The organism is Winogradskyella sp. (assembly GCF_965656915.1).
GTDB lineage: Bacteria > Bacteroidota > Bacteroidia > Flavobacteriales > Flavobacteriaceae > Winogradskyella.
Map to the genome: position 1 here is coordinate 1 of NZ_CBFHMI010000002.1, position 57,671 is coordinate 57,671.

The following is a 57,671-nucleotide window of genomic DNA, read 5'->3' on the forward strand; positions in this document are numbered from 1 at the left end:
TATCGCGGCACAACACATCAATGTAAGGACTGCCCAATAAAGTTGCGCTGTTTGGGTAAAACAGCCAAAGAGAAAAAGTTTTCTGTAACGTATTACAAAGCAGAATATCAGCGTAATATTAAACGTGTAAATAGTCCTCAAGGAAGCTATATGAAAGGCAAACGACAAAGTACTGTAGAACCCGTTTTTGGAACACTCACCCAATTTATGGGTTTAAGGAAAATAAATACCATAGGAATAAAACAGGCAAATAAGGTCATGCATTTAGCAGCCATGGCATACAACCTTAAAAAGTACTTGAAGTTTACACAGAAACTGTCAAAAACCAAGGCAAAAGCACTTGGTCTTATATTTTCTAAAATAAATGGACTCCAAAACCTAATAATCACCAATTTGCGCCAGCCAAAATTTAACTAAATGGCAGATATAAAAAATTAAAAAAGCCCTAAAAAGGGCTTAAATGTGTTTTGGACATAAATTTTTAGCGCGTTGTGCAACGGTTACCGGTGTTGTGCGTTCGTACTTTTATTTTATTAATCATTTTTTAAAAAACTTCTGAACCTTTTAATGTTTCTTGTTTTTCTTTATCTCTAATTTCTCGTTTAATTTTGTTCTCTACATTTGGTTTTGTGATGATTAAAATCACATTATAAGAAGTTCCTTTGTCAGATATTCTTACTTGAATTTCTTTTGTACCAATTTTCCAAGAATTAATAAGGTAAGTGTAATTTTTCTTAAGTTTATATCTCGGCTCTAAATCATAGTGTAAATTTGGATTACCATATTTAGTTTTCAAAACATTTGATATTGCTTTAATTTCTTTAGTGGCTTCTGATTCAAAATTTTCCCAAAGAATGGGTTTTCCGATAATTTTTATTTTGTAAAGTTCATTTTCATAATAGAAGTCACGAATAAAAGAAAACTCAAAATTTCCAATGAAATGGTCATAGAAAGTTTTGTTCATTATTTTGTATGGTTTCCTATTTTCTTTTTTGAATTTATTGATTTTTGATTTGGCTATGTTTTTATTCATTCCAAATCGAATTTCGCCTATTACTTTTCCTTGCTCAATAGTAGTTATGCTATCTTTTTTTCTTTTTTTTATTATTAATTCTTTAGCTTTTATTTTAGCAATACTATCTTTTTGAATGTTTTCATTTTTTTCTTTCTGAGTTTTATTTTTTTCAGATTGGTCATTACATCCAAATAGAAAGAAGGAAACTAAACTTACAATAATGAAATGCTTTCTCATAGGTTCGTTAAATGTGCTACAACTTAAGGGATATGAGTCCGTTTTAATGACTTATATCAGTCGTTAGCAAGTTAGTTGTTTTGAGTTAAAATGGCAATACGTAGAACTACGTAAATTTATAAGACAAAAAACCTTATGAGGTACATAGCATAAGGTTTCTATAAATTTTTATAATAAATAGAATTTACACTATTCATTCTTTATACAGCGTACTCCTGCTCCTATTCTTACAGAATTATCTACAAAATTAATGTCAGTATTATCAAAAAGTTGCACCATAACTCTAGGTCTAGAGCCCAAAGGAATATCAATATTAACATCTGTTGTTGCCCAAGTACAAACACCTTCGGTAAACGTAGACGTTCCAAAAGTACTTGAATAACCATTTGGTAAGCCTGTAAAACCAATAGCATCGGTACCATTACCACTAGATGGTAACCAACCAGAATCAGATTTTAAAGCTCCAGCTTCCATACCATCGAAACCATTAGCACTGAGATAGGCTTCTAATTCCATAAAATCTTGCACAGATGGAATTCGCCATCCTTCTGGTGCTAGTTTACCAGATTCTAAGGCATAATGATTGTATAAAGCACCATAATAATCAAAAGGCATTTCAATGTCTACAACATCGTTTAGATCATTGGTACTAGCAAACTGATACAATGCCATAGGTTCATTGAAATTTACCCAATCCATTGGGAATTCATATAGTGTTATCGGTGTGCCATCATTAAACGTTGTAACTTTAAGATTCTCTAACATCCAGGTTTGGCCACCTAAAGTAATAGTGTTGTATACATTACCATCAATGTCGGTTACTGTAGTTGGTTCTTCATCTGAGTTATTGTCATCATCAGAACAACTTGTCATAAAAGGTAATAACAATACTAAGAGGAAGGGTGAAATAAGTTTTTTCATAATTGCTTTTTTTTATAGAATAACTAAGTTAATATTTTTCCTACCGGATGAAAATTAAAAATTATGATTGTTATTCAAATTTTATCTTATTATCTTCATTTGCAACAGATTTAAACCATTTTATATATTTAAAAACTTTCTTTTTTAAGTAATACATAAGATAGATTCCTGAACCCAAAAGAAGCACATATAAAGCTAAAACTATATAAATAAACTTTAAGTCTGCATCAGAAATTAACTCAGACTGAAACTCAAAAAACAGAAAGAGCATAGTAAACGAAAACCATATAATTCCAGGAAGTAAAAAGCGACCATCAAAACGCCAGATATTTATGCTGATGTACATTGAAATTGCCAAAGATACAACCACTTTAAGATTGAATGTGTTTACCAAATCAAAAATTGATGTTAATTCAAGAAGGATAAATATTCCCCAAATTACCGAAAGTAACAAGTGTAATGTCTTATATTTTTTCCAATGTTTGTAAGCTGGTCTTGAGGATAGAATAGTTCTTAATTTATCATCGTCTAAATGATTTTAAAATCTATCATACAATTCTGATTTTTCAGCACCAGCATTAAGAAGTTTTATAATGTCTTGCTTTATGCCTTTTTTGGTCATTTTTTTAATCCGTATGATAAAATCATTAGCGCGCTTAATGCTGAGTTAAATTAAAAGTTAATGTACTTTTGTTTTCAAATTTAGTTTAAAATTGAAACTCAAAAAAGCAGAACTTAAAGACTTCTTAGATAGTAAGGTAGAACTTTACAATAATCCTAAGTTTATTGAGAGTGATCCAATTCAAATTCCACATCAATTTTCTAGAAAAGAAGATATTGAAATCGCTGGATTTTTAACAGCTACCATTGCTTGGGGAAATCGAAAAAGCATTATTAATAATGCCAATAGAATGATGGAGATGCTGGATTACGCTCCATTTCAATTTGTGACACAGCATTCCAAACAAGATTTAGATCAGCTTAGTGGATTTGTACATCGCACTTTTAATCAGAATGATTTTATACAATTTATAAAGAGTCTCAAACACATTTACCAGTATCATAATGGATTGGAAGCCGTGTTTAATAGGAATGCTAACAAAGACTCTTTACAACAAAGTATTCATCAATTTAAGCACATCTTTTTTGAAATTCCGCATCTAGAACGTACGATGAAACACGTCAGTGATCCACTTAAAAACTCAGCAGCCAAAAGGATTAATATGTTTTTGCGTTGGATGGTGAGAAATGATAATGCTGGTGTAGACTTTGGTATTTGGAACAGCCTCTCTCCTACTCAATTGAGTTGTCCTTTAGATGTACATTCTGGTAATGTCGCCAGAAAACTAGGCTTATTAAAGCGAAAGCAAAACGATGCTAAGGCATTAGCGGAATTGGATAAAGCGTTAAGACGATTAGACGCAAACGATCCTGTTAAATATGATTTTGCTTTGTTTGGTTTAGGTGTTTTTGAAGGCTTCTAACTGTAAGGTTTTCTTAGTATCTTTAAATTTTAAAAGTAGATTCCAGAACGTGCCTTCGACAAGCTCAGTCTGACTATTTAAAATAACAATCAATTGTCATGCTGAACTTGTTTCAGTATCTCATAAAATCATTTCTTATATATGAAACTAAAACTAACATTTCTTTTACTTGCCTTTGTGAGCCTTAGCTTTTCTCAAAATTTAAAAATTCCTATAGACACAACGATTGTGACTACCAATTCAATCACAATTAAAGGAAAACAAATTAATTATAAAGCTGAAACTGGCTTTCAACCTGTTTGGGATGATGACGGAAAGATAATAGCTTCACTTTATTACACCTATTACAAACGAACTAATGATAGCAAAGACAATAAACGACCAATCATCTATTCATTTAATGGTGGTCCTGGTTCTGCTTCTGTTTGGATGCATATTGCTTATACTGGTCCAAGAGTTTTAAATATTGATGATGAAGGTTATCCTGTACAGCCTTATGGCGTAAAGGACAATCCTAATTCAATTTTGGATGTAGCAGATATAGTGTATATAAACCCTGTGAATACAGGTTTCTCAAGAAAAGTAGCTGATAAAGACGGTAAGATGCCAGAGGATAAACTGTTTTTTGGAGTAAACGCGGATATCAAATACTTGGCAAGTTGGATGAATACCTTCACAACACGTCATAACCGCTGGGAATCTCCAAAATATATTATAGGTGAAAGCTACGGAGGAACACGTGTTATGGGATTATCTCTAGAACTTCAAAACAGTCAATGGATGTATTTAAACGGTGTGATATTGGTGTCCCCTGCTGATTATAAAGTATTGCGAGTTGGTGGTCCATTATCATCGAGCTTAAATTTACCATACTATACTGCAGCAGCATGGTATCATAAGGCCTTATCACCAGAACTTCAGAATAAAGATTTATTAGAAATACTTCCTGAAGCCGAAGAATTTGCTATTAACAAACTCATACCAGCCATTGCAAAAGGTGGATTTATTTCAGAACCTAAAAAACAAGCTGTCGCTAAGCAAATGAGCTATTATTCTGGCTTATCAGAAAAAGTGATACTTCAAATGAATTTGGATGTGCCTAATCGTTATTTCTGGAAAGAACTACTTAGAGACAAAACCGGTGAAACAATCGGTCGATTAGATTCTAGATACAAAGGAATTGATAAAGTTGAAACAGGAATAAGTCCGGATTATAGTGCTGAATTGACCTCTTGGTTACATAGTTTTACTCCCGCTATCAATTATTACATTAAAAATGAATTAGGCTTTGATACCGATGTAAAATATAACGTATTTGGCAATGTTGGCGATTGGGACAGAACCAATGACAGTACGCGTGAAAACCTGAGACAAGCCATGGCACAAAATCCTTATTTGAATATATTAACCCAGTCAGGATATTATGATGGAGCGACAACGTATTTTTCTGCCAAATACTCACAATGGCAAATAGATCCTAGTGGTAAACTAAAAAAACGAATGTCTTTTAAAGGTTATAGAAGTGGGCATATGATGTATTTACGAAATGAAGATCTTATACAAGCCAACGATGATTTACGTGAGTTTATTGAAAACTCCACTTCAAATGGTAAATCGGCGAAATATTAACTTCAGATTGATTTGTTAATAATTATAAAACATGAGTAGATGCTGAATTAAATTCAGAATCACCAACTAAAAAGGCTTCCAAATTGGAAGCCTTTTAATCTATACTATAAAATATAATCACCCTTTTAACCAAGCATCTCTAAGCGCCTTTTGAGCCTCAGTAGCGTTTTCATCTTCAACCAAAGATTCATCTATTGCATAAGCTTTAGTTAGTGTTGCTTCTATATGCACTGGCTCTCCATCGCGTTCTAAATCCATTGTAATTTCTTTTCCTGGTTGCCATGCAAACATACCACCTATCACTTGTTGTGCATTCATCATAGTTAATTCTGCGCCATCTACTTTCTTAATAACGTCACCTGCTTTTACTCCCTGTGACTCCCAAAAAGAATTCTTTTCAGCCATTGAAGAGAAAAATATAGTTCCTTTTGCTTGGTCTCCATCAAAAATGATGTTTTGTCCTCCTGCAAAAATGTAATTGGTTTCTACTTCAGTTTCACCCTTTTTTAATCCTACCATAGCAAAATACTCGTCATAATTGATTGGTACATCACCTTCAACATGGGTTTTCAAAAACTTACCAACGCTAGGGTATGTCATTGCCGTTATTTCAGCAATAATTTTATCATCTTCAAACGGTTTCTCTTTTCCATACTTGGCAGATAACTCTTTCATGAGTGACAACATACTTCTGTTACTGTCACTTTCTTTTCGCATTAATATATCTATACACATACCAATTAAGGCACCTTTCATATATACATTACCATAGTTAGGTGCATAAGGATCGTCTAATATATTTTCGCTCATTATGGTAAAACTCATGGCATCATCCCAACGCTTAGACGTTGCGATTTTAGACATCATAACATTGTAAAATGCATCAGATTCTATTAAATCTTCATACACTTGAAAATGCTGAGCAAAATATTCCGTTACACCTTCATACATCCATAAATGCTTTGAAAATGTTGGCTGGTTATAATCAAAATAATGTACATCTTCAGAATGTACTGAAAGTGGAGTAACTATATGAAAAAACTCGTGTGCAACTACATCTATAATCGATGCTGCTAAACCTTCTTTGCTTGAAGCTTCAGGTAGTACCACAACCGTTGATGTATGGTGTTCTAAGGCTCCCATGCCTTTAGGTGCGGTTTCACTTCCATCGGATAAGTATAAATAAATATCATAACGTGGTGTCGTATTAACATCTCCTAAATACGCTTTTTGCGCCTCCATCATTTGGAATACAGTTTCCTTCATGCTAGCAGCCGTATGGACTTTATTTGGTGAATATACACTTAAAACAATTTTAATATCACCAACCATAAATTCTTCTACATCTAACTTTCCATACATCATTGGGTTATCTGTAATATCAAAATAACGCTGTGCAAAATAACTGCTGGTAATGGCTCTGCCATCTGCACTAGACTTCATTCCTTTATCTTCTAAAGCAGAGGTTCTTACAAATGTTGCTGGTGCAGTAACATCTAAAGCATATTGGTTATTCTTTAATGAATCGAAATACCCTATAAATCCATGAAGATTTAGTACATAATTTTCTTCATCAATATTAGTTCCTGAAGGCGAAAAAGGTTGTTCTCCTTGCATACCACCACGATTTCCTTCTATATCAAAAGTATCATTGACGTAATACTGGAGTTTATCTAATTTTTTGGCATCGTTGATAACCCAAGTATTTGTATCTTCTTTTGATACACTTAACTCATTGCCTTCATAATCGTAAGCTTTAAAGTCGTCTATATATTTCCCAAAATCACTTACAGAATATGTGCCTTGGACTACACGTGGTAATCTGTAAGTCACAGTTTCTTTAGTAAAACGTCCAGGATTAATCGTTACTGGAACTTTATCATCTACAACAGCCGTTAAATCTAATGCTGTTTCTATTGGATTACTTATGGCTAAATCGTCTACCTTTGGTTTGGCAGCTCCACAACCAACCAAAATTGCACTTAAGCCTAATATGTCTATGTAATTCTTCATGTTTAAATTTTTAGTTTTTTAACAAGTCGCACAAAACTACAATCTGTTACCATGAAAAACCTAAAGGTTTTGTTAAATTCGCATCATGTCTAGAGTAAGCGTAAGTATTGTTATTCCTTTTAAAAACACAGATATATACATTTCAGAATGTGTGGAATCCATTATAAATCAATCTTACACTAATTGGGAAGCTATTTTTGTCGATGATCATTCCTCTGATAATAGTAATGCCATAATAAAAACCTTTTCAGAAAAAGATGACCGTATAAAACTATTTTCAAACTCAGGAAATGGTATTATTGAAGCACTTAGAACAGCCTACAAACAATGTAATGGCGACTATATTACACGCATGGATAGTGACGACATAATGACTACAAACCGATTAGAAGTGATGTATAATAGCTTAATCCATTTTGGCAAAAAGCATTTGGCTGTTGGTAAGGTTAAATACTTTAGAGAAGATGGAGTCAACGATGGCTTTATGCGCTATGAGCAATGGCTAAATAGACTCACAGAAACTGGTAGCAATTATTCTGAAATTTATAAAGAATGTGTTATTCCTTCACCTTGTTGGATGATTCACCGTGAAGATTTTGTTGCCTGTGAAGGATTTGAACCAAGTCGTTATCCAGAAGATTATGACCTTGCGTTTAGATTTTATAAAGCAGGATTCACCTGTATTCCATGTGATAAAGTGTTGCTACATTGGAGAGATTATATCACACGCACGTCCAGAACACATGAGCATTACGCTCAAAATTATTTTTTAGATATTAAAGTGCATTATTTCTTAGAATTAGAATACGACAAGTCAAGACCTCTAACGATTTGGGGAGCAGGTGCAAAAGGCAAGAATATGGCTAAATTGTTACTAAATGATGATATCCCTTTTTATTGGATTTGTGATAACCCTGAAAAAATTGGTAAACATATATACGATCAGGAATTATTGAATTTTAATTACTTAAAGGAGTTGAGAAATCCGCAAAGTATTGTGACAGTTGCCAATGACACTGCTCAGAGCGAAATAAAAGCTTATTTTGAAAAGCAGAATATGCAATCCATGAAAGATTATTTCTTTTTCTGTTAAATTTCTCAAAAGCAAAATGCTGTTATCCCTTGGCATTTTCTATATTTGATTTAACTTAAAGCGACGACACAGGAATGCAGTTTAAATACCCAGAATTACTTTACGCCTTATTTTTACTGATAATCCCTATTCTCATTCATCTATTTCAATTACGTCGGTTTCAAAAAGTAAAGTTTACCAACGTAAAATTCCTTAAAACAATTAAACTGCAAACCAGAAAGAGTTCGCAATTAAAAAAATGGTTAACCTTAATAACCAGAATGTTATTACTAACGTGTGCTGTAATTGCATTTGCGCAACCATTTATACCAAATACAGAAGAGTTTAATGAAGAACAAGAAACTGTTATTTATTTAGACAATTCCTATAGTATGCAAGCTAAAGGAAGTAACGGTTCACTATTAAATGAAGCTATTCAAGACCTCATAAATAGTATACCTGAGAATGAAAAGTTTAGCTTATACACAAATACGGACACCTACAGAAATACAACATTAAAAGCCTTAAAAAACGATTTAATAAATTTATCCTATTCTCCTAAACAGCTTAATTATGAAGCTGCATATGTGAAAGGAAGACAGTTATTTTCTAATCATAATTCTGCCACACAAAATTTAGTTTTAATTTCAGATTTTCAACAAAAAGAAAATCCTTTGAATTTTGAAAACGATAGTGTAGTACAATTAAAACTGGTACAGCCTAAACCATTGCTAACAACTAATTTAACTATCGATAGTCTATTTATTTCTAATACTCAAGCTGAAACTTTAGATCTTACAGTCAAGTTATCTAGTGGAAATGACAAATTGGAAAATGTGTCTGTATCACTTTTTAATGATGACGTTTTAATATCTAAAAGTGCTGTAGACATTAATGAACAAGCAGAAACGGTTTTTACATTTCCAAATAATACAATCATTAATGGAAAATTAGTGGTAGAAGATGCATCATTGCAATATGACAATACGTTTTATTTCAATATTAATTCTAAACCAAAAATTAATGTATTAAGCATAAATGGTTCTACTAGTGACGATTCATTTTTAAAACGCATTTATACTCGTGATGAATTCTCCTATAGTAGCTTCTCAATTGACGCACTAAATTTTAATCTAATTCCAGATCAGAATTTAATTGTCTTAAATGAAATTGATGACATATCGAATGCCTTGATTATGGCTATAAAAGCCTTCGTAAATGATGGTGGTATGATTGTAATTATACCTTCAGGTAATATTATATTAAATTCATATAATCAATTGTTTATAGAATTAAATATTTCTAATTATACGAATCTGTTTTTAGGTGAAAAACGCATAACTACAATTAACTATGATCACCCTTTATTGAAGGATGCGTTTTACTCTAGAGTCACTAATTTTCAATACCCAAAAGTTAATGAGTCGTTTCGATTTAGTTCTAATTCCAATAGCGTGTTGTCCTATGAAGATGGCACTGCTTTTTTAAAAGGAAACGGTAATGTGTATATCTTTTCCGCAGCAATAAATACTACAAATTCCAATTTTAAAAGTTCACCGCTAATTGTTCCAGTACTATACAACTTAGGAAAACAAAGTTTAAAGTTATCACAATTATACTATCACGTAGGACTACCAAATACTGTTGATGTTAATGCTATATTAGGACAGGATGACATTTTAACCTTAGAAGTAAATGATAAAGCTGTCATTCCATTACAAAAAACATTTAGCAAGGTGGTAGAAATAAAAACAGAAGAATATCCTAGTGAAGCTGGTATTTTCAATGTAAAAAATAAAGACGAGATATTGCAAAATATAAGTTTCAATTATACCAGAGATGAAAGCAAACTCGCTTATCATAATTTGACCAATATTAATTTTACTTCCATAAATACTAGTGTTGCATCTACAATAGACACCATAAAAAGTAATACAAATGTTAATGCGCTATGGAAATGGTTTGTTATTTTTGCACTAGTATTTTTAATTATAGAAATACTCATTCTAAAATATCTTAAATGAACGCACTCATAAAATCTGCTACCATCGTTGATTCTAAAAGTGATTTTCACAATGAAACGGTTGATATTTTAATTGAAAAAGGTCGTATTTCTAAGATTTCTAAACGCATTGCTAATCCTAATAAATACCGAGAGATAAAGCTCGAAAATTTACATGTTTCTCAGGGCTGGTTTGACAGCAGTGTGTCTTTTGGCGAACCAGGCTATGAAGAACGAGAAACGATAAGTAACGGTCTTAAGACCGCCGCAAAATCTGGCTTTACTTCTGCCGTATTAAATGCGAATTCTAATCCGGTTATAGATAGTTACGCAGACATTACGTTTGTAAAATCTAAAGCAACTGATAATGTTGTAAACCTCTATCCTATTGGTGCTCTAACAAGGTCTAGTTCTGGAAAAGATTTAGCAGAACTGTATGATATGAAAAATGCTGGTGCTGTTGCTTTTTATGATTACCAGCAACCAATTTCTAATCCAAATCTCATGAAAATTGCTTTGCAATATGCAAGTAATTTTGATGGATTAGTTTGTTCGTTTCCACAAGAATCTAAAATATCTGGACTTGGAGTTGCCAATGAACATATTAATAGTACTAAACTAGGTTTAAAGGGAAATCCTGCGCTTGCCGAAGAATTACAAGTGGCTAGAGATCTGTTTTTATTGGAATATACAGAGGGAAAACTTCACATACCAACAATTTCTACGGCAAAATCCGTTGAACTCATTAGAGCCGCTAAAGCTAAAAAACTTAATGTCAGTTGTAGTGTCGCTATTCACAATCTAGTATTTACAGACGACGTTTTACAATCCTTTGATACCAATTTTAAGGTGTTGCCACCGCTAAGAACACAAAAAGACTGTGAAGCTCTTATTGAAGGTTTAAAAGACGGTACAATAGATATGGTGACTTCCGATCATAACCCTATTGATATTGAAGATAAAAAAATTGAATTTGATTTTGCAAAGTATGGAACAATTGGTTTGGAGTCTGCATTTGGAGCCCTTCAAAATATATTTACCACTAAAAAAGTAATAGCTTTATTAACGCAAGGAAAAACCAGGTTTGGTATAGAAGCACATACCATCACTGAAGGAGCAAAAGCTGACTTAAGTCTTTTTAATCCTGACGTGATATATACATTTAATACTTCACACATTTTATCTAAATCTAAGAACAGTGCATTTTTAAATACTAATTTAAAAGGTCAGGTTTATGGTGTGATATCTAACAATAAAATTTCACTTAAATAATGGATCAGAATACTATCAATGAAGGTAAAACTTTTGCCCTTATTGCCTATCTCACTTTAATTGGAACATTGATTGCCTTTTTTATGAATCAGGAAAAACGTAATCCGTTTACCTCGTTTCATGTAAGACAAGGGTTAGGTTTAGGGCTTTTATATATTGCTATAGGATATATTGTCAGCAGTTTAGATAGTATGATGGTAAGTACGTCGTTTTGGATATTTTTCTCTGTACTTTTTCTTTATGGAATATATGGCGCAATTACAGGCCAGCTTAATAAAATTCCCATGTTAGGAGATTTATTTCAGAAATGGTTTCAATCTATAGGTTAGTAAATTTATGACAACATCATTACATTACATTAAAAGACCGTCAGCACTTCAAAAAGATGCTCCGCTACTAATTATGTGTCATGGATATGGTAGTGATGAAAATGATTTATTTTCGTTTGTATCAGAATTACCAGAGGAATTATTTATTATTTCTCTTCGTGCACCATACCCAATGCAACCCTTTGGAAATGCATGGTATGCAATTAATTTTGATGCCGATAAAGGCAAATGGAGTGACAATGTACAAGCCAAGCAGTCATTAGATCTCATATCACAATTTATTGATTATGCTTGTGAAACTTACCCAGTTGATTCAAATAATGTAACACTATTGGGGTTTAGCCAAGGTACTATATTGAGTTATGCTGTTGCTTTAAATTACCCAAAAAAAGTAAAGAATATAGTAGCACTTAGTGGATACATTAATGTAGATTTATTACCTGATAACTTTCAGGAATCGGATGTTTCTCATTTGAATTTTTTCTGCTCACATGGTTCTGTAGATCAGGTGATACCAGTTGACTGGGCAAGAAAAACTCCAGAAGTACTAAATAGATTAGGTGTTAATCATGTTTATTTTGAATATCCAGTGGGACATGGCGTTGCTCCACAAAACTTCTATGACTTTAAAGACTGGTTAAAGAAATATATCTAACTGATCTTTGGATATAAGAAGTACTCGACCAATTTATATTTTAGATCATTATTCTCATCAATAGAATAGGTCAAAAATATTTCACCCCAAAATTCACCATCTGTAAAGTTGGCTACAATCCATTTGTGATTTAAAACTCTAATTTTATTAATGAGCAACTTAGAGTCGGTCATAGATACGTAGGGAACAATAGGATGGTCTTCACCTTCATAATTATTCATGTCATATAAACCATCTATAATCGCGGGAATCAATTGCTCAGTATCATAACCCTGAGCCTCAAAATACGTCAACGCATCTTCATTTCCATTGATATTAAAGTAATTTAACTCAAACATTTCATCTTCCAAAGTAGTTATAGTTTTTTTAGTTTCAGCAAGTTTTGTTTTGTAAATGGAAATGTCTTTTTCGTATTTATCAATTATATTTTTTGAATTAACATATTGAAAAATGATTAATAAAATCGAAAAAATAAATAAGTACATAAATATTTTACTCTTCATAATACTAAATGGTAATTTGTAAGTTATCGTATGCTAAAAAAACGTTTTTAGGTAATTTTTGTTGTACCTCGTCATGAAACCCCAAGTGATGACTAATATGAGTTAAATAAGCGCGCTTTGGCTTAACATAATTTATAAAACTTAAGGCTTCTTTAAGGTTAAAATGTGAAATATGTGGTTCTTCTCTTAGGGCATTTACTACCAGAACGTCTAAATTCTTCAATTTGTCAACCTCTTTATCCTCTATGGTTTTCATATCAGTTAAATAAGCAAAATCCTTAAATCTAAATCCAAATACTTGTAGTTTGTTATGTAAACCATCAACGGGAATTACTTGTATGTTACCAACACTAAATGGTTGATTATCAATCTCAATTTGAGTAACACTCGGTGCTCCAGGATATTTATTTTTCGTTTCAAAAATATAATCAAATCGGTTACGTAATGCCTTTAAAACTCTTTTATGAGCGTAAATAGGAATATCACCTTGCTTAAAAAAGAAAGGTCTTATATCATCTAAACCCATGGTGTGATCTGCATGCTCATGGGTGAAAATAATTCCGTCAATTTTCGTGCAATTTGATCTTAGCATTTGCTGTCTGAAATCAGGCCCACAATCCACTACAAAACTATAATTATCCCATTCTACAAGCACTGATACTCGAAGTCTTTTATCCTTTGGATTATCACTTAAACAAACAGGGTGATTACTTCCTATAATTGGAATTCCCTGCGAGGTTCCTGTACCTAAAAATGTAATTTTCAATACTGTTAAGTTTAAAACAAAAATAAGCTTATTTTTTTGTTTGCGATAGTAAATTGATACCTTTGCTACATTGATGTAAATCCAATAAATCCATGGAAGACATAAGGTATAAAGGCGATTCGGAATTTGAAAATATTCCATCTTTAAAAGATAAAGCCTTACGTATAAATCTAAATAAAGATATATACGGCACATTTGCAGAAATTGGAGCAGGACAAGAAACAGTTCGTCAATTTTTTAGAGCTGGCGGTGCTTCTGGTACTATTGCAAAGACTATGTCTGCCTATGATAAAGACTTTAGTGACGCCATTTACGGAATAGAAGACGATAAAAGGTATGTTACCGAAGCCAGGCTAAGAAAAATGCTTAATCATGAAGTTGATCTTATTGAGCAGCGTATTGTTAGAGAAAAGCATCCTAATAAAATATTCTTCGCCTATGCAAATACCGTAGCTACTATAGATTTTGCTAAAAAATACAAAGGTCATGGTTGGGTAGGTATTAAATATCAAGTCGCACCAGATCGAGAATATAATGATATCATTCTACATATCCGTTTTAAAGAAAATGATGCCAGACTACAACAAGAAACACTAGGTAAATTAGGAACAAATTTAATTTACGGTGCTTTTTATAAGTATAACCAACCTCGAAAATTACTTCGTTATTTATACGATCACTTAGATAAGGATCAACTGGAAATTGATACTATAAATTTCTCTGGCCCTATTTACGAAAATGTAGATAATAGACTTATGAGTCTTCAACTGGTAAAAAATGGCATGACTGATGCCGTAATGTTTGCACCAGATGGGAATAATGTATTACCAGCACGAGTATTATATAAAAAGAACATTCTCGCCTTAAGAGGTAGTTTTAGGCCTGTTACTAAGGTTAATATGGATATGTTTGAGAAATCTTACGAGATGTTCATAAAAGAGAATAAAGTCGATAAAGAAAAAACGCAGGTTATTTTTGAAATCACTTTATCAAATTTGCGTGCCGAAGGTGAAATAGACGAACAAGATTTTATGGATAGAGCACGTTTATTGTGTTCTTTAGGGCAAACAGTGCTTATTTCAAACTTCCAGGAGTTTTATAGACTGGTAGAATATTTCTCTCAATATACTAAAAGTAGAATGGGATTAGCTATGGGTGTAAATAACTTGGTTGATATTTTTGATGAAAAGTACTATCGTCATTTAAGTGGTGGTATATTAGAGGCTTTTGGAAAATTATTCTACAAAGACTTGCGAGTATATTTATATCCAATGCAAAATGATGATGGCTCTATTACTAATAGTGAAAACCTAAAAGTACACCCAAGAATGAAGGAACTTTATAAATTCTTCAAATACAACGGTAAAGTAGTAGATATTGCCGACTTTAATTCCTCAAACCTTTCTGTATTCTCTAGAAAAGTTCTGAAAATGATAGTGAATGGTGACGATGGTTGGGAAAACATGCTGCCAGAAGGTGTTGCAAAACTAATTAAAGAGAAAAGTCTGTTTGGCTGTGAATCTGAAGAAGTAATGCATAAGAATTAATATGTAAACATAAACTATAAAAAAAAGCGACCTAATATGTCGCTTTTTCTGTTTTATAATAGCTCTTAATCTGTAAGAATTTGGTCTGTATGAGCCTTGGTTTTAACTTTAGTTATAATATCTTCTAAAATACCGTTTTCATCAATAACAAATGTGGTTCTATGTATGCCGTCATATTCTTTGCCCATAAATTTCTTTGGTCCCCAAACTCCAAAGGCATTAATCACAGATTTATCTTCATCTGCCAATAATGGATATTGAAAACCATATTTATTTTTGAAATTAGATTGACGTTTAGCACTATCAGCACTAACGCCTAAAATTTCATAACCTTGAGCTTTAAATCGATCGTAGTTATCATTTAAATTACAGGCCTCGGCAGTACAGCCAGGTGTACTAGCTTTTGGATAAAAGAATACCACGAGTTTTTTCCCTTTATAATCAGATAATGAAATCGTATTGCCTTGTTCATCCTGAGCTGAAAAATCTGGAGCCTTATCTCCTACTTTTAAGTGTGTCATATTGCTTAAATTTGTGTTTATGTAAAAATACAATGAATGACTAAGCAAGAAAAGGTACATTTTGTTATAAATACGTTAAATCAACTCTATCCGGAAATACCTATTCCACTAGAGCATAAAGATCCATACACTTTATTAATTGCCGTATTAATGTCTGCTCAAAGTACCGATGTACGTGTAAATCAAATAACTCCACTATTATTTGAACGAGCAGATAATCCTTACGACATGATAAAGTTGAGTGTTGAAGAAATACGAGATATTATAAAACCGGTTGGATTATCCCCAATGAAAAGTAAAGGTATATATGGATTATCTCATATATTAATTGATAAGCATAATGGCAAAGTACCAAGGACATATGAAGAGTTGGAGGCCTTACCAGCTGTTGGCCATAAAACTGCAGCTGTCGTCTTATCCCAAGCATTTGATATTCCTGCTTTTCCTGTAGATACACATATACATCGTTTAATGTATCGTTGGAATTTAACTACTGGAAAAAATGTAGTGCAAACTGAGAAAGATGCAAAACGTTTATTCCCTAAAGATCTATGGAATGATCTTCATCTTCAAATTATTTGGTATGGAAGAGAATATTCACCAGCACGCGGCTGGGATATAGAGAAAGATATTATTACAAAAACCATTGGCAGGAAGTCAGTTTTAAAAGACTACTACAAAACAAAAAAATAAGTACAAAAAAATCCTGAATCTTGTGATTCAGGATTTTTTACCAACTTAATTTAGAAGTGCTTCAAACTTCAATTTATTATAATTTATAACACTTAAAGCCTTTGAATAATTCAAAAGAAAACTAATTGTTTCATCTTTTGGTTTTAGGTTGTTGTTTTTAGGGGAAGTATTAGAGTAAATTTTTTCCATTTTAATAATTTAGGAGTTATTGTATGGAATAAACGCTTCTAATATTTATTTATTGTATTAATTTGTTAAAACAATATTATTTTGCTCAATTACTTTACGCATGTTAATTAGCGCGTAACGCATTCTGCCTAATGCTGTGTTTATACTCACACCAGTACGTTCAGAAATTTCTTTAAAACTCATATCCTGGTACATACGCATCATAAGGACTTGCTTCTGGTCTTCGGGAAGCTCTTCAATAACACGCCTAACATCAGATTCTACTTGTTCTTTAATAAGAGTCTTTTCAGCATTTAAACTACTATCACTTAATACCGAAAAAATACTAAACTCGCCTGCATTATCAAATTTAGGCATACGACTATTCTTTCTAAAATGATCAATAACCAAGTTATGTGCAATACGCATTACCCAAGGTAAAAATTTACCTTCTTCGTTATATTTACCACGTTTTAAGTTTCTAATAACTTTAATAAAGGTATCCTGAAAAACATCTTCAGTAATGTCTCTATCGTAAAGCTTAGAATATATAAAACTGTAAATTTTCTGTTTGTGGCGCCCTATTAAAATTGCAAGTGCGTTTTCATCTCCTTTAATGTAGTTGCTAACCAACTCTGCGTCTTGGATAAGTTCTTTCTTCATAATTATTACTTTAAAACCTAGAAACACCTTCTAAGCTTGGGGTTTTAGCTGTTTTCTTAAAGTAATATTATGCTATACGCAGTTGTTTTATTAAATGAATAAGTTTCAAATATAACAACAATCATTCCGAAAAAACAAAACTTAAGGCGAAATTTTAACATTAAATCTAACATTTTCACACTTTATCACCTGAAATACTTAACGTATCTTTGCAAAATCACATGCCTAAAAAACCTATGAATACTGCTACTCTAGACGTAAATCCGAAAGAAAATATCATTATAAAAGGTGCAAAACTGCATAATCTTAAAAATATTGATGTTGTTATTCCCAGAAATAAATTAGTTGTAATTACTGGTTTATCAGGCTCCGGAAAGTCTAGTTTGGCGTTTGACACACTATATGCAGAAGGCCAAAGGCGCTATGTAGAAAGTCTTTCTAGTTATGCGCGTCAGTTCCTAGGACGATTAAACAAACCCAAAGTAGATTACATAAAAGGTATTGCGCCAGCAATTGCAATAGAGCAAAAAGTGAACTCTACAAACCCTCGCTCTACCGTTGGTACAACAACTGAGATTTACGATTACTTAAAGCTTTTGTTTGCTAGAATAGGTAAAACCTACTCACCTGTTTCTGGTAATGAAGTAAAGAAGCATACGGTTACTGATGTGATAAGTCATATTTCAACCTTCGATGAAGGTTCAAAACTCCTACTCTTATCGCCAATCATTTTAGAAGAAGGAAGAACGGCTGAAAATAAGCTTCAAACTCTGCAACAACAAGGGTATGCCAGAATTAAATATAAAGAAGACGTTCTACGCATAGATGATGCCTTAAAGCTAAATATTAAATCTGATAAAAATCTTTTTTTAGTTGTTGACAGAATCGTTTTTAAAGATGATGAAGATTTTCTAAACAGGCTAGCAGATGCCATTGAAACAGCATTTTTTGAAGGTGTAGGTACATGTATTATAGAATCATTATCAGATAATAAAAAAATCACTTTCAATAATAAATTTGAGCTCGATGGAATTACATTTTTAGAGCCTAATGCACATTTATTTAGTTTTAATAATCCATATGGTGCTTGCCCTAAATGTGAAGGCTACAGTGATGTTATTGGCATTGACGAAGATCTAGTGATACCAAACACCGCTCTATCTGTTTATGAAAATGCTATTTTTCCTTGGAGAGGTGAAAGCATGAGTTGGTATAGAGACCAGTTGGTAAATAACTCGCATAAATTCAATTTTCCTATTCATAAACCATTCTTTGAACTTAGTGATGAGCAAAAAGCATTGATTTGGAAAGGTAATGAGTATTTTGAAGGTCTAAACACATTTTTTACAGAACTAGAGTCCAAGGCCTATAAAATTCAGAATCGTGTAATGCTATCGCGCTACAGAGGAAAAACAAAATGTAGCGTCTGTAGAGGTAAACGATTGAGAGAAGAAGCCGACTATGTAAAAATAAAGAATGCTACAATAACAAGTCTCGTAGATTTACCAATAAAAGATCTTATCTCTTTTTTTAAGGCTTTAAAACTAAATAAATACGATACTAAAATAGCCAAACGCTTGCTGACTGAGATAAATACAAGATTGGAGTTTTTATCAAATGTAGGATTAGATTATTTAACATTAAATAGAAAATCTAATACGTTGTCTGGTGGTGAGAGTCAAAGGATAAATTTAGCAACATCGCTAGGAAGTAGTCTGATAGGCTCTATGTATATCTTAGATGAGCCTAGTATTGGTCTCCATCCAAAAGACACAGAACGTTTAATAAGCGTATTAAAATCCTTGAGGGACCTCGGTAATACCGTTATCGTAGTAGAACATGATGAAGATATTATGAGAGCTGCAGACGAGATTATAGACATAGGACCAGAAGCTGGTACTTTTGGTGGTGAAGTTGTTGCTGTTGGAGAATTTAAAGACATCTTAGTTTCTGATACCTTGACTGCGAAATATTTAAATGGTCAATTAAATATTAAAATCCCTGAAAAACGAAGAACATCAAAATATCAGTTAAATATAATTGGTGCTCGTGAGAATAATCTAAAGAATATTGATGTTACGTTTCCGCTTCAAATGTTAACAGTTGTTACTGGAGTTTCAGGAAGTGGAAAGAGTACACTGGTTAAAAAGATCCTTTTTCCTGCAATTCAAAAGAAATTAACTGGGTTTAGTGATAAAGCAGGACAGTTTTCTGAGTTGAAAGGAAATCACAGTATCGTTCAACATGTAGAGTTCGTAGATCAGAATCCTATTGGTCGATCATCGCGATCTAACCCAGTTACTTATATTAAAGCTTATGATGATATTAGAGCTTTATTTGCCTCTCAAAAGCTCAGTAAAATAAGAAACTATGCTGCTAAGCATTTTAGTTTTAATGTTGATGGTGGTCGGTGCGAAACTTGCAAAGGAGAAGGAGAAGTGACTATTGAAATGCAGTTTATGGCCGATGTCCATTTAACCTGTGATAACTGCGGTGGAAAACGTTTTAAGAAGGAAGTTTTAGAAGTACATTTTGAAGGTAAATCGATAGATGATATTTTAAATATGACGATTGATGATGCCATTGATTTTTTCACTACTTATAAGCAAACCAAAATTCAGAATAAATTACAGCCTTTAAAAGACGTCGGTCTCGGTTATGTAACCTTAGGTCAGTCCTCTTCTACCCTTTCTGGTGGGGAAGCTCAGCGTATTAAGTTGGCAACATTTTTAGGAAAAGGTAGTAAAAGTGATAATGCCTTATTTATTTTCGATGAGCCTACTACTGGCTTACATTTTCATGATATTCAGAAGCTATTAAAATCATTTCAGGCATTGATAAGTAAAGAGCATTCAATAATTGTAATAGAACACAATATAGATTTAATAAAATGTGCTGACTATATTATCGATTTGGGACCTGAAGGTGGAAAAAATGGAGGCCATTTAAGTGCCTCTGGAACACCTGAAGAGATTGCTGCAGATAAAAATTCTATAACCGGAAAGTATCTTCAAGAAAAATTGTAAATCAATAAAATAAAAATGCCATAAAACCAAGTATTGTAAATGCTAACGGCAGTACTAATAGTAAAAATAAAAAGCTTACCAATCCACTTTTAATAAAAGATAAAAACCAATTCTGTCTATAGAATTTGACTATGGCAATCAACAAATAAAACAAAGTTGATAGAATAATTAACCAATCAATCCAATTTGGAATATCCATCACCCACCTGTTCACCGCAAAAACAATGCTAAATACAGTAAATAAAAATGAAAAATAATAGAAACTGAATACCAAGTGGTGTGAATATCGGCCTTTATTAAAAAAGAAAATCTTTAAAAGCAAGGCAAATATTGGTAATAGGAAAAACATGGCTAATGGAATACTATCAATGAACGTTTGATAAACCTGACCTAATCCCATAGTTTTATAGAATTTTAATATTTGAGAATAGAATTTTCGCTGAAAGAAACCAGCATCATCATCCATTCCCATAGATTTATAAATTTCCTCATCAGAAGATCCGATAGAAATGAGAGAGTCTATATTGCGTTCATTAAAAGTATAGGAAGTTCCAATGTTTTTCTTAGGGATCTTAATATTAGATAATGAGTCCAAAGCTTTTAAATCCTCGTCGTTTAAGCCAATAGTAACTCCTTTATCTTTTAATGGATTTACAAACTCTATTACTTCTATAGAATCTTTTGGTATACTATCTTTAACTTTGACTTGTTCCTTGCGATTGGCCAACACACGCTCCATATTCTTATCCAGCTCTTCCCTTCCTTCTCTTACATAAAAATTAAAAATAAAAAAGAAGATTACAGCCACAAATAAGTACATCTGAGCCGGATGTAAATACAAAAGACGCTTTCCTTTAATAAACTCAGATGCCAAATATCCTGGTCGAAACATTAAAGGAAAAAAGCTCTTAAAAAAACGAGCATCAAAAGAAAAATAATTACTTATTGTATTGTAGAATAGTACTCCAATGGTTAGCTCATCGTTGGTCTTTTGACCACAATGTGGACAAAACTTAAAGCCTTTTTTATAAGGCTGTTCACAATTCGTACAATTCACCTGGTTGGTTTCCATTAGATAGAGGTTAAATTTTTAATTCTTTATAATTAATTCATCTTTAAAGTGTAGTTCTGATGAGATTTCAGTCTAATTACATTTCCACCTTCATCTCTTTCAAACACCATTGTCTCTCCTAATTCACCATTGCTTTTCATTCTTTTAAATGTATCACCTTCAATATGCTTATACATTCTTATGGCGTTTACAGGGTAATCCGTTGGTAGTCTTAAAACCACTAATTTCCCATTCCAAGTTCCTATATAACTCTCGCTTCCCCATGGTTGCCCATTATAAAAACCTACATAATCATTCAAATCAACATCTAAATTTGGTTCTGAGATGACCTCAGTCTTACCTATTATAGCATGAATGGCTCCTAAATACTTACCAGGATTCGTTCCACCAGCATTGATCATTACAGAATATGCCATTTTTGATTTTAAATTCAACTGCAAAGTGCTTCTGTAATCTGGACAACTTCCGCCATGTCCTACCCATTTATTACCATCATCTCCTTTATAAACAGAAAAGCCTAAACCCCAAGTTAAGTCAAAATTTGGGTCTGTCCAATGTACATTGTGCATATTTTTTAAAGTAGAAGATTTAAGAATTTCCTTTGCTATTGTATCTCTTAATCGAAATTGCCAAGATGCAAATTTTGCTAAATCTAATACATTAGACGAAAAACCTGCCGCAGGCGTCACACCCTTAGCATCAAATAATGGTACTTCTTCGCGTTCTAAATTCCTGTTTAAGGCAGTATAGCCTATTGCCAATTCTTTACCATGAAGCGCTTTTGGCATATTCGCTCTTGTATCGTTAAGTTTCAAAGGTTTTAAAATATGTTTAGAAACAAAATCTTCATATGGCAAGCCAGATACTTCTGCAACAACTTCACCTAAAAGTGCTAAAGCTAAATTACTGTATTGAAAATTATATGAGGCTGGATAAAGTGTTTCTTGACTTTTCATTGCTTCCTTCATCTCTTCCATTGTCGGAAAAGAAAAATCTGGAGCGGTCCAGTAAGCTACTTCAGATTGTCTTGGTAATCCAGAAGAATGTGTTAATAAGGAACGTATAGTGATGGGACCACTATCAGAAAATTGCTGCTCTAAATTAAACCATGGTAACACATCTTTTAATTCATCATCTAGACGCAACTTACCATCATCATATAATTTCATAATGGCTACTGATGTAAACAATTTTGAAATTGAACAAATACTGCATAATGTACTCGCAGTGGCATCAATATTATCTTCAACATTAGATTTTCCGAATGCACCACTCCATAATATGTCTTGATCCTTCACAATTGCAGCTGAAATACCTGGTAAGGCTTCAAAATCTTTTTGAGCCTCTAACCAAACCTCAATAATTTTAAATGCTTCTTCATAATTTTTATTGTCCTTTTGAGAAAAACCATTGATTGAATAGAGACATAAGAAAACGAACAAAATGAAATTTTTCATTCTAATAGAGAGTTTTAATTAATAGCTGCTTAAATATAAGGAATAAAAGACATAGTTAATAAAATTAATCAGAACTAATAGGCTTAATGTGTTGAATAACTATAAGTTAAACATTATGGCACACTAATTGAAATTCTTAGACCAAATAGCGTAAGCCGAAAAGCTAAATATGAGTAGGCATAATCTAAATTATATAACTATGAAAAAAATAGTTTTACTTTTTACAGGTTTGTTAATGGGATTAACAACTGTAACAGCTGCAGAAACTCATTCTGCATTACAAAGCACAGATTTAGATCTTACATCACGCTATCGTTATGCACGACCTATTTTGTTTGTAGAGCGTGGTGTAGAATTCTTAATCTTTGCTGATGGTAGCTTTGATTTTAATACGGATTTATCTTCTACAGTACCAGACAATGACAATTATTACTACAGACGTACAAACCCAAGAACAAGACGTATTACAAATCGAACTCATGGTGCACCAGGATATACTTATGCCTATCCTGAAAGAGGCGTATTAGTAACTCATGATAGACTTGGTCGTGTGCGAAGAATAGGAAATGTATTTATAAACTATGACAGGCAAGGACGAATTAAACGTGCAGGTTCAGTATATATGAGTTACCGCAGAAGCCAGTTGAAACAAGTCGGAGGTTTACGCATACTTTATAATAGATATGGAGAGGTTATTGGCACTAGAGGTCAGGTTAACCTTAGCAATCAAGGTTGTGGTTTCTGTGGAATAAATGGATGTACAGCAGATCATCTCGGTCATCAATCTCAACACGATGATTGGCAGGGTGATTGGGACGATGACGATGATTTCTATTACTACAGAAAGAATGGAAATATGAAAAAACAAAAGAATAAAACTCTTTAAAAAAATAATTGCTTTTGTTTACCATTAAGTATCCTTAATGGCTAATAGAAACCCTGAATACTTCCCCAAGTACTTCAGGGTTTTATCCTTTTAAAGCTTCCAAATTTCGTTTCTTTCTAAAAGATTTATAACGTTTGCAATAATTAGTATGCAAATTGTGACTTAATAAGAATTCAATTTGAATTTGCTTCCACTCTTTTTTGGTTAGGCCATTTCTTATATGGTCTAATTCTTCATACAATAATTCACCTACAGGTTCAAATCGATTAGTTGCTATATATTCTAAGTCTGCATCTGCTAGAATTTTTTTTAACAAATTTTTTGGATTTTGAGGAATTTTAGTTGCCATAATCATACCGCATATTTTTTCAATATCTTTATTTGAATATCCATAAGATTGTAATTGGGGCTTGGCAATTTTACAGCCTTCTTCTTCGTGATTTATATGAGAGTTTATAAATCCTATATCATGATACAATGCGGCAATTTTAATTAATAATAAATCATGTTCTGAAACACCCTCCTTTTTTGCAATATATTCAGCCTTGTCTACAACATAAAGTGTATGACGCGCATTGTGATAAGTTAAATAAGTGGGGAGGTTCTCGTTAAGTAGTTTTATAACATCCTCAAGAATAGTATTAAATTTTGTTTTCATTAATGATGGGATTCTCGACTTACTAAACCACCTTTAACTTCATTTATATTTTGTACAAACATAAAGGCTTTTGGGTCGGCATGGGCAATTGCTTTTTTAATATTATGAACTTCTAATCTGGTAACAACAGTAGCTACTATATCACAGTCGTGACTTATAGTGAAACTACCTGGTAGATTACCGCGTTGACCTTTATAAACTGTTATAGGCTTATCAAATTTATTGACAATAATATCTTTAATAACTTGATCATTTGGTGAGATTATGGTTAAGCAAATCAATTTTTCAAATCCATCAACCACGTAATCTGAGACTTTAATTGCTGTAAAAAAAGTAATAATAGAATACATGGCTTTTTCTAATCCAAGAAAGAAAGCTATTATGAGAAAAACGATTGTATTTATCGCCATAATTATTTCTGATGTCGTTAGACCAAATTTCTTATTGGTAAACTCAGCTATAACTTCTAATCCATCGATGACACCACCACTACGTATTACAAATCCAATACCTAAACCTACAAATACTCCGCCAAAAGCAGCTACTAAAAAATGATCTTTTGTAATTTCTGGTATGGGTAAGACATAAAGATATGTACCTAGTAATATCAAAGCTAGAAGTGAATGTAAGGCAAACGATTTATCTATTTTTTTGAAGCTAATAATTACGAACGGAAGATTTAATAGTAATAATGGAATCCATACATCAATATGGTAGAATTCATGAATTAAAATTGCAATACCAAGTAATCCGCCATCTAAGAAATGATTTGGTATCATAAACCCCTTAATAGCAATTGTAGCGGCTAAAACGCCTAAAATTTTCAGTAATATAGATTTAAAATTAATTACACGAGAAAAGCCAATTTCATTCTTGTTAGTAGTATGCATTAAACATGTGTTGATTGATACTAATTTATAACTTTTGGGTTAAACTCACCTAAAATACGTTATTATTCTGAAAAACAAGGTGTTATAATCTTTGGCACGTTGTTTGTTTTATTATTAATGAATTTAATTTTAAAACACTTTACCTATGAAACGGATTATATTTTTCTTTGCAGGTTTATTAGCTTTAAGCTATTCTGCACACGCAACAACCACCGCAACAACGGAAGCAGAAACTTCAATTAATAATTATGTGAGAGGTTACAGTAATTCTTTCATATTTAATGAGGCTGGAATTGAATTTTCGGTATATAGAGACGGTCAATTCGATTTTTATATTCCTCAATATGGACCAGATGTTAGTGTTGGCATTGACACACCTGGTTTTACGCTGAGTTTTAATTCTGGTTATAACTACAGTCCATATATTCAGTATGATAGCTTTGGTGCAATTATTCAAATAGAAAATACACCAATCTATTATGATTTCTATGGTCGTGTAAATCAAATAGGAAACATCTTTATCAACTATAATGGTTTTGGTCGCATCAGTAGAATTGGTGGCTTGAACGTTTATTATAGAAATAATGTTTTTCACAGATATGATGGTTTTATTAATATCTATAACAGAGCTTATATATACAGACCATGGCACCGATTTTATGCAATACCACCTGTTAACTATTGTATTGTAAATGTAAACCCATATAGACAGTTCTATTCACCAGTAAGACATATTTACTATAGACCTTACACTAATAACGTAAGACACTATAACATTAACGGCAGAAGAAACGGCAATCAAGCAGGAAGACGTGGTAGTGCAGCTAGAATTAGTGATAGGTATGCTCAAACTCCAAGAAATAAAAGAGAAAGAAATATTAAAAAACGTGTAGAGCGAAATAATGCTTCTATTACAAGAACCAGAGCGACACGGTTAAGTGGTTCTGATAATACAACGAGAACAAGAACAACGCGTAGTAACGAAACTACAACACGAACAAATACAAGTAGAACAAAAAAGGCAACAACCACTCGCGGTAATACACGAGTAAAAAGTCCGACGAGAGCTACTTCAGTAAGAAATGGTAAAGCTGTAAAAACACGTTCTAATACCAGAGTTACTAAGCCTAATAGGTCAACTCGAAATAGTACAACAGTTAGGACAAGAAATACAAAACAAAATGTGACCAAAACCCGAAGTGGTGGGTCTAAAAAAGTAGAGAGAACAAGAAATACGTCTACGAGAAAACCAAGAGCGGCAAAATCTCGTACATATAGTAAAGCAAAATCGCAGAGCTCTAAACAAAGAAGTGTTTCTCAAAAGAAAACAAAGTCATCGTCAACAATGACAAGATCTAATACAAGTAGAAGAAGTAATCAAAGTTCTACAAGATCTAGTTCTAGACGATCTAGAGGATAAAATGATTTTTTTGGTTGGTTAGTAGAAATCCCGTATGATGTATGCCTTAAAGCACCTTACGGGATTTCTCGTTTTAAAAAGTATCTATATTTTTAGATACTTTTTTATTTGTTGTGATATGTCTTTAGATACCTGTAGTTTATAAACTGATATGACATATAGCAATGTAATTAATATTGATTTTAGTGTAATATTAATTATGGGATGAAATGGAAAATCCCAAAAGTAAAACCCAATTAAAAACAGACACAATAACGCAACAATCTTAAAAGAAGCCATTGTAAAAGGCTGCATTTTAAATTTCTGCTTTACATAAAGGATCTTAATCGTATTATAAATGAATACAGCTAAAAACGTTGCGAATGCTGAACCCTCTATACCATATATTGGTATGAAAATAGCATTTAACACTATAGCCATAATCGCCAGTAATACACCAAATACCAACACCATTTTATAATAATTGCTATTAAATAAAATCGCATTATTGTTTCCAATACTATTATCGTACAACTTAGCGATACTAACTATGAAAACGACAAACAAGCCTCCTCTAAATTCAGCTGGTAGAATTTCATATAACTCGTTAATATTTAATATGATGAATAGAAATATTAATCCACTTATTACTAGTAAACTTAAAGAACTACGTTTATATAAATCCTCGAGTGCTGGATTGTCATTTTCGTTAAGATATTTTGCTGTTAATGGTAACATTATCTGGTGCATGGCTCTCTGTGGTACAGCAATAACTGTAGCAATAAAAATGGCGACACTGTAATACGCTACTTCTTCAATCTTTAAAATTCTGCCTATCATAAATTTATCAATATCAAGAATTAGCGTAGCGACAGATCCAGCAATAATGATTAAAAAGGCATAGCTTAATATTGAAGGTAAATTCTCAATTTTATAAAATCGTATTTTAGGAAACCTAACTGAATAGGCATATAATTTCATGATAAGCATTCGTAATACATAAACTGCAACAAGAGCGACAATAAATTCATCTACTGTTATCCAATTAAAGTACACAGCAAATAATAAAAGCATTATACAAACTCGATGAAAGACCTCTTTCATAATATTCCCGAAAACGGTTTGCATTTGTACTTTAGACCAGGCAAAGAAAATTTCAAAATAAGCCATAGCAATGGCAAGAATAAAAATATGCCAAACATAGTCGCCAACTATATCATTCTCTTTAGATAGCAAATCACCAATAGTTTCATAAGCGATATAGCCCAACAATCCAGCAGGAATAACAAATACAATAGGGAGGAACAGCATCAACGTTAAAAAACTATTAATACCATTCTTTGATTTAAATGAGGAATAAAACTTTATTATGGCATTATGAACACCAAATGCCATAAATGGCATCATTAAGTTAGCCGTAGATAATAAAAAAGCAACAAGACCGTAATATCGATCCGTTAAAAAATTAGTGTAAAGAAAAAGTGTATTAATAGCACCAATACCAAACCCTAAGTAAGTACTTACTGTGTTTTTAAAAGATTGGTTTATTACTATTCCCATTAAGGCAAAGATTATCGCTACAAAATATCAATTTATTTAACACAAAACAGAATTATGCGTTTGTAATTAGCTCAGATAGTTTCTTTGTCAGAGATTTGCGGCTGTATGGCTTCAAACCTATGGCATTAACTCGCAAGGAATCATCTTGATACGCTTCAAAATAAGCTAATAGTTTAGTTTTAAGAATTGCTTTATCCTGATAATTAAAATATGATCCAGTGTTGGTGGATTTTATGATACTTTCTATATCGGAATCCTCTGGACCAATTGCTAATATTGGCGTTTCTGAAATCAGATATTCAAATATTTTACCTGGTATAATAGCCTTAGTATCTTCAGAATCTATTTCTACTAATAATAGTAATCGTGATGCCAGTTGATATTTTATAGCTTCATTATGATTTACATACCCAACTACATTGGTATGAGATTTAAGTCCATGTGCATGTATTGATTCTAAAACATCTTTACTAACGACACCAATTAATTGTAACTCAAAAGATTCTGAAAATGCTTTATTTTCATTGATTAGTTCATGAATAACTTCCCATAAGACAACTGGATTTCTTTCGGATAATAATGAACCTATATGAGACAAGGTGAACATTTTGTCTTTCTCTTTAACTCTTACGGAATGAGAATCATAACCATTTGTTATTACCGTTGTAGGAACTTTTGTTTTTGTATTAAACTCATTTTTAGTGTGTTGACTCGTAACAATTAAATGGTCTGCTGTACTTAGAACCTTTTGCTCTAAATTATTGTGTTTAGAATGAGCGGAATTAGTTAAGTTCAAAGCTTTATGATAGCCTATTGTTGTCCAAGGATCTCTAAAATCCGCGAACCATTTTAAGTCTAACTTTTGCTTTAATTGTAAGCCTATTAAATGTAAACTATGTGGTGGGCCTGTTGTAATTATAGTTTCAATATTATTCTTTTCTATATAAGAACTCAAAAAAGAAACGGAAGGTTTTACCCAACCTATACGTGCATCTGGAATAAAATAATTACCACGAATATAAAGCAGTAACTTTTCGGTTATGGATTGTTTTCTTTTCTGAGGAATGACTCCAGAACTAATAGCCTTGGTGCTGCCCTTAGAAAAGAGCTTCGCAATTGTATAGGGTTCTTTGATTGGTCGTTTAATAACTGTAATTCCATCAGGAACTTCCTTTAGTAAACTTTCATCTGTTATTGGGTAATGTGGATTTTCCGGACAGTAAACAATTGGTTCTATACCAAATTGTGGTAGATACTTAACAAACTTTAACCATCGTTGAACTCCTGGTCCTCCTGCTGGCGGCCAATAATATAGAACTATGAGAACTTTTTTTAAATTCATAATAACGCTTAAGCTTCCGCTTTTCGTTGTTTGAATTGATAAAATATACCTAGTAATAGTAGTACACCTAAAATCGCTGAACTTGCTAGTGCAATAGAGCTACCTGTTTTTACAACCTCTGGTTCAAACTTAAACTCAATAGTGTGACTTCCTTGTGAAATCTTCATACCTCGTAGAACATAATTTACACGTTGATGAGGCATCAATTCACCATCTAAGTAGGCATTCCAACCATGTTGATAATAGATTTCAGAAAATACGGCAAATCCATCATTTTTATTTGATGACTCATACCTAAGATAATTTGGCTGAAATTCTTTTAACTGAATCGTTGCTGTAGAATCTACTTCGAACTTTAATACATCTGATTTGATACTAAATCCTGATGCTGTTGTAACAGCTACAGACTTTGTGTCTATACTATCTAAAGCTCTTATTTCGTCATTGGCAGAATTAAGACTTCTTAACTCATTGATAAACCAGGCATTTCCATTTGGTTCTGTATAATAAGTCACTGGAATAGGGCTTCCTTGTTGGTCTTGGTCTATAATATACTTTGTATTAAGCATATTAAGCACGTTGACGTTATTCTTATAAACATGAAATTCCATTAACTCGTTGTATCGACCTAATTTAGCAGCATGATAACCAAATAATGAATTGTGAAAGTATGCTGCTCTTGCTGGCTGACTTTGTCCTATTCTAGACGCATCCAATACTCTAAAATGACCTTTATCTTTTAAAATTTCTTTATCTGCCTCATTTGCCTGATATGGCATGTCTACCAATCTCGCTGGTTTAAAATTGTCATTATTTACATACTGTCTGTCTATGGTTACTAAATCAAACAGAATTAATATTGCAAAAACAACTAACACTAACTTTTCTGATAACTTCTTTTGTAAAAATAAATATATCGTGCCAGATGAAAGTAAAATAAGTATTAGCGTTCTTATAGTATCTGCAGTAAAAAGCGCCTTTCTATCTTCAATTACCGAATCGATAAATCCTTGTCCATAAGCTTCAATGTAACCATCATCTCTATAGCTTTCAAAATCAAATAGCACTGATTTAAATAATAAAAAGATAATGGCTAAACCTGCAGTAATTCCTACTGTATATTTTAAAGCTTTTAGTTTTTCTTCATCTTTCAAAAAATCATTAAAAAGTCTTACTAATGCAAAAACGGCTAATACAGGAATACATAATTCTAATATCACTTGAATAGAACTAACAGCTCTAAATTTATCATACAATGGTACATGATCAATGAAAAAATCAGTAAGAAATCCAAGGTTTTTACCATACGATAGTAATAATGAGAGTATAGTACCACCTAATAACCACCACTTTAATCGTCCTTTAACTAAAAACAATCCTAAAACACATAAAAATATAACAACAGCTCCGACATAAGCTGGTGCTTCGACAATTGGCTGATCTCCCCAATACATTGGTGCATTTCTGGACGCTTCTAATGCTTCAATAGGTGACGCACCTAAATTAATATAGGCCTTATACGTTTCAGAATCTCTACCAACATCTTCAGAATTACCACCTCCCATAAACTTGGGAATGTATAAATTGAAGGTTTCTAAAATTCCGTAGCTATATTCAGTAATGTAATCTTTATCTAAACCAGAGGTCACTTCTTTTTCCGAACCATCTGGATTTATAGTTAACTCACTTTTTCCTCGTGTACTTTCTTTTACATACTCCTGAGTAGCCATGATATTAGTAGCATTCAGACCAACTGCTAAAAGTGCAGCAATTGACAATATCCCAAGAGATTTAAAAAAATGCGGCAATACCTTTTTTTTATAGGCATCAATTAAATAAGCTAAACCGAGTATGAGAACTAGTAACAATAAGTAATAGGTCATTTGAAAATGATTAGCTACTATTTCTAAACCTAAAGCAATGGAAGTCAGCAGAAATCCGAGTATATATTTTTTTTGAAAGGTTAAAACAATACCTGCGAGAACCATTGGCATATAAGCAATAGCATGTGCTTTGGAATTGTGCCCAACACCTAGTATTATAATTAAATATGTCGAAAACCCAAAAGCAAGTGCACCCAGAGCGGCAAGTTTAAAGTCCACTTTTAGAGCACATAGTAAGATATAAAACCCTAAAAAGTAAAGGAATAAATAGTCTGCTGGTCTTGGCAGAAAACGTAACGAGAGATCTAGTTTTTTTATATAGTTATGCGGATATTTAGCGCCTAATTGATAGGTTGGCATACCACCGAAAGCACTATTTGTCCAGTATGTTTCTTTACCTGTAACTTTGGCAAACTCCTTTTGTTGTTGAGCCATACCAATATAATGCATAATATCACTTTGAAATATCTTTTTTCCTTGTAATACAGGACTAAAATAGGCTAAGGATAAAGCAATAAAACCAATTATAACTAGAATGTGTGGTAAGAACCGTTTAAGAAAGATTGACATGAAAGTTGACTTAAATCAATTATGCTGAAAATTAATCAATTTCTTCGTAATCGATGTATTCTCCTACCTTTTCATTTGATTTTTTATTCTCATTTGGCATTTTGTCAATAACAGTTTCTCCTTCTTTACGTTTGTGCTGTTGTCTTTGATTGCTTTGATTCTCAAACTCACCGAATTGTTGCCCAAATTTTTGTTCAGCTTTCTTTGTAACAAAACGTAATATTAGAGGTGCAAAAATGCGCGCCAAGATCTTAAAACCGAAGTAAATAAGAAGTATTATTAATATGGTTCTCAGTAATCCCATTGCCGAAGCTTCTTGTATCATAACTTATAATCAATACTCAAAAATACAATTATAGTCATTTATAATCGGTTAATATTCCTTAAAAAATCTATAAAATATCTATATTTGAATCTAAACACTTAGCTAATGCGAATACTCAAATCAATTTTCGTTTTATTCATTTCTTTTTCTTTTACATCAGCCTACGCTCAATATACAGAAGTAATCAACTCTAACAGACCTGGTGTTTCTGAAAGTGCATTTTCTGTTGGTACTGGAATTGTCCAATTTGAAGCAGGAGCATTTACCGTAAAAGAAGAACATACTCCTTTAAATTATGATGTTTCTGGTTTTGGACTAGACTTTTCAGTTAGATACGGTGTCTTATTTGAACAATTAGAGTTTTCGCTAGATGGCATCTATCAGAATGATAAAATAACCTTTAATAATGCTGCTATTCCTATTGAAGATAAGCGTGCAAATTTTAAGAATTTGACTATTGGTGCTAAATATTTAGTCTACGATCCATACAAGAATGCAGAAGAAGCTAAGCCAAATTTATACAGCTATCATGCCAATAAAAAATTTCAATGGAAATCATTAATACCAGCAGTGGCAGTTTATGTTGGGGCTAATTTTGATACAGCAGACAATCCATTTACGGCACCAGATGTAGAAGGGTTTAGTCCTAAAGTGATGATAGCCACACAAAACAATTTTAATGGTGGTTGGGTATTTGTAATGAATTTGATAAAAGATCGCATTGGTTCTGATTTTTCAGAGTTTCAATATATATTAACTCTTACACATTCATTTACTCCACAATGGGTGATTTTTGGTGAAGCACAAGGTATAAATAGTGATTTTTATGCAGATAATATTTTTAGAGTTGGTGGTGCTTATTTATGGACACCAGATTTTCAGCTAGATGCAAATATTGCCTTTAACACTAAAGATACTCCATCTGTTTTTAATATAGCATTTGGTGCTTCATATCGCTTAGATTTTCATAAGGATAAAAAAATTGATAATGGAAATGGAAATGACGGAAACTTTAAAAGGAAAAGGAAACGAAAAAACAAAAAAAAGAAATCAGACGATTTTGAATCTTAATCTTTTACAAAGGCCAAATGATTACAGTAAAAGAAGTACGTACTAAAAAAGAACTTAAGACTTTTGTAAAGTTTCCATTTAAACTTTATGCTGATTCTCCTTATTGGGTTCCACCAATAATTAAGCAAGAATTAGCCACATTTAATAAAGATAAAAATCCAATATTTAAAGATGCCGAAGCACGTTTTTTTGTAGCATATAAAAATGGTGAACTCGTAGGTAGAATAGCTGCCATTATTAATTGGCTCGAAGTCAACAAACAAAACATTAAGAAGATGCGTTTTGGTTGGTTTGATTTTATTGATGATTATGAGGTTAGTGCAACACTTCTTAAACAAATAGAAGAAATCGCTTTTGCTAACAAGCTAGAATATACAGAAGGTCCTGTTGGTTTTTCTAATTTAGATAAGGTTGGTGTTATGACAGAAGGCTTTGATAGTATAGCACCTATGGTTACTTGGTATAATCATCCTTATTACGTTAATCATTATAAGAAACATGGATATTCTATAGAAAAAGAATATTCAGAAAGTGTATTTCCTTTTGAAAATGTAAAACCAGAATTCTTTAAAAAAGCACAAGAACTTATAAAAAGGCGTTATAAACTAAACGCATTAAAATTTAAAAAGACTAGTGAGGTTATGCCCTACGCTGACCGAATGTTTGATTTGTTTAATGAAAGCTATGCGAACCTTTCTTCTTTTGTAGAAATTACAGATATACAAAAAGAATATTTTAAAAAGAAATTCATAAGTTTTGTTAATCCTGAATATATTAAGTTTGTTACTGATGCTGACGACAATTTAGTGGCTTTTGCTATTGTAATGCCAAAATTCTCTGAAGCTTTGCAAAAGGCTAACGGAAGGCTTTTTCCTTTTGGAATTAATCACATATTGAAAGCCAAAAAACACAGTAAAGACGTAATTTTTTATCTTATTGGTGTGCATCCTGATTATCAAAATAAAGGAGTACATGCTGTAATTTTTAATGAATACTACGAAACCTTTAAAGAAAAAAGTATACAAACGTGTTATAGAACACCAGAATTAGAAAATAACGAAGCTATTCACAAGATTTGGAAGCACTTTGACTCTAAAGTTTATAAAAGACGAAAAACTTTTAAAAAAGATATTATATAAAAAAAGCCACTTTAGAAGTGGCTTTTTTATTTATTCATCTTATAATATTTATTCTCCCATTGCTGCCATTAATGCTGCAGACATTTTTTTATAAGTTCCATTTACAAGTCGCTCTCTAATGGCATCAAAAGCATCTAAAGTTTCCTTAACATCTTCTAATGTGTGTGTTGCTGTAGGAATCATCCTTAACAAAATCAATCCTTTTGGAATTACAGGATAAACAACAATAGAACAGAAAATACCATGATTTTCACGTAAGTCTCTTACTAAGGCCATAGCCTCTGGTATGCTTCCTTTAAGATATACTGGTGTTACACAACTTTGCGTTGTACCAATATCAAATCCTCTTTCTTTTAAACCTGATTGTAAAGCATTTACAATTTTCCAAAGATTCTCTTTTAGCTCTGGCATTGTTCTTAACATATCCAAGCGTTTTAAAGCGCCTTTAGTCAATGTCATTTGCAGAGATTTTGCAAACATCTGAGAACGTAAGTTATATTTTAAATAATCGATTATTTCCTGATCGCCAGCAATAAATGCACCTGTACTTGCCATAGATTTAGCAAATGTTGCAAAGTAAACATCTATATCATCTTGCACTCCTTGCTCCTCTCCTGCACCAGCACCTGTAGCACCTAAAGTACCAAAACCATGAGCATCATCAACTAAAAATCTAAAATTGAATTTCTTCTTCAATTCTACAATTTCTTTAAGCCTACCTTGTTCACCACGCATTCCAAAAACACCTTCAGAAATAACAAGGATTCCTCCACCTGTTTGTTCTGCCATTTTAGTAGCACGCTCTAAATTCTTTTCTAGACTGACTATATCGTTATGCTTATAAGTAAATCGTTTACCCATATGTAAACGTACACCATCAATAATACAAGCGTGAGAATCCACATCGTAAACAATAATATCATCTTTACCAACTAAAGCATCAATCGTAGACATAATTCCTTGATAACCAAAGTTTAATAAATATGCAGCTTCTTTATTTACAAATTTCGCAAGTTCATTTTGTAATTGTTCGTGCAGTTCTGTATGACCAGACATCATACGCGCACCCATAGGATAAGCAGAACCATATTCTTTTGCTGCTTCAGCATCAACTTTTCTAACCTCAGGATGATTTGCTAAACCCAGATAATCATTAATACTCCATGTAATCACTTCCTTTCCTTGAAATTTCATTCTATTAGAAATTTGACCTTCAAGTTTAGGAAACACAAAATACCCTTCTGCCTGCGAAGCCCATTTTCCTAGTGGTCCTTTGTCTCTATAAATCTTTTCAAATAAATCCTTCATGCGTATTCGTTGCTATTAACCGTTTATATTCACCAAAATAAATAAATAATAAACTCTTAATTTTAGTTAATTTAATCTTGTTAGTAGCAGCAAAATTAGGCAATAATATTATGACTGCATAATTTATTTAATTAAGCTATTAACTAAGTTTTAAACATAAAAATACCTGTTAAAATTAAACATAACAGGTATTTTCTATTTTCTATTTTCTATTTTAATTACTTTATATATTCGATAGATGCTGGTGTAATACTTTTACTATCAAAAAACCCTTGATCTTGCATCCATTTATCGCTATAAACTTTACTCATATATCTTGATCCATGATCTGGAAATACAACAACAACTTTATCACCTTTTCTAAACTCACCTGCTTTATTTAGTTGTTTTAAAGCTTGCATAGCTGCACCACTAGTGTAACCAACAAAAAGTCCTTCTGTATTTGAAATTTCTCGAGCAGTGTGCGCACTTTCTTCATCAGTAACTTTAATGAACTTGTCAATAAGATCAAAATCAGTTGCTGTTGGAATTAAATTCTTTCCTAAACCTTCGATTCTGTAAGGATATATTTCTTTATCGTCAAACTCACGAGTTTCATGATATTTCTTAAGTACTGATCCATAGGCGTCAACTCCTATAACTTTTACATCAGGATTTTGCTCTTTTATGTACTTAGCAATACCAGAAATGGTACCTCCAGTTCCACTACAAGCCACTAAATGTGTGATTTCGCCATCGGTCTGATCCCAAATTTCTCTGCCAGTTGTATTATAGTGTGCATCAATATTTAATTGATTAAAATATTGATTGATATAAATTGACCCTTTAATTTCTTCATGTAAACGTTTTGCAACCTGATAATAAGACCTTGGATCGTCTGCGTTGACATGTGCAGGACAAACGTATACCTTAGCACCCATAGACTTAAGCATGTCTATTTTATCTGCAGAAGACTTTGAGCTTACAGCTAAAATACACTCATATCCTTTAATGATACTTACCATAGCAATACTAAATCCAGTATTACCAGATGTAGTTTCTATAATAGTGTCACCTGGTGTTAAAATACCTTGGCGTTCTGCTTCTTCTATTATATGCAGAGCAATTCTATCCTTAGAAGAATGGCCTGGATTAAATGCTTCAACTTTAGCATAAAAATCGCCGTCAAAATCGGCAGTCATTCGGTTTAATTTGATTAATGGTGTATTACCTACAAGTTGTAATACATTATCAAAAACATTTTTGTTTTTGTTCATAAATGCTATTTTTCGGTAACCAATTTATCTATTTGACACCTAAAACCCTGCAAAAGTAACATTTTTTTTTTACTTACTCGGAAATCCCCTCTAAGTCTAATAGAAACACATATTCCATGGCATCTTCCTTTAAGCTTTCAAATCGACCTGATGCACCACCATGTCCTGCATCCATATTTGTTTTTAAAAAGAGCTTATTAGAATCTGTTTTTAAATCTCTCAATTTTGCAACCCATTTTGTGGGCTCCCAATATTGTACTTGTGAATCATGTAATCCAGATGTTACTAACATATTTGGATAGGCTTTGGCTTCTACATTATCATAAGGTGAATATGATTTCATGTAATTATAATACAAAATATCATTTGGGTTTCCCCATTCATCATACTCGCCAGTAGTTAGTGGTATTGAATCGTCTAACATGGTTGAAACTACATCTACAAAAGGCACGGCTGCTATTATTCCATTATACAACTCTGGTGCTTCATTGATAATTGCTCCCATTAATAATCCACCAGCACTCCCACCCATTGCGTATAAATGCTTTGAGGATGTGTAGCGTTCTTTTATTAAATGTATAGAACAAGAGACAAAATCACTGAATGTATTTTTCTTATTCAATAGTTTTCCATTCTCATACCAAGTACGACCAAGATATTCACCACCTCTAACATGAGCGATAACAAATATAAATCCGCGATCTAAGAGGCTCAATCTTATTGTTGAAAAATAGGGATCTACTGTTGAGCCATAGCTTCCATAAGCATAAAGCAGCAATGGATTTTTACCATTCTTCTCTAAACCTTTTTTAGATACAACTGACATCGGAATTTTTGTACCATCTTCTGCAGTAGCCCAAATACGTTCAGATGTATAATTTTCTTTTTTAAACTTTCCACCTAAAACCTCTTGTTCTTTAAGGACTCTTTTTATTTTATTTCGCATGTCAAACTCTATTATTGACGATGGAGTTGTTAATGCGTTATAACCATATCGTAATAGTTTCGTATCAAAATCAATATTTGTTGTAGTAAAACAAGTGTATGTTTCGTTATCAAACGGTAAATAGTAATCTTGAGTTTCGTCCCATCGTTTAATTCTTATTTGATTTAAACCATTAGAACGTTCACTTACAACTAAGTACTCCTTAAATATATCTATGTTTTCTATTAAGACATTCTTACGATGCGGAATGACATCTTCCCAATAATCAATTTGAGTATTGACTTCTGGTGTAGACATTAGTTTAAAATTTGTGGCTTTATCTTTATTTGTAAGTATGTAGAATTTATCATTATAGTGTGAAATACTATATTCTAAGCCTCGAATTCTCTGCTGAAAAAGCTTGAATTTACCATCTGGCTTATCAGCATCTATAATATGATACTCATTAGTCAGTGTACTATAACATGCTATTATGATATATTTTCTGGATTTTGATTTGTAGACTGTAGCTCCAAAGGTTTCGTCACCTTCTTCAAAAATTAATTTATCTTCAGATTGCCCTAATATATGTTTATAAATCTGATAAGCTCTAAGGGTGACTGCATCTTTTTTTGTATAGAACAAGGTCTTGTTATCATTGGCCCAACTAGATGATCCTGTTGTGTTTTCAATTCTGTCTTTTAATATTTCATTGGTTTCAAGATTTTTAATCTGAATGGTATATTGTCGTCTCCCTGTAGTATCTAAACCGAAAGAAACTTGTTTGTTATCAGGACTAATACTAAGCCCAACCAACTTAAAATAATTTTCCCCTTTGGCCATTTGATTACAATCAAAAAGTAACTCTTCAGGATTGTCTAAGGACTCTTTTTTTCTGGTGTAAATAGGGTAATCTTTCCCTTTTTCAAATTTAGTTATATACCAATAGCCATTGTATTTGTAAGGCACCGAAGAATCATCTTCTTTTATTCTAGCCTTCATTTCTTCAAATAAATCCTTTTGAAAATCTTCTGTATGAGCCATCTTAGCATCACAATACTTATTTTCATCATCCAAGTATTTAATGACTTCTGGATGTTCTCTATCTTTCATCCAAAAATAATCGTCGATTCGCACGTCTCCGTGCATTTCCAGTTCATGTGGATTTTTTTTTGCTACTGGAGGCTTTACCCTTGTTTTGTTCATCTTTTGTTTTAAGAAAAATTTAATTTAAAACGAGGAGCAATTTAGTAATTTTACACCGTAATAATTTAAACGATGATATTATGTTTGGAGATATGATGGGAATGATGAATAAATTAAAAGAAGCCCAAAAGAAAGTAGAAGTGACTAAAGAACGTCTAAATACTGTATTAATTGACGAATCTAGTAGTGATAATAAACTAAAAGTGACTATTACAGCTAACAGAGAAATAAAGAAAATTGAAATTGATGACGACTTACTAAGCGATAAAGAAATGCTTGAGGATTATTTAATACTCACATTAAATAAAGCTATTAACAACGCTACCAATGTCCATGAGACAGAAATTGCAGCAGTAGCCAAAGAAGGGATGCCAAATATACCTGGAATGGGCAATTTTTAATCTTTATTCACAGGGACTTTAAAATATTTAATACACCTTGGTGTATAGCATCACTATAATCTAAATGAGTTACCATTCTTAACTTGTTACTTCCCATACCTATAATTTGAATATTATGCTCTTTAAGGCCATTTAAAAATTGTGTCTCATCAACATGAGGTTTTAATTCAAAAATTATAATATTCGTTTCTATTGGTTCTACTTTTTTAATTGAAGAATGCTGTGATAAGGCTTTGCCTAAATCAAGAGCCTTTTTATGGTCGTCGTGAAGACGGTCTAAGTGATTATCTAATGCATATAGTCCTCCCGCTGCTGCAAAACCAACTTGCCGCATTCCACCACCTAAAATCTTTCTTATTCGTATCGCACCTTTCATAAGGTCTTTATTGCCTATTAGAACAGAACCCATAGGGCAACCTAATCCTTTACTCAAACACACCGAAATCGTATCAAATAATTCACCATATTGTTTAGGCTTTTCATTTCTGAAAGCTAAGGCATTCCATAATCTGGCTCCATCTAAATGATATCCTAATTGATGTTCATTAGCTACTTCTCTAATACGTCTTAATTCTTCGAAATCCCAACAAGCTCCACCTCCTTTATTAGTTGTGTTTTCTACTGCTATTAATGATGTTAACGGACTATGATAAAAATCTGGCGGATTTATTGAAGCCTTAACTTGATCTGCAGTAAACATACCTCTATTGCCATCTATTAATTTGCAGGAAATACCACTATTAAAAGATGCACCACCACCTTCGTAATTGTAGATATGCGCATATTTATCACATATAACCTGTTCTCCTGGATTAGTATGTAGCTTCAATGCAGCTTGATTTGCCATACTACCCGTGGGAAAAAACAAGGCATTATCCATTCCAAACATATCAGCTAATCGTCTCTCTAATTCATTTACAGATGGATCTTCTTTATATACGTCATCTCCAACTTCTGCAGACATCATAGCTTCTAACATGCCTTTAGTTGGCTTGGTTACAGTATCACTTCTTAAATCTATTATCATTTTTTAATTTAGGTTATAATTACAAATATCACTTCCAATAGGTGAACCATCTGGTATCTTAGGCGAAGCTTCTATTTTAAATTTTTCTGGGTGCTCATAAAACTCTTTAATCATTATTCCATATTGCATACTATAAGCATCCATATTCAAACTCCTTTTAGAAATATCAAAAATAGTTTTGTTAGCGATTGCCTTAGTTTGAAAATATGATTGATCACTCACAGCCAAATTCATCATATACTTCAGCACATTCACATTAATCTGATGTTGTATTTCAGTAAAATAAGAGTCTGAGTGTGTTTTATTAAATGATTCATCTAAAAGTGAATCAATAACATCTTGAAGACTCAATTGATTCTCGTCTATACTTTTTTGCAATATCAATCTATTAGCACGTTGTGGATGCAACAAATATTTCAATGTCATATCACTCGCTGTATTTGCGGCACTTAATGGGTCGAATGCCACACCTGTTATCCCTTTAAAGGATTCGCGTGTTCTATTGTAACGATAAGCTCGTGGCGGGAATAAATCTAATTTGTCCTTCGGAATAGCTAAAGTTTGAGGGTGTATTGTTCTCAAAAGTATATTTAAGGCTTCTTTTTGAACATTTACATCTATAGATTTTGTTGTGAATTGACCATCGTTTTTTACCGCGTAATTGTAATCTAAACCACCTATAATTTTAGAAGTGGCTTCTGTTTGGTAGCGATGATAGAAGTATAACGGTACAAAGACATCCTCTAATACAGAATATGGCTCATAGCTTTTAATGTTATCTACTGAAAAGTTTTCTATGGCTTGTTGTCGTAACTCTAAAACAGATTTTAATTCATCAAATGCCGTTTTTCCATTATCCCACAAATGTGCTAAAGCATGTGCTCCTCCTGTCGCTCGAGCATCAGTGTCAGAAATAAAACGTAAGCCATTAACTTGAGCATCTTTGAGAATAGTATTTAAAGCCTTTTTTTCATCTGTGTTATCATCAAAATCAGAATAACTATAGGCTACAGTAACTTTGTCCCATACACCAATTCCTGTATCATAAGCTTCACTAAAATCTATCTCACCATTTTTTAGAGTTAGTTTAGGATGCGGATAATCCATTACGGAAGCTCTGTTATTGGTACTTGCGGCAAAGTTGTGAGCAAAGCCTAAAGTATGTCCAACTTCATGCGCGCTTAATTGTCTAATTCTTGCTAATGCCATTTCTAACATTGGTTGATAATTATTGTCTCGTTCTGCAAAAGGCTTATTCATTAAGGCTTGTGCTATCATAAAGTCTTGTCGTATACGTAAACTTCCTAAACTTACATGACCTTTAATTATTTCACCCGTTCTAGGGTCTACAACACTAGCGCCATAACTCCACCCTCTTGTACTTCTGTGTACCCATTGAATGACATTATATCTACAATCCAACGGGTCTGCATCTTCCGGTAACATTTTAACTTGAAATGCATCTTTAAAGCCAATAGATTCATATCCTTCATTCCACCAACCTGCACCTTCTAATAATGCAGATCGAACTGGCTCTGGTGTACCAGGGTCTAAATAGTACAGTATAGGCTCAACAGCCTCACTTATTACTTGCTCAGGATTCTTTTTTTCTAAGCGGTGTCTTATTATAAATCGCTTATTCATACCCTCTTGTATTGGTGCTGCATAATCCATATATGACATCGAAATTGCTCCACTACGCGGATCAAAAACTCGAGGTTCGTATTTATCATCTGGTAATTTCACGAAGGAATGGTGCTGTACAACAGTTACTAAAGATGATGTAGGTGTAACGCTTCGCAAGTTTCTTCCTGTTGGTTGCCCTTTAAAAGTGAGCATTGCTTCAAATTCAACGTTGTTTGGAAATGCTTTTGTTCGTTCTAATGACAAAGCACTTTTTGACTTATCAATTTTGTATGCACCCTCTTTTCTTTGCTTTAATCGGTTCGCAACACCATGTACATCTTCCATTAAAAATGCAGTAAAATCAATGACGAATTCACCTTTATTTTCTTTCAAAATTTTAAAACCAAATAATACTGATTTGGCAAATGCCTGTTCTACACTTTTACGTTCTAGCTCGTTATCTGTTATGGCTCTATAATTCAGATTTGGTTGAATCAATAATAACTTATTACCAGCTTTTTTAAAGTAAACAACGCGCTCACTTCCTAACTGACCTCGATCTAAGCCAATATCATTGCTTCCAACGCCAGAGGTAAGTGAATTCACATAAAGAAATTGCTCATTTAGCTTTTCAACTTTTAAATATATCTTATCCGAACTTTCTTCATAATAAAAGTCAAAATAGCCTTCGTATGTTTTTAAATCTTTTTTATCTAATATTTGAGCTTGTATTTGAGATACAAGACATAAAAAACTAAGGAATATGAGTGTTTTTTTCATGAACAAATTTTTGAATCATAAAACTACGGAATTTCTAAAAAACCAATTCAAAATTATGGCACTTTAATATGGCGTGTTATATTTGCAGAAATTACTTCAGTATATGATAACATCAGATCAAATAAAAGATCTAAATTCCCGTCTAGAAACACTTAGACAGTATCTTTGACTTAGATGCTAAGCGCATAGAAATCTCTAATGAAGAAGAAAAAACCTTTGACCCTAATTTTTGGAATGACTCCAAAGCTGCTGAGCTTGTAATGAAGTCTATTAGAGAAAAGAAAAGTTGGGTTAATGATTACAACGCAGCCAAAACGTTATTTGAAGATCTAGAAGTAATTTACGAATTCTATAAAGAAGACGAAGCTCCTATGGCAAATGTAGAAGCACGATATGATAAAGCTGTTAATGCCATAGAGAAACTAGAGTTTAAAAATATGCTCTCGGAAGAAGGTGATAGTTTAAGTGCGGTATTACAAATTACTGCTGGTGCTGGTGGAACAGAAAGCTGTGATTGGGCTAGTATGCTAATGCGCATGTACCTCATGTATGCCGAAAAAAGCGGCTATAAAGTCAAAGAATTAAACCATCAGGAAGGTGATGTAGCAGGCATTAAAACTGTGACACTAGAAATAGAAGGAGATTTTGCTTTCGGATGGCTTAAGGGTGAAAATGGTGTGCATAGATTGGTACGAATTTCGCCCTTCGATAGTAATGCTAAGCGCCATACAAGTTTTGCATCAGTTTATGTTTATCCATTAGCTGATGATTCTATAGAAATTGATATTAATCCTTCTGACTTAGAAATAACTACGGCAAGATCTAGTGGAGCTGGAGGCCAAAACGTAAATAAAGTAGAAACTAAGGTACAGCTTTTACATAAACCATCAGGTATTCAAATTCAATGTTCAGAGACACGTTCTCAGCATGATAATCGTGCGAGAGCACTTCAAATGCTAAAATCTCAATTATATGAAATTGAATTGCAAAAGCAAATGGCAAAGCGCGATGATATTGAAGCTAGCAAAATGAAAATTGAATGGGGAAGTCAGATAAGAAACTATGTAATGCATCCTTATAAATTAGTAAAAGATGTAAGGTCAGGTCATGAGACTGGAAATGTAGATGCCGTTATGGATGGAGATATAGAACATTTTTTAAAGGCGTACCTTATGATGATGGGACAAAAAGATACGGCACAATAATTGATAATAAAGAATCATGATAACAATTTACCATAATCCAAGATGTTCAAAATCCAGACAAGGATTAGCAATTTTAGAGAACTCTGGTAAAGAGTTCACTGTTGTAAAATATTTAGATGATACACTCACCAAGAGTCAGTTAAAATAAATCATTTCATATTTAGGTATTAATCCTATAGATTTGCTACGTAAAAATGAAACCATCTGGAAATCAGATTATAAAGGTAAAGAACTTTCTGATGAACAAATAATTAAGGCTATGATAAATAACCCAAAACTCATCGAAAGACCAATAGTTGTGAACAATACAAAAGCGGTAGTCGGCAGACCACCAGAATCGATATTAAATATTTTATAAAATGAAAAATCTTGTTATACTATTTTTTGCATTATTTATAGGGCTAAATATCCATGGACAAAGGCGAAGAGATTTAACGCAACCTATTAGAACTAATAGTGAACCTACCAAGCAACAAATTGAAAAGCGCGATAGACTGATGAAAGAGCGTAGAGAAGAATTTATTACAAATTTTATGTCTACGCTTGAAGCTGATGAATTTCAGAAAGTAATCATTAAGCAACATTTAGATAGTTTTTATGAAGCTAAGTTGGCTATATTAAAAACAAAATTTGAACATAGAATAGACAGAGAAGCTGCTGTTAAAAATCTTGAAGACACCCACTTTGTAGAACTTGAAGAATTAATTTCTGAAGGTGATATGAAAAAAATCAAAGACATGATAAGAGGTGGTTTTGATGAAAAAGAGTTTCTAAAAGAAAAGAAGAAAAAGAAACGTAAAAAGAAGAAAAAAAGAGGTTAGAGCAAAGACGATGATGATAATGAATACGATTCTGAACAAAAGGATAAATAGTAAGCACCTATTTACATATAGCTAATTACTATCTAGCTTTAACACAAAATTAAGCACTTTATGAACAGGTAAAGTTAATTTTGAACAACCAATTTTACAGCAGCACACTTGTCATGAGATCCTTTATCTTTATTTTATTTCTGCTATGTAGCACTATTACACAAACTTTTGCTCAAAAAGAAGTAAAAGTTCAGGGTACGGTCATAGAAAAAGACTCTAATATACCTTTAGAATATGCTACTATAACCTTTAAATCTAAACCAGACAATACAATCGTTACTGGTGGAATTACGGATAGTAATGGTAAGTTTAATATTGATGTTCCCGTAGGCACATATGATATTTCTGTAGAATATATTTCTTACAAGACTAAAGAATATCTTAATAAAACAATAGACCAAGATATAGATTTAGGAACTGTAGCGCTTGATTTAGATGTGAATACATTAGATGAAGTTACCGTAGTTTCAGAAACCACTACCGTTGAGATAAAACTCGACAAAAAAGTTTATAATATTGGTAAAGATCTTACAACAGCAGGCGGAACTGTGAGTGATGCGCTAAACAATGTACCATCAGTTGCGGTAGATATTGATGGTGCTATCAGTCTTCGAGGTAATGGTAATGTAAGAATCTTAATTAATGGTAGACCTTCTGCTCTTGCCGGATTTGGCGATACTAACGTCTTAAGTCAATTACCTGCAGAAGCCATAGAACGTGTCGAAGTTATAACTTCACCTTCTGCGAGATACGATGCAGAAGGTACTGCTGGTATCTTAAATATTATTTTACGTCAAAAAGAAACACTGGGTTTTAATGGGTCTTTTAATTTCACAATAGGAAATCCAGATAATATAGGTTTAAATGCCAGTTTAAATTACAGAACGGAAAAATACAATCTATTTTCTAACTTAAGTTGGAGATATTTTGATGCACCAAGAAATAGTTTTACAGATGTCACTTATTTTGATCGACTTATAGATGGTGAAACGGTAGTACCCGAATATCGCAGAATCCGTGAAGATGAAGACGTAGAGCGATTAAACAGAAATTATAATGCCAATATAGGTATGGAATACTTCTTAAGTGAAAAATCATCTATTACTGGAAGTCTGTTTGATAGATTTGGAAGTGATGCAGATTTGGCTATAAACAAAAGTGAACGTTTCAACAATGGTGCTATCGTTGAAGAAACATTAAGGCGCGAAAGAGATACTGAACAGGATAACAGCTATCAAATAGCCATAAATTATGTAAATAGATTTGGTGATGATTCTGATCATAAATTAACGGCCGATTTTCAATATGAAGAAGATTCCGAAGATGGCTTTACCTTTTTAAATGAAAACTACATCATTACGGATCAAACAGATCCTGAACCATTTCAAATAGAACAAGAGTTAACTGTAGAAGATCAAAAAGAATATTTAATTCAGGCTGATTATGTTTTACCGCTTGGTAAGGACTCGCGTTTTGAAGTAGGATTTAGAAGCAATCTGGAAAATGAAATTACAAATTACAGATTAGAACAGGAAAATATTGAAACTGGGGATTTAGTTGTAAACGATACAATCACCAATATTTTTGACTATGACGAAAATGTAAACGCACTATATAGCCAATATGGTTCTAAATTTGGGAAGTTTTCATTTTTATTAGGTCTAAGATTAGAGCATACACAATTAAAAGGTGATATTGATTCAAGGTTTACAGAAGACGAGTTAATAGAGGCATTCGGTTTTCCAATACGAACAAATTTTGATAATAATTACTTAGGGTTGTTTCCAACATTAAACCTTATTTTCAATCTAAATGGTTCAGATTCAGACAATGAAGAAAGCGTTACTCTAGGCTATAATAGAAGAATAAACAGACCTAGAGGTTGGTTTATTAATCCTTTTCCAACGCGTTCTAGTCGAACAAATATTTTTCAGGGAAATCCTAATTTACAACCAGCTTTCTCAAATGCCTTTGATGTTGGTTACCTAAAACGATGGAAAACGCTGACCTTAACATCTTCGGTATATTATCAAGTTGAAACTAATTCCTTTGAGCGAGTTCAAGAAAATACAGGTCAACAAACTACCGATGGTATTGATATCATAAGAACAATTCCTATTAACCTTTCTACTAATAAACGTACAGGTGCTGAACTCGGTGTATTGTACAACCCAAACAAATGGTTACGCCTTAATTCTAGTTTTAATTTCTTTCAATTTGAAACTGATGGTGAATTTAACAACGTAGATTACAGTGCAAAAAACACAAGTTGGTTTGCGCGTTTTAGTTCTAAAATTACCTTACCTGGAAAAATCGATTGGCAAACAAATGCAAGATATAGAGGTGCAAGACAAGATGCACAGTCAGACACGCAAGGATTATTATCTATAGATCTTGCTTTTAGTAAGGAATTATTTGATAATAATTTAACAGTATCACTAAATGTTAGAGACTTACTTAATTCTAGACGTCGTCAGTCAACGACAACAACAGATTTTTTTGAACGCTATAGAGAAAGTCAATGGAGGCAACGTCAGATAAATCTTTCTCTAATCTATCGTTTTAACCAAAAACTCAATAAGCGTGATGGAAGTCGTCGTGGGAATAATGGTAATGATGGCGATTTTGACTTTGAAGGATAAGTCATCTGTACCATTATTTTAAAATTTTTATTGATTTAAATTGTTTAACTATATCAATTTAGCAAGAAATATGAATTTTGTCATGTGAATCCGTTTGTTTTTTGGCTAAATTGCTGTAATGAATACTATTGCAGAACGTATATATGACTTCTTAAAAGGATTTCCACCTTTCAACTTACTCACCAGAGACCAATTGTTAGCTGTTTCCGCTGCAGTAGATGTTATTTATTTAGAAAAGAATACTTCTGTATTTGATGTTGGTGAAACCATCGAAAATCATTTCTACGTTGTAAAGGATGGTGCTATAGGCTTATATAGGAATGACAGTACCTTAGTAGATGAATGTGATGAAGGTGATGTTTTCGGACTAAGAGCTCTTTTAAGAAAAGGGAACTATATTTTACAGGCAAAAGCAATCGAAGAAACAATAGTTTATAGTATTTCATCTAAGCTTCTTGAGGAATATATTACAACAAATCCTTTAGCCAGTAAATTTTTAATGCACTCGTTTATTTCTAACACCAGAACTGAGCAAGATTCAGGTGATACTACTATTGTTGTCGATCAGCAAAACATTTCAGACTTACAATCTGCGGATTATTCTAAAAACCCTGTCACCTGCTCTTCTTCTACAACTGTTAAAGATGCAGCTCTATTAATGAGTAGCAAACATGTGGGCTCCGTTGTCGTGGTAGAAAAGTGCAAACCCATTGGCATTATTACCGATAAAGATTTAAGAATTAAAATAGCAACAGGTAAAGTCCCAATTTCTGAAGCTGTTACAGCAATTATGTCGTGTCCAGTAAAAACGTTTCCAGAAAACATTACAGTAGCTGAAGCACAAATTGCCATGCTTAAACATAGAATCACCCATTTATGTATTACAAAAGATGGTACACCTAATACAGAATTAACAGGTATTTTATCAGAGCATGATATCATTGTATTAAGAGAAAATAATGCCTCAGCTTTAATCAAAGAAGTAAAGCGTAGTACCACTGTAGAACAACTCAAGAATATTAGACAGCGAACAGAACAATTATTAGAACGCTATATAGAACAAGAAATTCCAATAGATTTTGTATCACGACTCATCTCTGCAATTAATGATGCAATTACTCAAAGAATCATTGATTTTTCGCTTAAGGAAACTACTGACAAGCCACCAGTGAAATTTGCCTGGTTAGCCATAGGTAGTCAAGGCAGGCAAGAACAATTACTATTGACAGATCAAGACAACGCCTTGGTTTTTGAGGATGTATCAAAAGAGAATTATGAAGCTACTAAAACATATTTTATAGAATTTGCAAAAAAAATAAATGCAGATTTAGCTCTTGTAGGCTTTGAGCTCTGTCCTGCTGATATGATGAGTAGTAATCCTAAATGGTGTTTGTCAGTATCAGAATGGTCGCAACAATTTAGTCGTTGGATTACAACACCAGATCAGGATAATCTAATGCTATGTACTATATTTTTTGATTATGAGCGTGTTTATGGAGACATGACATTAGTTAATCAATTATCTGATAGTATATTTAAAAGCATAGAAGCACACGATATATTCTTAAACTATTTAGGTAGAAATGCACTGCAAAATCCACCACCATTAAGCTTTTTTCGACAATTTTTAGTAGAAGACGATGGCGAACACAAAGATCAGTTTGATATTAAAGCACGTGCAATGATGCCTTTGGAAGATACAGCAAGACTTCTAATCCTATCACACAACATTAAGTCGGTTAATAACACCATTGAGCGCTTTGAAAAACTAGTAGAATTAGAACCTCAAAACAAAGAGACTTATCAATTCTGCATAGAATCCTACAAAGATTTATTAAGATTTAGAACAGAACAAGGCTTAACCAATAAGGATTCAGGTCGATTTATAGATTTAGAAACTTTAAACAAAGGGAACCGACTAAAACTAAAACGTAGTTTTAAAGCTGTTAAATCGATACAAGAGTTAATTAAAACGCGTTTCAAATTATCACAATTAATGTAAGATGAACTGGTTTACGTGCAAAATATATCCACAATTCTGGCAAGACTACGTATCTCACTTTAAAGACAGACAAGAACACGATTTAAATAAAGTCCGTTTTGTTGTTTTTGATACAGAAACTACTGGTCTAGATACAAAAACAGACTGTATTTTATCTATTGGCTGTGTTGCTATAAATGATTTAAAAGTAAAGGTTTCTGACTATTTAGAATACTATTTAAAACAAGAACAGTTTAATTCTGATACAGTTAAAATTCACGGTCTCTTAAAAGAAGGAAAATTAACCAAATTAGAAGAGAAAGTAGCAATTATTAAATTCTTAGACTATGTGAAAAATGCAGTGCTTGTTGCCCATCACGCCGCTTTTGATATTGCAATGATTAACGCTTCTTTAAAGCGGATGGGATTACCACGTTTAAAAAATAAAGTCTTAGACACTGGACATTTATTTCAAAAGACTAAGCTTGATACCTCTAAACTCCATTATAGTTTAGATGAACTTTCAGAACGCTTTAAAATACCATTACACGATAGGCATACTGCATCTGGAGATGCTTATATTACAGCACTTTTATTTTTGAAAATTGTTTCAAAACTTAATCAAAGCCAAGGTTTAAAGTTAAAAGACTTATTACGACCTGTAAATAGAAGAGGCTTGCTTTAAATCTACTTAAAACACTTCAGAGATTTTACTGAAACTAATCTCTTTAAAATTAGAAATCACCATATCAGCCTTAGAATAGTCCTGTCCTGATGAGTGCGGACTTTTAAATGCTATACAATATATTCCTGCAGAATGCGCCGCTTTAATGCCATTTGTAGAGTCCTCTATAACCATACACTCCGATTTTGAATAATCTGTATGCGCTGCAGCCTTTATAAATATTTCAGGATGAGGCTTTGATTGTTTTAAATCTGCTCCACTAAATTTACCTTGAAAAAACGGATTTAATTCAAAGCGTTCAAATATTCTATTAATATTTGGCATTGATGCCGAAGAAGCCACAACCAAAGTCAATCCATTATTATAGTAGTCTAAGATTCGGTCGTAAACACCATCAATGAGCGTTAAATCTTTATCATGCTCAAATAAATGTTTGAAATGCTTGCGTTTTAATCGAACTAAGTGCTCGGCATCATGTTTTAGCTCAAAAAAGTCTACAATACGTCTACAAATATTTAATGTGGATTGTCCTGTAAATGAAGTATATAACTCTTCATTAACTTGTATATCTACCTCTGAGAACATCCTAAAATAAGCTTTACGATGTAATGGCTCAGTATCTACAATGACACCATCCATATCGAACAAAACAGCTTTGAGCATAGCTTTTAATTTTGGACGAATATATGAAAGTTAATGCCATTGCGAGGATATAGAACGAAGCAATCTTTTTAATTTTTAAGACTACTTCGTACCTAGCTATTACATTTTATTTGGACTTTATATCCTATATCACATTGTCCATAATCTCCTGTACAACCTCTGGATTTAACAATGTACTTGTATCACCAAGGTTTTTAGTTTCATTCGACGCTATTTTTCTTAATATACGTCTCATAATTTTACCCGAACGCGTTTTTGGTAACCCAGAGGTAAACTGAATCTTATCTAATTTAGCAATAGGACCTATTCGATCTGTGATAAGTTGATTAATCTCTTTTCTAACATTATCATGATCTCGAGTTTCTCCTGTGTCTTTAAGCGTAATATAGCCATAAAGAGCACTACCCTTAACATCGTGCGGAAAACCAACTATTGCAGATTCTGCAACGGCATTATGTTCATTAATAGCATCTTCTATAGGCGCTGTTCCTAAGTTATGGCCAGAAACAATAATAACATCATCTACTCTACCTGTAATTCTATAATAGCCTACTTCATCTCTAAGCGCACCATCACCTGTAAAGTACATGTTTTCGAAAGCTGAAAAATAAGTATCCTTATAGCGTTGATGATTCCCCCAAATAGTTCTAGCCATAGATGGCCAAGGGAACTTTATACACAATCTACCATCAACCTGATTTCCATGTATTTCATTTCCATTTTCATCCATTAAAGCAGGTTGAATACCAATAAACGGCAATGTTGCGTAGGTAGGTTTAGTCGGTGTTGAAAATGGAATTGGTGTAATCATAATACCACCTGTTTCTGTTTGCCACCAGGTATCTACAATTGGACTTTTCTTCTTCCCAACATTATCGTTATACCAATGCCAAGCTTCTTCGTTAATTGGCTCACCTACCGAACCTAGAACTTTAAGAGATGATAAATCGTATTTATCGACGAGTTCGGTACCGTGTTTTGCTAATGCTCTAATTGCTGTTGGTGCAGTATAGAATTGGTTGACTTTATGTTTTTCTACAATCTCCCAAAAACGTCCAAAATCAGGATAACTTGGCACACCTTCAAACATCACTGTCGTTGCACCATTACACAACGGTCCGTAAACAATGTAGCTATGACCAGTAATCCAACCAATATCTGCCGTACACCAATAGACGTCATCTTCTCTGTATTGAAATACATTTTTGAACGTATAAGCCGAATATACCATATAGCCTCCAGTGGTATGCAACATCCCTTTTGGCATACCTGTAGAACCTGAAGTATACAATATAAATAACGGGTCTTCAGCATCCATAACCGTAGCTGTTAAATCATTGTAAGCGTCATCTAGCAAAGGCTGTAGCCACTCATCGCGACCTTCCTTCATGTTTATTTCTGAATTGATGCGCTTAGCCACCAAAACAGATTCTACGCCTGGACAATCTTCTAAAGCTTCATCTACGATACCTTTTAAATCTATAGTTTTTGAACCTCTGTAAGACCCATCTGATGTTAATACCATTTTTGCATCACAATCATTTATACGAGTAGATAATGCTGTTGCAGAAAAACCAGCAAAAACAACAGAATGTACTGCCCCAATCCGTGCACACGCTAAGACAGAAATAGCTAATTCTGGTATCATTGGCAAGTAGATACAAACACGATCCCCTTTTTTAATTCCTTTTTCCAGTAACACGTTAGCGAACTTACAAACACGCTCGTGCAGTTGCTTGTAGGTAATATGCTCAGCTGGCTCTTTTGGATCGTTGGGTTCAAATAAAATTGCGGTTTTATCTCCTCTTGTATGCAAATGTCTGTCAATACAATTCTCGGTAATGTTAAGCTGAGCGCCTTCAAACCATTTTATCTCTGGTTTTTGAAAGTCCCAACTCAAAACATTATCCCACTTCTTTTTCCAAACAAAATGCTCTTCTGCAATTTCTTCCCAAAACGATTCTGGATTCCTTACTGATTTTCTGTAAACTTGAAAGTATTCTTCAAAGTGTTTGATATGATAATTACTCATGATTGATTATATTTTTGTGTATTCCTATTTGATTTTTTTTATAAACAGATTCTATTTCTGAAATTATCGCAATGTCATCTATAGTTGATGGTACATTGTACTCTAAGTTGTCCGAAATATTTCTCAACAATTTACGAAGAATTTTACCCGAACGTGTTTTTGGTAAACGCTTTACCACCAAGACATCTTTAAATGCTGCTACGGCACCAATTTCGTGACGCACCTCCTGAATTATTTCTTTTGAAATTAGAGACTCTTCGCCTTGTTCCCCAGATTTTAAGACAATAAGCCCTAATGGTTTTTGTCCTTTAATGTTGCAATGCACACCAAAAACGGCACATTCAGCAACCGATTTATGAGACGCTACAATTTCTTCCATCTCTGCGGTAGATAAGCGATGACCAGCAACATTTATAATATCATCTACACGACCTGTAATAAAAACATAGCCATCTTCATCTTTATAGCCACCATCTCCAGAAAAATAATAGCCTGGAAATTTATTTAGATAACCGTTTTTAAACCGTTCTGGATTTCCCCAAAGATTCAATAAACAACCTGGCGGTAACGGAAGCTTTACAGCTACATAACCTTCAACTCCAGCTGATACTTCTTTTCCTTCTTCATTTAATATTTGTATATCATAGCCACAAACTGGCAACGACGCTGAGCCTGGCTTTACATCCATCAACTCTACACCTGCCATATTTGCCAACATTGGCCAACCACTTTCAGTCTGCCACCAATGATCAATTACAGGCACGTTTAAATGCTGTTCTGTCCAACGCAATGTTGCCACATCACACCGCTCACCAGCTAAAAATTGATATTTAAGAGAACTCATATCGTATTTCTTAATAAATTCCCCGTTAGGATCTTCCTTTTTTATAGCTCTTATTGCAGTAGGTGCCGTAAACATAACTTTGACCTTATGCTCACTTATAACACGCCAAAAGGTAGAGGCATCTGGTGTTTTTATAGGTTTACCCTCAAATAAAACTGTCGTGTTTCTATTAAGCAATGGCGCATAAACAATGTAGCTATGACCAACTACCCAACCAACATCACTTGCCGCCCAGTATACATCTCCTTCATCAACTCCATATATGTGTTTCATAGAGAACTTTAACGCCGCGGCATAACCACCTGTATCTCGAATGATTCCTTTTGGCTTTCCTGTTGTACCCGATGTGTATAGGATGTATGATGGATGGTTAGATTCTAACTCTACTGGTTCTATTGCTTGTGATTTTGAAACTAATTCAGTGTAGTCTACATCTCTTTGGTGATGTGGAATCTCAACCCCTAATTGCCTATTAAAAACAACAACATGATCTGGTTTGTGAGATGCCAAAGCTATGGCTTCATCTACAAAAGGTTTATAGGGAATTATACGTTTTATTTCTATACCATTCGAAGCTGTAATAATGGCCTTAGGTTTACAATCATCGATTCTAATAGCCAATTCGTGAGGTGCAAAACCACCAAAAACGACCGAATGGATAACACCTAATCGAGCACAAGCCAACATAGCATATAAAGCCTGAGGAATCATTGGCATATATACGACACAAGTATCACCTTTTTGCAATCCTAGTGCTTTTAATCCACCAGAAAGTTTAGAAACTTCATTGTACAACTCATTAAATGTGATATGTTGTTTTCTATTGGTGACTGGCGAATCGTAAATGATGGCATTTTGTTCTCCATAGCCATCATTTATGTGCTTATCTATACACAAATAGCTTAAATTCAATTTTCCATCTTGAAACCATTGTGGATAATCGTATTGGTCAACTCCAAGTATTTTTAATGGTGCTTGAAACCACTCTAATTCCTCTGCTTGCTTTTTCCAGAAGTCTTCGGGATAGTTTATACTTTTTTGATATATATCTTGATAGGTCATGGCTTAGCTTTTTTAGAATTAAACAAACCAAACCAATTAGGATTTAATACTTTCAATTTTATTAAAGCCCATATAATTACAACAAAGCACAGACCCATTATGAGCGATTCAAAAGGTCCTGTCGCTGTTTCACCTTCTAATTTAAAACGGAAATATAAGGTTACTATAACGTAAATACTGATTATGATATCAGACGTTAAAGCATTAATGCGTAGACGTTTCATTTTATTTTTACTTTAATTAAACTTAGTTTTCTTTTGCACACAAAACCAAGGTTTAATAAAGTGAAATTTAAGCTAAAAGCTCATTAATTTCTGAAACTATTTTTTTCACTGAAAAGGGCTTTGTTAAATATTTATCCGCTCCAAGTTTTAAGCCTTTTTCAATATCTGAAGCTTTATTTTTTGCAGTCAAAAATACCACTTTAGTATTTTTTAACTGATTGTTTTCTTTGATCATTTTAAGTGTTTGATAACCATCTACTTTCGGCATCATAACATCTAGCATTATAACATCTGGAATTACACTTTGTAAAATTTCCAAAGCTTCACTTCCATCTCTTGCAATATACACCTCAAAATCGTGTTTTTTAAAAGTGTACTCTAATGTCATTACTATATTTGGTTCGTCATCGACGATTACAATTTTCTTCATTATTCAAACACATTGACAATTTACTTAAAAGGTAGCTTAAAACCAAAGGTTGCTCCACTTTTTTCGTTGTTTTTCACCCAGATTTTCCCATTGTGGTTTTCTACAATCTGTTTGCATATTGCCAAACCTAAACCACTGCCTTCTGGTTTTTGGATATTTTGATTTTTTGATTGATAAAATTTATCAAAGATAAAGGGCAAATCTTGTTTTGGAACACCTTTACCATTATCCTTTATACTCACCTCCAAATATCCTAAATCAAATTTATAATCTACTACAATTTTACCTTTTTTAACATCACAAAATTTAATGGCATTAGATACTAAATTTGTTAGAACCTGAACAATACGATCTTCATCGTATTCCGCATTGAGGTCGCTCTTATTTGAGCTTACAATTTCTACCTGCTTTTTATCAGCTATCTGCTTTAAACTGTCAATGGTTTTTTGAATTGTGGTTCTAATATTATATTTCTTGATGTTTAACTGTGTACGCCCTTTTGATAATTTTTCAAAATCTAAGATATTGTGAATCAACCTAGAAAGCCTATCACTATCTTGAAGCATATTCTTTAGAAATTGTGTTTTTATTTCTGTTGGCATATCGTCATCATCATCCATTAACAATTCTGTTGTAGCTCTAATACCTGTAATTGGTGTTTTTAATTCGTGGGCGACTGTATCCAGAAATTCATCCTTTTGCTTATCTTTTTCAATCAGCTCTTCGTTAGCATCTTTAAGCTGATTGGTAAGTTTGGTAAGCTCATTTGATTTTTCTCTGAGTAATTTATTTCTGGCTATGGTTTCTTTAGACTCTTCAAGTATTTTTAGAACCTCTACCAAACTTACCTCATCCTCTTTCACTACACTTGAAATCAATATCTTAGCAGAAGCACTTCCTATACTTCCGGTCAGTAATTTTTCTGAAAAGTTAATTAATCGCGCATCGGCCATTTGTGTATCTAGGGGTAAATCGTATTTCCTAAAAAACAGCTTTAATGCACGCTCGGTTCTAGCATCACCTAAAAACTTAACCAACACTTTTTTGATGTCTGCAACATAAGCTTCACCTTTCCAAACCAAAGCTCCATCTTGCAAATCTGAATAATTTTTACTGTCCACATACATTTCAGCATAGTTTCGCTCTCTGTAATTGCCCTTTTTTACAACCGAAAACGTCATGTAACAAAACAGATTTACCAGCATGCTCCAGAAAAAAGCGTGAGCTGGTGGACTTAAAAAATCTATTCCGAATAATGCATGAGGTTTTAAAAACGCTATACCAGCTAGTCCATATTGCACCAAATCATCCGACCCATTTAAGGCATGTAGCGAAAAAGGTAAAATCAGCGTGTAAAAAACCACCGCAATACCTGCGACTATTCCGATTATAGTTGCAATGGACGAACCTCTATTCCAAAACAGCCCAATAAAAAAAGATGGTGCTAATTGAGCTATAATAACAAAAGCCATTAAACCTATGGAATACAAAGACAATTCGAAAGAAAAATTAACATAAAATGCGTAAGCAATAATGATGATAGAGAAAATGGAAATACGCCTTATATTTTTAATGTATTTGGCATTACGCTCTGGATGACTCTTAATAAAATAATCTAAAAAACCATATGGAATAATTAAGTTATTGCTCACCATAGTAGACAATGCCAAAGTAGCTACAACAACCATTGATATTACCGCAGAGAATCCGCCTAAAAAAACCAACACAGAAAGA

Annotated in this window: 48 protein-coding genes and 1 pseudogene (1 of these 49 running past the window's edge); 22 read left to right on the forward strand and 27 right to left on the reverse strand. The window is 32.9% G+C overall.

The window, feature by feature from the left end; genetic code table 11:
• The coding region (locus tag ACTG3Y_RS01200) for a transposase (protein ID WP_439151099.1) at nt 1–417 on the forward strand (417 nt) is incomplete at its 5' end.
• 127 nt (nt 418–544) lie between these two features.
• Here ACTG3Y_RS01200 and ACTG3Y_RS01205 read toward each other — a convergent pair.
• The 3 genes from ACTG3Y_RS01205 to ACTG3Y_RS01215 all read right to left on the reverse strand — a co-directional run bounded on the left by ACTG3Y_RS01205 (nt 545) and on the right by ACTG3Y_RS01215 (nt 2,627).
• Entirely contained in the window at nt 545–1,252 is a 708-nt protein-coding gene (locus ACTG3Y_RS01205; protein ID WP_439151100.1) for a hypothetical protein, read from the reverse strand.
• Between the two features lie 189 nt (nt 1,253–1,441).
• Nucleotides 1,442–2,173 carry an FISUMP domain-containing protein gene (locus ACTG3Y_RS01210; protein ID WP_439151101.1) on the reverse strand — a complete coding sequence of 244 codons (732 nt, stop codon included), beginning with the start codon at nt 2,171–2,173 and terminating at the stop codon, nt 1,442–1,444.
• A 70-nt stretch (nt 2,174–2,243) separates the two neighbouring features.
• Nucleotides 2,244–2,627 (reverse strand): hypothetical protein, encoded by a 384-nt coding sequence (locus tag ACTG3Y_RS01215; protein WP_439151102.1) that lies wholly within the window; start codon nt 2,625–2,627, stop codon nt 2,244–2,246.
• Between the two features lie 259 nt (nt 2,628–2,886).
• Between ACTG3Y_RS01215 and ACTG3Y_RS01220 the strand changes: the two genes are divergently transcribed.
• Together ACTG3Y_RS01220 and ACTG3Y_RS01225 are read left to right on the forward strand one after the other, a co-directional pair.
• Entirely contained in the window at nt 2,887–3,657 is a 771-nt protein-coding gene (locus tag ACTG3Y_RS01220; RefSeq protein ID WP_439151103.1) for a TIGR02757 family protein, read from the forward strand.
• Nucleotides 3,658–3,798: 141 nt separating this feature from the next.
• Entirely contained in the window at nt 3,799–5,286 is a 1,488-nt protein-coding gene (locus ACTG3Y_RS01225) for a S10 family peptidase (protein ID WP_439151104.1), read from the forward strand.
• A gap of 117 nt (nt 5,287–5,403) precedes the next feature.
• Here the strand turns inward: ACTG3Y_RS01225 and ACTG3Y_RS01230 are convergent, their stop codons facing one another.
• The gene (locus ACTG3Y_RS01230) at nt 5,404–7,299 is read right to left on the reverse strand and encodes a M61 family metallopeptidase (RefSeq protein ID WP_439151105.1); all 1,896 of its coding nucleotides are present in this window, start codon (nt 7,297–7,299) and stop codon (nt 5,404–5,406) included.
• Between the two features lie 85 nt (nt 7,300–7,384).
• Here ACTG3Y_RS01230 and ACTG3Y_RS01235 point away from each other — a divergent pair, with 85 nt between their 5' ends.
• From ACTG3Y_RS01235 to ACTG3Y_RS01255, 5 genes are all read left to right on the forward strand, one after another.
• Nucleotides 7,385–8,392 carry a glycosyltransferase family 2 protein gene (locus ACTG3Y_RS01235; RefSeq protein ID WP_439151106.1) on the forward strand — a complete coding sequence of 336 codons (1,008 nt, stop codon included), beginning with the start codon at nt 7,385–7,387 and terminating at the stop codon, nt 8,390–8,392.
• A gap of 74 nt (nt 8,393–8,466) precedes the next feature.
• Nucleotides 8,467–10,395 (forward strand): BatA domain-containing protein, encoded by a 1,929-nt coding sequence (locus tag ACTG3Y_RS01240; protein ID WP_439151107.1) that lies wholly within the window; start codon nt 8,467–8,469, stop codon nt 10,393–10,395.
• Entirely contained in the window at nt 10,392–11,645 is a 1,254-nt protein-coding gene (locus ACTG3Y_RS01245; RefSeq protein ID WP_439151108.1) for a dihydroorotase, read from the forward strand. The genes ACTG3Y_RS01240 and ACTG3Y_RS01245 overlap by 4 nt, the downstream gene beginning before the upstream one ends.
• Complete coding sequence (locus tag ACTG3Y_RS01250) at nt 11,645–11,974, forward strand: hypothetical protein (protein ID WP_439151109.1); 330 nt, start codon at nt 11,645–11,647, stop codon at nt 11,972–11,974. The genes ACTG3Y_RS01245 and ACTG3Y_RS01250 overlap by 1 nt, the downstream gene beginning before the upstream one ends.
• Before the next feature lie 7 nt (nt 11,975–11,981).
• Nucleotides 11,982–12,629, forward strand: a complete 648-nt coding sequence (locus ACTG3Y_RS01255) for an alpha/beta hydrolase (RefSeq protein ID WP_439151110.1) — start codon at nt 11,982–11,984, stop codon at nt 12,627–12,629.
• On the opposite strand, the gene ACTG3Y_RS01260 is transcribed toward ACTG3Y_RS01255, so the two are convergent.
• Entirely contained in the window at nt 12,626–13,132 is a 507-nt protein-coding gene (locus tag ACTG3Y_RS01260; protein ID WP_439151111.1) for a hydrolase, read from the reverse strand. The genes ACTG3Y_RS01255 and ACTG3Y_RS01260 overlap by 4 nt on opposite strands.
• A 4-nt stretch (nt 13,133–13,136) precedes the next feature.
• Entirely contained in the window at nt 13,137–13,898 is a 762-nt protein-coding gene (locus ACTG3Y_RS01265) for an MBL fold metallo-hydrolase (protein ID WP_439151112.1), read from the reverse strand.
• Between the two features lie 92 nt (nt 13,899–13,990).
• On the opposite strand from ACTG3Y_RS01265, the gene ACTG3Y_RS01270 reads away from it, so the two are divergent.
• Nucleotides 13,991–15,445: a TonB-dependent receptor gene (locus ACTG3Y_RS01270; RefSeq protein WP_439151113.1), complete on the forward strand. Its 1,455-nt coding sequence runs from the start codon at nt 13,991–13,993 to the stop codon at nt 15,443–15,445.
• A 65-nt stretch (nt 15,446–15,510) separates the two neighbouring features.
• Here the strand turns inward: ACTG3Y_RS01270 and bcp are convergent, their stop codons facing one another.
• The gene (gene bcp / locus ACTG3Y_RS01275; protein ID WP_439151114.1) at nt 15,511–15,966 is read right to left on the reverse strand and encodes a thioredoxin-dependent thiol peroxidase; all 456 of its coding nucleotides are present in this window, start codon (nt 15,964–15,966) and stop codon (nt 15,511–15,513) included.
• Nucleotides 15,967–16,002: 36 nt separating this feature from the next.
• Here bcp and ACTG3Y_RS01280 point away from each other — a divergent pair, with 36 nt between their 5' ends.
• The gene (locus ACTG3Y_RS01280) at nt 16,003–16,659 is read left to right on the forward strand and encodes an endonuclease III domain-containing protein (RefSeq protein WP_439151115.1); all 657 of its coding nucleotides are present in this window, start codon (nt 16,003–16,005) and stop codon (nt 16,657–16,659) included.
• Nucleotides 16,660–16,905: 246 nt separating this feature from the next.
• Here ACTG3Y_RS01280 and ACTG3Y_RS01285 read toward each other — a convergent pair whose 3' ends face one another.
• Nucleotides 16,906–17,490: an RNA polymerase sigma factor gene (locus ACTG3Y_RS01285; RefSeq protein WP_439151116.1), complete on the reverse strand. Its 585-nt coding sequence runs from the start codon at nt 17,488–17,490 to the stop codon at nt 16,906–16,908.
• 236 nt (nt 17,491–17,726) lie between these two features.
• Here ACTG3Y_RS01285 and uvrA point away from each other — a divergent pair, with 236 nt between their 5' ends.
• The gene (uvrA, locus tag ACTG3Y_RS01290; protein WP_439151198.1) at nt 17,727–20,516 is read left to right on the forward strand and encodes an excinuclease ABC subunit UvrA; all 2,790 of its coding nucleotides are present in this window, start codon (nt 17,727–17,729) and stop codon (nt 20,514–20,516) included.
• Between the two features lies 1 nt (nt 20,517).
• Here the strand turns inward: uvrA and ACTG3Y_RS01295 are convergent, their stop codons facing one another.
• Together ACTG3Y_RS01295 and ACTG3Y_RS01300 are read right to left on the reverse strand one after the other, a co-directional pair.
• Nucleotides 20,518–21,588, reverse strand: coding sequence for a DUF3667 domain-containing protein (locus ACTG3Y_RS01295; protein ID WP_439151117.1), 1,071 nt, complete (start codon nt 21,586–21,588; stop codon nt 20,518–20,520).
• 32 nt (nt 21,589–21,620) lie between these two features.
• Nucleotides 21,621–23,045 carry a serine hydrolase domain-containing protein gene (locus tag ACTG3Y_RS01300; protein ID WP_439151118.1) on the reverse strand — a complete coding sequence of 475 codons (1,425 nt, stop codon included), beginning with the start codon at nt 23,043–23,045 and terminating at the stop codon, nt 21,621–21,623.
• A gap of 199 nt (nt 23,046–23,244) precedes the next feature.
• Here ACTG3Y_RS01300 and ACTG3Y_RS01305 point away from each other — a divergent pair, with 199 nt between their 5' ends.
• Nucleotides 23,245–23,931: a hypothetical protein gene (locus tag ACTG3Y_RS01305; protein WP_439151119.1), complete on the forward strand. Its 687-nt coding sequence runs from the start codon at nt 23,245–23,247 to the stop codon at nt 23,929–23,931.
• An 82-nt stretch (nt 23,932–24,013) separates the two neighbouring features.
• Here ACTG3Y_RS01305 and ACTG3Y_RS01310 read toward each other — a convergent pair whose 3' ends face one another.
• Together ACTG3Y_RS01310 and ACTG3Y_RS01315 are read right to left on the reverse strand one after the other, a co-directional pair.
• A complete protein-coding gene (locus ACTG3Y_RS01310; RefSeq protein ID WP_439151120.1) occupies nt 24,014–24,589 on the reverse strand; it encodes an HD domain-containing protein in 576 nt (191 codons plus the stop codon).
• On the reverse strand, nt 24,589–25,479 hold the full coding sequence (locus ACTG3Y_RS01315; protein WP_439151121.1) for a YitT family protein: 891 nt from the start codon (nt 25,477–25,479) through the stop codon (nt 24,589–24,591). Before ACTG3Y_RS01315 ends, ACTG3Y_RS01310 begins: the two co-directional genes overlap by 1 nt.
• A gap of 145 nt (nt 25,480–25,624) precedes the next feature.
• Here ACTG3Y_RS01315 and ACTG3Y_RS01320 point away from each other — a divergent pair, with 145 nt between their 5' ends.
• Nucleotides 25,625–26,899 (forward strand): hypothetical protein, encoded by a 1,275-nt coding sequence (locus ACTG3Y_RS01320; RefSeq protein ID WP_439151122.1) that lies wholly within the window; start codon nt 25,625–25,627, stop codon nt 26,897–26,899.
• A gap of 84 nt (nt 26,900–26,983) precedes the next feature.
• On the opposite strand, the gene ACTG3Y_RS01325 is transcribed toward ACTG3Y_RS01320, so the two are convergent.
• Genes ACTG3Y_RS01325 through ACTG3Y_RS01340 form a run of 4 tightly spaced genes read right to left on the reverse strand, consistent with a single transcriptional unit; the run spans nt 26,984 to nt 32,558 of the window.
• Nucleotides 26,984–28,438, reverse strand: coding sequence for a lipopolysaccharide biosynthesis protein (locus tag ACTG3Y_RS01325; protein WP_439151123.1), 1,455 nt, complete (start codon nt 28,436–28,438; stop codon nt 26,984–26,986).
• Nucleotides 28,439–28,490: 52 nt separating this feature from the next.
• Nucleotides 28,491–29,780: a glycosyl transferase family 1 gene (locus ACTG3Y_RS01330; protein ID WP_439151124.1), complete on the reverse strand. Its 1,290-nt coding sequence runs from the start codon at nt 29,778–29,780 to the stop codon at nt 28,491–28,493.
• Between the two features lie 8 nt (nt 29,781–29,788).
• On the reverse strand, nt 29,789–32,233 hold the full coding sequence (locus ACTG3Y_RS01335; protein WP_439151125.1) for a YfhO family protein: 2,445 nt from the start codon (nt 32,231–32,233) through the stop codon (nt 29,789–29,791).
• A 31-nt stretch (nt 32,234–32,264) separates the two neighbouring features.
• Nucleotides 32,265–32,558, reverse strand: coding sequence for a DUF4834 family protein (locus ACTG3Y_RS01340; protein ID WP_439151126.1), 294 nt, complete (start codon nt 32,556–32,558; stop codon nt 32,265–32,267).
• A 105-nt stretch (nt 32,559–32,663) separates the two neighbouring features.
• Between ACTG3Y_RS01340 and ACTG3Y_RS01345 the strand changes: the two genes are divergently transcribed.
• Together ACTG3Y_RS01345 and ACTG3Y_RS01350 are read left to right on the forward strand one after the other, a co-directional pair.
• Nucleotides 32,664–33,629, forward strand: a complete 966-nt coding sequence (locus tag ACTG3Y_RS01345) for a transporter (protein WP_439151127.1) — start codon at nt 32,664–32,666, stop codon at nt 33,627–33,629.
• Nucleotides 33,630–33,646: 17 nt separating this feature from the next.
• Nucleotides 33,647–34,768: a GTP cyclohydrolase gene (locus ACTG3Y_RS01350; protein WP_439151128.1), complete on the forward strand. Its 1,122-nt coding sequence runs from the start codon at nt 33,647–33,649 to the stop codon at nt 34,766–34,768.
• A 48-nt stretch (nt 34,769–34,816) separates the two neighbouring features.
• Here the strand turns inward: ACTG3Y_RS01350 and ACTG3Y_RS01355 are convergent, their stop codons facing one another.
• The 3 genes from ACTG3Y_RS01355 to ACTG3Y_RS01365 all read right to left on the reverse strand — a co-directional run bounded on the left by ACTG3Y_RS01355 (nt 34,817) and on the right by ACTG3Y_RS01365 (nt 39,463).
• The gene (locus tag ACTG3Y_RS01355; protein WP_439151129.1) at nt 34,817–36,076 is read right to left on the reverse strand and encodes an aminotransferase class I/II-fold pyridoxal phosphate-dependent enzyme; all 1,260 of its coding nucleotides are present in this window, start codon (nt 36,074–36,076) and stop codon (nt 34,817–34,819) included.
• 218 nt (nt 36,077–36,294) lie between these two features.
• Nucleotides 36,295–37,332 carry a PLP-dependent cysteine synthase family protein gene (locus ACTG3Y_RS01360; protein ID WP_439151130.1) on the reverse strand — a complete coding sequence of 346 codons (1,038 nt, stop codon included), beginning with the start codon at nt 37,330–37,332 and terminating at the stop codon, nt 36,295–36,297.
• 73 nt (nt 37,333–37,405) lie between these two features.
• Nucleotides 37,406–39,463 (reverse strand): S9 family peptidase, encoded by a 2,058-nt coding sequence (locus tag ACTG3Y_RS01365; RefSeq protein ID WP_439151131.1) that lies wholly within the window; start codon nt 39,461–39,463, stop codon nt 37,406–37,408.
• Nucleotides 39,464–39,543: 80 nt separating this feature from the next.
• Here ACTG3Y_RS01365 and ACTG3Y_RS01370 point away from each other — a divergent pair, with 80 nt between their 5' ends.
• The gene (locus ACTG3Y_RS01370) at nt 39,544–39,864 is read left to right on the forward strand and encodes a YbaB/EbfC family nucleoid-associated protein (protein ID WP_439151132.1); all 321 of its coding nucleotides are present in this window, start codon (nt 39,544–39,546) and stop codon (nt 39,862–39,864) included.
• Between the two features lie 7 nt (nt 39,865–39,871).
• Here the strand turns inward: ACTG3Y_RS01370 and ACTG3Y_RS01375 are convergent, their stop codons facing one another.
• Both ACTG3Y_RS01375 and ACTG3Y_RS01380 read right to left on the reverse strand, forming a co-directional pair.
• A complete protein-coding gene (locus ACTG3Y_RS01375) occupies nt 39,872–40,891 on the reverse strand; it encodes a threonine aldolase family protein (RefSeq protein ID WP_439151133.1) in 1,020 nt (339 codons plus the stop codon).
• Nucleotides 40,892–40,894: 3 nt separating this feature from the next.
• Nucleotides 40,895–43,297, reverse strand: coding sequence for a zinc-dependent metalloprotease (locus ACTG3Y_RS01380; protein WP_439151134.1), 2,403 nt, complete (start codon nt 43,295–43,297; stop codon nt 40,895–40,897).
• A 103-nt stretch (nt 43,298–43,400) separates the two neighbouring features.
• Between ACTG3Y_RS01380 and prfB the strand changes: the two genes are divergently transcribed.
• The 6 genes and pseudogenes from prfB to ACTG3Y_RS01410 all read left to right on the forward strand — a co-directional run bounded on the left by prfB (nt 43,401) and on the right by ACTG3Y_RS01410 (nt 50,682).
• Nucleotides 43,401–44,502 (forward strand): peptide chain release factor 2 gene (gene prfB, locus ACTG3Y_RS01385; RefSeq protein WP_439151135.1). Its coding sequence is split into 2 segments (ribosomal slippage): nt 43,401–43,463 and nt 43,465–44,502, totalling 1,101 coding nucleotides; the frame shifts between segments, so codons are not numbered across the junction.
• 16 nt (nt 44,503–44,518) lie between these two features.
• A pseudogene (arsC, locus tag ACTG3Y_RS01390) lies at nt 44,519–44,860 on the forward strand (arsenate reductase (glutaredoxin)).
• A gap of 1 nt (nt 44,861) precedes the next feature.
• Complete coding sequence (locus tag ACTG3Y_RS01395) at nt 44,862–45,323, forward strand: hypothetical protein (RefSeq protein WP_439151136.1); 462 nt, start codon at nt 44,862–44,864, stop codon at nt 45,321–45,323.
• Nucleotides 45,324–45,487: 164 nt separating this feature from the next.
• On the forward strand, nt 45,488–48,016 hold the full coding sequence (locus tag ACTG3Y_RS01400) for a TonB-dependent receptor domain-containing protein (RefSeq protein ID WP_439151137.1): 2,529 nt from the start codon (nt 45,488–45,490) through the stop codon (nt 48,014–48,016).
• A 118-nt stretch (nt 48,017–48,134) separates the two neighbouring features.
• Nucleotides 48,135–50,018, forward strand: a complete 1,884-nt coding sequence (locus ACTG3Y_RS01405) for a DUF294 nucleotidyltransferase-like domain-containing protein (protein ID WP_439151138.1) — start codon at nt 48,135–48,137, stop codon at nt 50,016–50,018.
• A 1-nt stretch (nt 50,019) separates the two neighbouring features.
• Nucleotides 50,020–50,682, forward strand: coding sequence for a 3'-5' exonuclease (locus tag ACTG3Y_RS01410; protein ID WP_439151139.1), 663 nt, complete (start codon nt 50,020–50,022; stop codon nt 50,680–50,682).
• Between the two features lie 6 nt (nt 50,683–50,688).
• On the opposite strand, the gene ACTG3Y_RS01415 is transcribed toward ACTG3Y_RS01410, so the two are convergent.
• The 6 genes from ACTG3Y_RS01415 to ACTG3Y_RS01440 form a co-directional block, all read right to left on the reverse strand.
• Entirely contained in the window at nt 50,689–51,345 is a 657-nt protein-coding gene (locus tag ACTG3Y_RS01415) for an HAD family hydrolase (RefSeq protein ID WP_439151140.1), read from the reverse strand.
• A 124-nt stretch (nt 51,346–51,469) separates the two neighbouring features.
• On the reverse strand, nt 51,470–53,377 hold the full coding sequence (gene acs / locus ACTG3Y_RS01420) for an acetate--CoA ligase (protein ID WP_439151141.1): 1,908 nt from the start codon (nt 53,375–53,377) through the stop codon (nt 51,470–51,472).
• Nucleotides 53,370–55,283, reverse strand: a complete 1,914-nt coding sequence (locus ACTG3Y_RS01425; protein WP_439151142.1) for an acetate--CoA ligase — start codon at nt 55,281–55,283, stop codon at nt 53,370–53,372. Before ACTG3Y_RS01425 ends, acs begins: the two co-directional genes overlap by 8 nt.
• Nucleotides 55,280–55,507 carry a hypothetical protein gene (locus ACTG3Y_RS01430; RefSeq protein WP_439151143.1) on the reverse strand — a complete coding sequence of 76 codons (228 nt, stop codon included), beginning with the start codon at nt 55,505–55,507 and terminating at the stop codon, nt 55,280–55,282. Before ACTG3Y_RS01430 ends, ACTG3Y_RS01425 begins: the two co-directional genes overlap by 4 nt.
• A gap of 67 nt (nt 55,508–55,574) precedes the next feature.
• Nucleotides 55,575–55,937: a response regulator transcription factor gene (locus tag ACTG3Y_RS01435; RefSeq protein ID WP_439151144.1), complete on the reverse strand. Its 363-nt coding sequence runs from the start codon at nt 55,935–55,937 to the stop codon at nt 55,575–55,577.
• A gap of 20 nt (nt 55,938–55,957) precedes the next feature.
• Nucleotides 55,958–57,671, reverse strand: the 3' portion of a protein-coding gene (locus ACTG3Y_RS01440; RefSeq protein ID WP_439151145.1) for an ATP-binding protein. The gene runs 977 nt beyond the window's last position; 1,714 of the gene's 2,691 nt are visible here — the last part of the coding sequence; its start codon lies beyond the right edge, outside the window; the stop codon is at nt 55,958–55,960.

Bases quoted from the DNA above. Each gene is read 5' to 3' on its own strand.
- ACTG3Y_RS01370 (WP_439151132.1), top strand. From the start codon at position 39,544: ATGTTTGGAGATATGATGGGAATGATGAATAAATTAAAAGAAGCCCAA.
- ACTG3Y_RS01245 (WP_439151108.1), top strand. From the start codon at position 10,392: ATGAACGCACTCATAAAATCTGCTACCATCGTTGATTCTAAAAGTGAT.
- ACTG3Y_RS01260 (WP_439151111.1), bottom strand. From the start codon at position 13,132: ATGAAGAGTAAAATATTTATGTACTTATTTATTTTTTCGATTTTATTA.
- ACTG3Y_RS01410 (WP_439151139.1), top strand. From the start codon at position 50,020: ATGAACTGGTTTACGTGCAAAATATATCCACAATTCTGGCAAGACTAC.
- ACTG3Y_RS01335 (WP_439151125.1), bottom strand. From the start codon at position 32,233: ATGTCAATCTTTCTTAAACGGTTCTTACCACACATTCTAGTTATAATT.
- ACTG3Y_RS01415 (WP_439151140.1), bottom strand. From the start codon at position 51,345: ATGCTCAAAGCTGTTTTGTTCGATATGGATGGTGTCATTGTAGATACT.
- ACTG3Y_RS01310 (WP_439151120.1), bottom strand. From the start codon at position 24,589: ATGAAAACAAAATTTAATACTATTCTTGAGGATGTTATAAAACTACTT.
- ACTG3Y_RS01320 (WP_439151122.1), top strand. From the start codon at position 25,625: ATGAAACGGATTATATTTTTCTTTGCAGGTTTATTAGCTTTAAGCTAT.
- ACTG3Y_RS01230 (WP_439151105.1), bottom strand. From the start codon at position 7,299: ATGAAGAATTACATAGACATATTAGGCTTAAGTGCAATTTTGGTTGGT.
- ACTG3Y_RS01205 (WP_439151100.1), bottom strand. From the start codon at position 1,252: ATGAGAAAGCATTTCATTATTGTAAGTTTAGTTTCCTTCTTTCTATTT.
- ACTG3Y_RS01340 (WP_439151126.1), bottom strand. From the start codon at position 32,558: ATGATACAAGAAGCTTCGGCAATGGGATTACTGAGAACCATATTAATA.
- ACTG3Y_RS01345 (WP_439151127.1), top strand. From the start codon at position 32,664: ATGCGAATACTCAAATCAATTTTCGTTTTATTCATTTCTTTTTCTTTT.
- ACTG3Y_RS01270 (WP_439151113.1), top strand. From the start codon at position 13,991: ATGGAAGACATAAGGTATAAAGGCGATTCGGAATTTGAAAATATTCCA.
- ACTG3Y_RS01305 (WP_439151119.1), top strand. From the start codon at position 23,245: ATGAAAAAAATAGTTTTACTTTTTACAGGTTTGTTAATGGGATTAACA.
- ACTG3Y_RS01300 (WP_439151118.1), bottom strand. From the start codon at position 23,045: ATGAAAAATTTCATTTTGTTCGTTTTCTTATGTCTCTATTCAATCAAT.
- ACTG3Y_RS01250 (WP_439151109.1), top strand. From the start codon at position 11,645: ATGGATCAGAATACTATCAATGAAGGTAAAACTTTTGCCCTTATTGCC.
- ACTG3Y_RS01400 (WP_439151137.1), top strand. From the start codon at position 45,488: ATGAGATCCTTTATCTTTATTTTATTTCTGCTATGTAGCACTATTACA.
- ACTG3Y_RS01435 (WP_439151144.1), bottom strand. From the start codon at position 55,937: ATGAAGAAAATTGTAATCGTCGATGACGAACCAAATATAGTAATGACA.
- ACTG3Y_RS01240 (WP_439151107.1), top strand. From the start codon at position 8,467: ATGCAGTTTAAATACCCAGAATTACTTTACGCCTTATTTTTACTGATA.
- ACTG3Y_RS01405 (WP_439151138.1), top strand. From the start codon at position 48,135: ATGAATACTATTGCAGAACGTATATATGACTTCTTAAAAGGATTTCCA.
- ACTG3Y_RS01365 (WP_439151131.1), bottom strand. From the start codon at position 39,463: ATGAACAAAACAAGGGTAAAGCCTCCAGTAGCAAAAAAAAATCCACAT.
- ACTG3Y_RS01295 (WP_439151117.1), bottom strand. From the start codon at position 21,588: ATGGAAACCAACCAGGTGAATTGTACGAATTGTGAACAGCCTTATAAA.
- ACTG3Y_RS01375 (WP_439151133.1), bottom strand. From the start codon at position 40,891: ATGATAATAGATTTAAGAAGTGATACTGTAACCAAGCCAACTAAAGGC.
- ACTG3Y_RS01395 (WP_439151136.1), top strand. From the start codon at position 44,862: ATGAAAAATCTTGTTATACTATTTTTTGCATTATTTATAGGGCTAAAT.
- ACTG3Y_RS01355 (WP_439151129.1), bottom strand. From the start codon at position 36,076: ATGAAGGATTTATTTGAAAAGATTTATAGAGACAAAGGACCACTAGGA.
- ACTG3Y_RS01280 (WP_439151115.1), top strand. From the start codon at position 16,003: ATGACTAAGCAAGAAAAGGTACATTTTGTTATAAATACGTTAAATCAA.
- ACTG3Y_RS01330 (WP_439151124.1), bottom strand. From the start codon at position 29,780: ATGAATTTAAAAAAAGTTCTCATAGTTCTATATTATTGGCCGCCAGCA.
- ACTG3Y_RS01425 (WP_439151142.1), bottom strand. From the start codon at position 55,283: ATGACCTATCAAGATATATATCAAAAAAGTATAAACTATCCCGAAGAC.
- acs (WP_439151141.1), bottom strand. From the start codon at position 53,377: ATGAGTAATTATCATATCAAACACTTTGAAGAATACTTTCAAGTTTAC.
- ACTG3Y_RS01210 (WP_439151101.1), bottom strand. From the start codon at position 2,173: ATGAAAAAACTTATTTCACCCTTCCTCTTAGTATTGTTATTACCTTTT.
- ACTG3Y_RS01285 (WP_439151116.1), bottom strand. From the start codon at position 17,490: ATGAAGAAAGAACTTATCCAAGACGCAGAGTTGGTTAGCAACTACATT.
- bcp (WP_439151114.1), bottom strand. From the start codon at position 15,966: ATGACACACTTAAAAGTAGGAGATAAGGCTCCAGATTTTTCAGCTCAG.
- ACTG3Y_RS01360 (WP_439151130.1), bottom strand. From the start codon at position 37,332: ATGAACAAAAACAAAAATGTTTTTGATAATGTATTACAACTTGTAGGT.
- ACTG3Y_RS01380 (WP_439151134.1), bottom strand. From the start codon at position 43,297: ATGAAAAAAACACTCATATTCCTTAGTTTTTTATGTCTTGTATCTCAA.
- ACTG3Y_RS01255 (WP_439151110.1), top strand. From the start codon at position 11,982: ATGACAACATCATTACATTACATTAAAAGACCGTCAGCACTTCAAAAA.
- ACTG3Y_RS01430 (WP_439151143.1), bottom strand. From the start codon at position 55,507: ATGAAACGTCTACGCATTAATGCTTTAACGTCTGATATCATAATCAGT.
- ACTG3Y_RS01315 (WP_439151121.1), bottom strand. From the start codon at position 25,479: ATGCATACTACTAACAAGAATGAAATTGGCTTTTCTCGTGTAATTAAT.
- ACTG3Y_RS01225 (WP_439151104.1), top strand. From the start codon at position 3,799: ATGAAACTAAAACTAACATTTCTTTTACTTGCCTTTGTGAGCCTTAGC.
- uvrA (WP_439151198.1), top strand. From the start codon at position 17,727: ATGAATACTGCTACTCTAGACGTAAATCCGAAAGAAAATATCATTATA.
- ACTG3Y_RS01235 (WP_439151106.1), top strand. From the start codon at position 7,385: ATGTCTAGAGTAAGCGTAAGTATTGTTATTCCTTTTAAAAACACAGAT.
- ACTG3Y_RS01325 (WP_439151123.1), bottom strand. From the start codon at position 28,438: ATGGGAATAGTAATAAACCAATCTTTTAAAAACACAGTAAGTACTTAC.
- ACTG3Y_RS01350 (WP_439151128.1), top strand. From the start codon at position 33,647: ATGATTACAGTAAAAGAAGTACGTACTAAAAAAGAACTTAAGACTTTT.